Annotated in this window: 55 protein-coding genes (2 of these 55 only partly in view); 30 read left to right on the top strand and 25 right to left on the bottom strand. The window is 64.2% G+C overall.

Features of this window, described 5'->3' with window-relative positions:
• The 3 genes from QA645_RS13220 to QA645_RS13210 form a co-directional block, all read left to right on the top strand.
• Positions 1 to 430, top strand: the end of a protein-coding gene (locus QA645_RS13220; protein WP_283050719.1) for a transporter substrate-binding domain-containing protein. The gene continues 497 nt to the left of window position 1, outside the view; 430 of the gene's 927 nt are visible here — the last part of the coding sequence; the start codon falls outside the window, past its left edge; it ends in the stop codon at positions 428 to 430.
• Between the two features lie 321 nt (positions 431 to 751).
• Positions 752 to 1,792 carry an FUSC family protein gene (locus QA645_RS13215; protein ID WP_283050717.1) on the top strand — a complete coding sequence of 347 codons (1,041 nt, stop codon included), beginning with the start codon at positions 752 to 754 and terminating at the stop codon, positions 1,790 to 1,792.
• Between the two features lie 81 nt (positions 1,793 to 1,873).
• Positions 1,874 to 2,299: a hypothetical protein gene (locus tag QA645_RS13210; RefSeq protein WP_283050716.1), complete on the top strand. Its 426-nt coding sequence runs from the start codon at positions 1,874 to 1,876 to the stop codon at positions 2,297 to 2,299.
• 55 nt (positions 2,300 to 2,354) lie between these two features.
• Here QA645_RS13210 and QA645_RS13205 read toward each other — a convergent pair whose 3' ends face one another.
• Positions 2,355 to 3,323 carry a helix-turn-helix domain-containing protein gene (locus tag QA645_RS13205; RefSeq protein WP_254132957.1) on the bottom strand — a complete coding sequence of 323 codons (969 nt, stop codon included), beginning with the start codon at positions 3,321 to 3,323 and terminating at the stop codon, positions 2,355 to 2,357.
• Between the two features lie 513 nt (positions 3,324 to 3,836).
• Here QA645_RS13205 and xoxF5 point away from each other — a divergent pair.
• The 7 genes from xoxF5 (at position 3,837) to QA645_RS13170 (ending at position 11,710) form a co-directional block, all read left to right on the top strand.
• Positions 3,837 to 5,642 carry a lanthanide-dependent methanol dehydrogenase XoxF5 gene (xoxF5, locus tag QA645_RS13200; RefSeq protein WP_254132958.1) on the top strand — a complete coding sequence of 602 codons (1,806 nt, stop codon included), beginning with the start codon at positions 3,837 to 3,839 and terminating at the stop codon, positions 5,640 to 5,642.
• 111 nt (positions 5,643 to 5,753) lie between these two features.
• Positions 5,754 to 6,242 carry a c-type cytochrome, methanol metabolism-related gene (locus QA645_RS13195; protein ID WP_254135484.1) on the top strand — a complete coding sequence of 163 codons (489 nt, stop codon included), beginning with the start codon at positions 5,754 to 5,756 and terminating at the stop codon, positions 6,240 to 6,242.
• Positions 6,243 to 6,302: 60 nt separating this feature from the next.
• Positions 6,303 to 7,412 carry an S-(hydroxymethyl)glutathione dehydrogenase/class III alcohol dehydrogenase gene (locus QA645_RS13190; RefSeq protein ID WP_254132959.1) on the top strand — a complete coding sequence of 370 codons (1,110 nt, stop codon included), beginning with the start codon at positions 6,303 to 6,305 and terminating at the stop codon, positions 7,410 to 7,412.
• A 33-nt stretch (positions 7,413 to 7,445) separates the two neighbouring features.
• Positions 7,446 to 8,006, top strand: a complete 561-nt coding sequence (gfa, locus tag QA645_RS13185; RefSeq protein ID WP_254132960.1) for an S-(hydroxymethyl)glutathione synthase — start codon at positions 7,446 to 7,448, stop codon at positions 8,004 to 8,006.
• 623 nt (positions 8,007 to 8,629) lie between these two features.
• Complete coding sequence (locus tag QA645_RS13180) at positions 8,630 to 9,082, top strand: (2Fe-2S)-binding protein (RefSeq protein WP_254132961.1); 453 nt, start codon at positions 8,630 to 8,632, stop codon at positions 9,080 to 9,082.
• 1 nt (position 9,083) lies between these two features.
• Positions 9,084 to 11,396, top strand: a complete 2,313-nt coding sequence (locus QA645_RS13175) for a molybdopterin cofactor-binding domain-containing protein (protein WP_283050712.1) — start codon at positions 9,084 to 9,086, stop codon at positions 11,394 to 11,396.
• A 53-nt stretch (positions 11,397 to 11,449) separates the two neighbouring features.
• Positions 11,450 to 11,710, top strand: a complete 261-nt coding sequence (locus QA645_RS13170; protein ID WP_254132963.1) for a hypothetical protein — start codon at positions 11,450 to 11,452, stop codon at positions 11,708 to 11,710.
• Between the two features lie 234 nt (positions 11,711 to 11,944).
• Here QA645_RS13170 and QA645_RS13165 read toward each other — a convergent pair whose 3' ends face one another.
• From QA645_RS13165 to QA645_RS13150, 4 genes are all read right to left on the bottom strand, one after another.
• Entirely contained in the window at positions 11,945 to 13,672 is a 1,728-nt protein-coding gene (locus QA645_RS13165; protein ID WP_283053177.1) for a methanol/ethanol family PQQ-dependent dehydrogenase, read from the bottom strand.
• A 130-nt stretch (positions 13,673 to 13,802) separates the two neighbouring features.
• The gene (locus QA645_RS13160) at positions 13,803 to 14,456 is read right to left on the bottom strand and encodes a Rieske 2Fe-2S domain-containing protein (RefSeq protein WP_283050709.1); all 654 of its coding nucleotides are present in this window, start codon (positions 14,454 to 14,456) and stop codon (positions 13,803 to 13,805) included.
• Between the two features lie 265 nt (positions 14,457 to 14,721).
• The gene (locus QA645_RS13155) at positions 14,722 to 15,186 is read right to left on the bottom strand and encodes a group III truncated hemoglobin (RefSeq protein ID WP_283050707.1); all 465 of its coding nucleotides are present in this window, start codon (positions 15,184 to 15,186) and stop codon (positions 14,722 to 14,724) included.
• 256 nt (positions 15,187 to 15,442) lie between these two features.
• Positions 15,443 to 16,294, bottom strand: a complete 852-nt coding sequence (locus tag QA645_RS13150) for a 3-hydroxybutyryl-CoA dehydrogenase (RefSeq protein ID WP_254132967.1) — start codon at positions 16,292 to 16,294, stop codon at positions 15,443 to 15,445.
• Positions 16,295 to 16,572: 278 nt separating this feature from the next.
• On the opposite strand from QA645_RS13150, the gene QA645_RS13145 reads away from it, so the two are divergent.
• From QA645_RS13145 to QA645_RS13125, 5 genes are all read left to right on the top strand, one after another.
• Complete coding sequence (locus QA645_RS13145) at positions 16,573 to 16,917, top strand: metalloregulator ArsR/SmtB family transcription factor (RefSeq protein ID WP_283050705.1); 345 nt, start codon at positions 16,573 to 16,575, stop codon at positions 16,915 to 16,917.
• Positions 16,918 to 16,928: 11 nt separating this feature from the next.
• The gene (locus tag QA645_RS13140; protein WP_283050703.1) at positions 16,929 to 17,399 is read left to right on the top strand and encodes an ArsI/CadI family heavy metal resistance metalloenzyme; all 471 of its coding nucleotides are present in this window, start codon (positions 16,929 to 16,931) and stop codon (positions 17,397 to 17,399) included.
• 11 nt (positions 17,400 to 17,410) lie between these two features.
• Complete coding sequence (arsC, locus tag QA645_RS13135) at positions 17,411 to 17,821, top strand: arsenate reductase (glutaredoxin) (protein ID WP_283050701.1); 411 nt, start codon at positions 17,411 to 17,413, stop codon at positions 17,819 to 17,821.
• Positions 17,821 to 18,507: an MIP/aquaporin family protein gene (locus QA645_RS13130; protein ID WP_283050699.1), complete on the top strand. Its 687-nt coding sequence runs from the start codon at positions 17,821 to 17,823 to the stop codon at positions 18,505 to 18,507. The genes arsC and QA645_RS13130 overlap by 1 nt, the downstream gene beginning before the upstream one ends.
• Before the next feature lie 136 nt (positions 18,508 to 18,643).
• On the top strand, positions 18,644 to 19,342 hold the full coding sequence (locus tag QA645_RS13125; RefSeq protein ID WP_283050697.1) for an ABC transporter permease: 699 nt from the start codon (positions 18,644 to 18,646) through the stop codon (positions 19,340 to 19,342).
• On the opposite strand, the gene QA645_RS13120 is transcribed toward QA645_RS13125, so the two are convergent.
• Together QA645_RS13120 and QA645_RS13115 are read right to left on the bottom strand one after the other, a co-directional pair.
• Positions 19,316 to 20,125 carry a substrate-binding domain-containing protein gene (locus QA645_RS13120; protein ID WP_283050696.1) on the bottom strand — a complete coding sequence of 270 codons (810 nt, stop codon included), beginning with the start codon at positions 20,123 to 20,125 and terminating at the stop codon, positions 19,316 to 19,318. The genes QA645_RS13125 and QA645_RS13120 overlap by 27 nt on opposite strands.
• A gap of 105 nt (positions 20,126 to 20,230) precedes the next feature.
• Positions 20,231 to 20,506 carry a hypothetical protein gene (locus QA645_RS13115; RefSeq protein ID WP_254132974.1) on the bottom strand — a complete coding sequence of 92 codons (276 nt, stop codon included), beginning with the start codon at positions 20,504 to 20,506 and terminating at the stop codon, positions 20,231 to 20,233.
• A gap of 222 nt (positions 20,507 to 20,728) precedes the next feature.
• Between QA645_RS13115 and QA645_RS13110 the strand changes: the two genes are divergently transcribed.
• The 3 genes from QA645_RS13110 (at position 20,729) to QA645_RS13100 (ending at position 22,757) form a co-directional block, all read left to right on the top strand.
• Positions 20,729 to 21,001: a hypothetical protein gene (locus QA645_RS13110; protein ID WP_283050689.1), complete on the top strand. Its 273-nt coding sequence runs from the start codon at positions 20,729 to 20,731 to the stop codon at positions 20,999 to 21,001.
• A gap of 163 nt (positions 21,002 to 21,164) precedes the next feature.
• Positions 21,165 to 22,409: a hypothetical protein gene (locus tag QA645_RS13105; RefSeq protein ID WP_283050687.1), complete on the top strand. Its 1,245-nt coding sequence runs from the start codon at positions 21,165 to 21,167 to the stop codon at positions 22,407 to 22,409.
• A 63-nt stretch (positions 22,410 to 22,472) separates the two neighbouring features.
• Positions 22,473 to 22,757, top strand: coding sequence for a TonB-dependent receptor plug domain-containing protein (locus tag QA645_RS13100; RefSeq protein ID WP_283050686.1), 285 nt, complete (start codon positions 22,473 to 22,475; stop codon positions 22,755 to 22,757).
• Positions 22,758 to 22,770: 13 nt separating this feature from the next.
• Here QA645_RS13100 and QA645_RS13095 read toward each other — a convergent pair whose 3' ends face one another.
• Positions 22,771 to 24,087, bottom strand: a complete 1,317-nt coding sequence (locus tag QA645_RS13095; RefSeq protein WP_283050685.1) for an alpha/beta hydrolase-fold protein — start codon at positions 24,085 to 24,087, stop codon at positions 22,771 to 22,773.
• Between QA645_RS13095 and QA645_RS13090 the strand changes: the two genes are divergently transcribed.
• From QA645_RS13090 to QA645_RS13080, 3 genes are all read left to right on the top strand, one after another.
• The gene (locus QA645_RS13090; RefSeq protein ID WP_283050683.1) at positions 24,080 to 24,283 is read left to right on the top strand and encodes a hypothetical protein; all 204 of its coding nucleotides are present in this window, start codon (positions 24,080 to 24,082) and stop codon (positions 24,281 to 24,283) included. The genes QA645_RS13095 and QA645_RS13090 overlap by 8 nt on opposite strands.
• Before the next feature lie 68 nt (positions 24,284 to 24,351).
• Complete coding sequence (blaBJP, locus tag QA645_RS13085; protein ID WP_283050682.1) at positions 24,352 to 25,242, top strand: BJP family subclass B3 metallo-beta-lactamase; 891 nt, start codon at positions 24,352 to 24,354, stop codon at positions 25,240 to 25,242.
• A 294-nt stretch (positions 25,243 to 25,536) separates the two neighbouring features.
• Positions 25,537 to 27,546 (top strand): EAL domain-containing protein, encoded by a 2,010-nt coding sequence (locus QA645_RS13080; RefSeq protein ID WP_283050680.1) that lies wholly within the window; start codon positions 25,537 to 25,539, stop codon positions 27,544 to 27,546.
• 4 nt (positions 27,547 to 27,550) lie between these two features.
• Here QA645_RS13080 and QA645_RS13075 read toward each other — a convergent pair whose 3' ends face one another.
• The 8 genes from QA645_RS13075 to QA645_RS13040 are packed head-to-tail and all read right to left on the bottom strand — an operon-like array spanning position 27,551 to position 35,916.
• The gene (locus QA645_RS13075) at positions 27,551 to 28,270 is read right to left on the bottom strand and encodes an ABC transporter ATP-binding protein (protein WP_254194798.1); all 720 of its coding nucleotides are present in this window, start codon (positions 28,268 to 28,270) and stop codon (positions 27,551 to 27,553) included.
• Entirely contained in the window at positions 28,263 to 29,018 is a 756-nt protein-coding gene (locus QA645_RS13070; RefSeq protein ID WP_283050677.1) for an ABC transporter ATP-binding protein, read from the bottom strand. The genes QA645_RS13075 and QA645_RS13070 overlap by 8 nt, the downstream gene beginning before the upstream one ends.
• Positions 29,015 to 30,013 (bottom strand): branched-chain amino acid ABC transporter permease, encoded by a 999-nt coding sequence (locus QA645_RS13065; RefSeq protein WP_254132984.1) that lies wholly within the window; start codon positions 30,011 to 30,013, stop codon positions 29,015 to 29,017. Before QA645_RS13065 ends, QA645_RS13070 begins: the two co-directional genes overlap by 4 nt.
• Positions 30,010 to 30,885 (bottom strand): branched-chain amino acid ABC transporter permease, encoded by an 876-nt coding sequence (locus tag QA645_RS13060; RefSeq protein WP_283050674.1) that lies wholly within the window; start codon positions 30,883 to 30,885, stop codon positions 30,010 to 30,012. Before QA645_RS13060 ends, QA645_RS13065 begins: the two co-directional genes overlap by 4 nt.
• A gap of 12 nt (positions 30,886 to 30,897) precedes the next feature.
• A complete protein-coding gene (locus QA645_RS13055; protein WP_283050672.1) occupies positions 30,898 to 32,139 on the bottom strand; it encodes an ABC transporter substrate-binding protein in 1,242 nt (413 codons plus the stop codon).
• 23 nt (positions 32,140 to 32,162) lie between these two features.
• Entirely contained in the window at positions 32,163 to 34,538 is a 2,376-nt protein-coding gene (locus QA645_RS13050; RefSeq protein ID WP_283050670.1) for a xanthine dehydrogenase family protein molybdopterin-binding subunit, read from the bottom strand.
• Positions 34,535 to 35,059: a (2Fe-2S)-binding protein gene (locus QA645_RS13045; RefSeq protein ID WP_283050668.1), complete on the bottom strand. Its 525-nt coding sequence runs from the start codon at positions 35,057 to 35,059 to the stop codon at positions 34,535 to 34,537. Before QA645_RS13045 ends, QA645_RS13050 begins: the two co-directional genes overlap by 4 nt.
• Complete coding sequence (locus tag QA645_RS13040) at positions 35,056 to 35,916, bottom strand: xanthine dehydrogenase family protein subunit M (protein ID WP_283053176.1); 861 nt, start codon at positions 35,914 to 35,916, stop codon at positions 35,056 to 35,058. Before QA645_RS13040 ends, QA645_RS13045 begins: the two co-directional genes overlap by 4 nt.
• A 252-nt stretch (positions 35,917 to 36,168) precedes the next feature.
• Here QA645_RS13040 and QA645_RS13035 point away from each other — a divergent pair, with 252 nt between their 5' ends.
• On the top strand, positions 36,169 to 36,789 hold the full coding sequence (locus QA645_RS13035) for a TetR/AcrR family transcriptional regulator (protein WP_283053174.1): 621 nt from the start codon (positions 36,169 to 36,171) through the stop codon (positions 36,787 to 36,789).
• Here QA645_RS13035 and hutU read toward each other — a convergent pair whose 3' ends face one another.
• From hutU to hutI, 3 genes are read right to left on the bottom strand one after another with little or no spacing between them, the layout of a single operon-like run.
• On the bottom strand, positions 36,790 to 38,460 hold the full coding sequence (hutU, locus tag QA645_RS13030; RefSeq protein WP_283050667.1) for a urocanate hydratase: 1,671 nt from the start codon (positions 38,458 to 38,460) through the stop codon (positions 36,790 to 36,792).
• A gap of 10 nt (positions 38,461 to 38,470) precedes the next feature.
• A complete protein-coding gene (hutH, locus tag QA645_RS13025) occupies positions 38,471 to 40,030 on the bottom strand; it encodes a histidine ammonia-lyase (RefSeq protein WP_283050665.1) in 1,560 nt (519 codons plus the stop codon).
• Positions 40,027 to 41,241, bottom strand: a complete 1,215-nt coding sequence (hutI, locus tag QA645_RS13020) for an imidazolonepropionase (RefSeq protein WP_283050663.1) — start codon at positions 41,239 to 41,241, stop codon at positions 40,027 to 40,029. Before hutI ends, hutH begins: the two co-directional genes overlap by 4 nt.
• Positions 41,242 to 41,326: 85 nt before the next feature.
• Between hutI and QA645_RS13015 the strand changes: the two genes are divergently transcribed.
• The 6 genes from QA645_RS13015 (at position 41,327) to QA645_RS12990 (ending at position 47,311) form a co-directional block, all read left to right on the top strand.
• Positions 41,327 to 42,685, top strand: a complete 1,359-nt coding sequence (locus QA645_RS13015; RefSeq protein ID WP_283050662.1) for a formimidoylglutamate deiminase — start codon at positions 41,327 to 41,329, stop codon at positions 42,683 to 42,685.
• Complete coding sequence (hutC, locus tag QA645_RS13010) at positions 42,682 to 43,410, top strand: histidine utilization repressor (RefSeq protein ID WP_254132993.1); 729 nt, start codon at positions 42,682 to 42,684, stop codon at positions 43,408 to 43,410. Before QA645_RS13015 ends, hutC begins: the two co-directional genes overlap by 4 nt.
• Before the next feature lie 106 nt (positions 43,411 to 43,516).
• Complete coding sequence (locus QA645_RS13005; RefSeq protein WP_283050660.1) at positions 43,517 to 44,461, top strand: ABC transporter substrate-binding protein; 945 nt, start codon at positions 43,517 to 43,519, stop codon at positions 44,459 to 44,461.
• Positions 44,462 to 44,530: 69 nt separating this feature from the next.
• Positions 44,531 to 45,304, top strand: coding sequence for an ABC transporter permease (locus QA645_RS13000; RefSeq protein WP_254132995.1), 774 nt, complete (start codon positions 44,531 to 44,533; stop codon positions 45,302 to 45,304).
• Positions 45,301 to 46,086, top strand: a complete 786-nt coding sequence (locus QA645_RS12995) for an ABC transporter ATP-binding protein (protein ID WP_283050658.1) — start codon at positions 45,301 to 45,303, stop codon at positions 46,084 to 46,086. The genes QA645_RS13000 and QA645_RS12995 overlap by 4 nt, the downstream gene beginning before the upstream one ends.
• On the top strand, positions 46,079 to 47,311 hold the full coding sequence (locus tag QA645_RS12990) for a Zn-dependent hydrolase (protein ID WP_283050656.1): 1,233 nt from the start codon (positions 46,079 to 46,081) through the stop codon (positions 47,309 to 47,311). The genes QA645_RS12995 and QA645_RS12990 overlap by 8 nt, the downstream gene beginning before the upstream one ends.
• On the opposite strand, the gene bamA is transcribed toward QA645_RS12990, so the two are convergent.
• Positions 47,308 to 49,824 carry an outer membrane protein assembly factor BamA gene (bamA, locus tag QA645_RS12985; protein WP_283050654.1) on the bottom strand — a complete coding sequence of 839 codons (2,517 nt, stop codon included), beginning with the start codon at positions 49,822 to 49,824 and terminating at the stop codon, positions 47,308 to 47,310. The genes QA645_RS12990 and bamA overlap by 4 nt on opposite strands.
• A gap of 240 nt (positions 49,825 to 50,064) precedes the next feature.
• On the opposite strand from bamA, the gene QA645_RS12980 reads away from it, so the two are divergent.
• A complete protein-coding gene (locus tag QA645_RS12980) occupies positions 50,065 to 50,433 on the top strand; it encodes a hypothetical protein (RefSeq protein WP_283050653.1) in 369 nt (122 codons plus the stop codon).
• Positions 50,434 to 50,467: 34 nt separating this feature from the next.
• Here QA645_RS12980 and QA645_RS12975 read toward each other — a convergent pair whose 3' ends face one another.
• From QA645_RS12975 to QA645_RS12955, 5 genes are all read right to left on the bottom strand, one after another.
• Positions 50,468 to 52,036 carry a GMC family oxidoreductase N-terminal domain-containing protein gene (locus QA645_RS12975; protein ID WP_283050652.1) on the bottom strand — a complete coding sequence of 523 codons (1,569 nt, stop codon included), beginning with the start codon at positions 52,034 to 52,036 and terminating at the stop codon, positions 50,468 to 50,470.
• A gap of 40 nt (positions 52,037 to 52,076) precedes the next feature.
• The gene (locus QA645_RS12970) at positions 52,077 to 52,934 is read right to left on the bottom strand and encodes a carbohydrate ABC transporter permease (RefSeq protein WP_283050650.1); all 858 of its coding nucleotides are present in this window, start codon (positions 52,932 to 52,934) and stop codon (positions 52,077 to 52,079) included.
• Positions 52,931 to 53,818, bottom strand: a complete 888-nt coding sequence (locus QA645_RS12965) for a sugar ABC transporter permease (RefSeq protein WP_283050648.1) — start codon at positions 53,816 to 53,818, stop codon at positions 52,931 to 52,933. Before QA645_RS12965 ends, QA645_RS12970 begins: the two co-directional genes overlap by 4 nt.
• A 124-nt stretch (positions 53,819 to 53,942) precedes the next feature.
• Positions 53,943 to 55,166 carry an extracellular solute-binding protein gene (locus QA645_RS12960; protein WP_283050646.1) on the bottom strand — a complete coding sequence of 408 codons (1,224 nt, stop codon included), beginning with the start codon at positions 55,164 to 55,166 and terminating at the stop codon, positions 53,943 to 53,945.
• Between the two features lie 104 nt (positions 55,167 to 55,270).
• Positions 55,271 to 56,305 carry a LacI family DNA-binding transcriptional regulator gene (locus tag QA645_RS12955; protein WP_283050641.1) on the bottom strand — a complete coding sequence of 345 codons (1,035 nt, stop codon included), beginning with the start codon at positions 56,303 to 56,305 and terminating at the stop codon, positions 55,271 to 55,273.
• 137 nt (positions 56,306 to 56,442) lie between these two features.
• On the opposite strand from QA645_RS12955, the gene QA645_RS12950 reads away from it, so the two are divergent.
• Positions 56,443 to 56,446, top strand: the 5' end (the start) of a protein-coding gene (locus QA645_RS12950; protein WP_283050629.1) for a glucosamine-6-phosphate deaminase. Its footprint extends 767 nt past the window's final position; 4 of the gene's 771 nt are visible here — the first part of the coding sequence; the start codon lies at positions 56,443 to 56,445; its stop codon lies beyond the right edge, outside the window.

Here is a 56,446-nt window from a genome sequence, read left to right as displayed (position 1 = left end):
CCTCGCAGGCCTGCGCCTCGCCATCGAAAGCGGATCGCTCGGCGACGCCATCCTGATGACCTTCGACAAGGGACGGCTGATCGACAACATCACCCATCTCGTGCCCGCCCGCGACGACCTTCTCGGCGCGCTCGATCGCGGCGATTATGATGCGACCCTGATCGATCTCGCCCGCTACGACGCCCACCGCGCCGCGCATCCGGACACTGCGATATCAGGCTCCGGCTATTATTATCCGATCGGGGCCAATCGCGGCTATGTCGGGCTCGGCAGTGATCCCGCTTTGATCGAGGCCGTCAACAAGGCGCTCACGGATCTCGCGGCCGAGGGCAAGATCGCCGAATTCGGCAAGCAAGCCGGCCTGACCTATCTGTCGCCGCGCGAGCCGGCGATCCTCGGCGACGTCTGGACGAAGATCATTCAGCGGTGAGAGCCGGACGCGAACCGCCCCGGTGCCGCGCCACTCTCCGCTGTCATGCCCCGCCTTGTGCGCAATTGCGCACTGGGGCGGGCATCCAGTACGCCGCAGCTTCTCGATTCAATCTCTGCCGTCTCGGCGTACTGGATCGCCCGGTCCCGGCTCCGCCAAGGCTACGCCGAGGCCCACAAAGGCGCTCGGCGCGCCGAAGCTTCAGCGAAAGCGGCAAGCCGGGCGATGACGGCGAGGGTGTGGCGAGACTGTTGGCTCGCACACCGAAGTCAGGAGGCTGCTCCCGTGCTATGCATACGTCTCATTTGACGACGGTGCCCCGTGAACGCCCCGACCACCCCGCCCTCCTCTAGCCTCCGCGATCTCCTCGCCCGCGAGATCAAAAGCAGCGAGCTGTTGCGCGCACTGATCGTCGTCGGCCCGTTCGTGGCCGCCTGGTTCATCTCGCGCGAGACGGCGCTCCTGAATTTGGGACTGATCGCGGTGTCGCTGCTGATTCCGGCTCTGCGGCAGCATTTTCCGCCCAAAGTGGTCGCATGGCATTATCTGGTGATACTCGTGACGTTTGCGGCGCTCTTCCTCGCCGCCCCGATCAAACCGCTGTTCGTGGTTCTGACCGCGCTTGCCGGCTTCCTCGCGGTGGCGGTGACACGTTACGGCGAGCATTTTCGTACGCTCGGCAATTGGGTGTTCATTCCGGCCGTCTACCTCGCCTGCGAGGTGCGCGAAGGCGTGAGCGCCTCGGAGGCGCTGCGGCATGCCGGCATCATCATCGTCTCCTCGCCGGTTGCACTGGCGCTGGTCTGCGCCATCCAGGTTTACGATCAGCGGCGGCGCGGCAATGCCGCGACCTCGTTCGGGCCGCCTGCGGCCGAGTGGACGCTGCCCGCAGCGGCCACCGCCATGGCGGTGTTCGCCGCGGCGGCGCTGGTCGAGATCCTCGACCTTGCGCAGGGACAATGGGTGATGTGGTCGGCCGCGAGCGTCGTGGTCGGCGATCTCTCGGCCTCCACCGACAAGCTGAAGCAACGCGCCATCGGCGCCTTCGTCGGTGTGCCCTCGGGCTTCCTCGCCGGTCTCGCACTGCCGCAGAACCGCGTCGGCTATGCGTTTGCGGTTCTCGCAGCCACACTGACGCTGATCTCGTTCTCCCGCTATATCGTCGGCTTCGGCCTGCGCTGCTTCTTCATCGCGCTCGCCGCATCCTTTGCCGGCGGCGCCAGCGGCATTGCGGAGGAGCGCGTCGCCAATGTGATCATCGGCGGCGCGTTTGGCCTCATCGCGGTTGCCCTGACCGATATCGTCTGGCAGCGCGTGATGCGGAAAGGTGGTTCGCCCCCTTCGCATCCGACCAAAGCCTAGTGTCGGGAACGCATTTGCGAGCTATGATCGGACGGTACAACCGGAAGCCTCTTGCCGTCAGGGACGAGAAAGGCCGCTCGCATGAGACCCGATGCCGTCGCCGTGGCCGCCCTGGTCATCCTGCTTTTCCCGATGGGCTATTTCCTGCTGGCCTCGCCCGCTTTCCTGCTGGTCAAGCTCGACATCCCGCCGGTGACGCAGCTGCTGCGCGGGATGTTCAACATCCAGTTCAGGATGATTAGCGTGGCCGGCATCATCGGGACGGTGGCTTTCATCTTCGCGGGACGACCGCTGTTCGCAGCAGGCATCGGCCTGATCGCGGCCCTCGCGATCTGGGGACGCCCGTGGTTCATACGCCAGATGGACGATCAGCTCAGCGCCAGAGATGCGGGCAATGCGGACGCGGTGCGCCAGCTACGTCGTTTGCATTGGAGCGGAATGCTCTGCAACGCGGTGCTGGTGGCCGCTCTCGTGGCCAGCATTCCCTACGTTGCCACATCGACGTGAGGGGATCGCGGGTCCGGCCAACGCAACCCGCGACGAGCCGCAGCGTGACGCCCGCTTAATTCTCGTCCACGGCAACAGCGCTCTGCTGCCCCTTGTGGATCGAGGACGGCACCACGCCGAAATATTTCCGGAACACGCGGCTGAAATGCGATGAGCTGGAGAAGCCCCAGGAGAATGCGACGTCGGTGATGGTCTTGCCGCCGTGCGCCTCGAGCTCCTGGCGGCAGTTCTGCAAGCGGGCCTGCCAGATGTAGTCGCTCACCGTCGTGCCGCGCTCGGAGAACAGCATGTGCAGATAGCGCTTGGAGCAGCCGAGCTCGGCGGAGATCTGGTCGATGCACAGATCGGGATCGCGCAAGTGCTCGCGGATGAAGAATTGGGCACGCACATACATCGCCTCGGGCCCGACCCGATCGAACATCGTGTCGGCTTCGCGCAGCGGCAGCAGCAACAGGTCGATCAGCGAATCAGCAACACCGACCGCGCTGTTGGCCGACAGCTTCGCCGCCTCGTCGAACGTGGCATGGACGAAATCATGGGCGATCCGCCCGGTCCCCGTCTTCGCCGACAGCTTGCAGGCCGGCATGCGCTGCGACGGGAAGCCGCGATCGCGCAGCAGCGCCTTCGGCACGATCACCACATCGTGGCGCGTGAAGGCGGGACTGACGATCAGATGCGGGCATGAGACGTCATAGGCAATGATGTCGCCGGGGTTCAGCTCGATGTGGCGGCCTTCCTGCTCGAAATAGGACACGCCGTAGGTCTGGAAGTGAATCTTGATGTACGGGTGTTCATTGGCCTTGGCGCGCGCCAGCGTATGCGCGATGCGATGCTGGCTGACCTCGATCTGACAGAGCTTCAGGCGCGAGACGGTGGTGTAGTCGATGCGCCCCTCGAGCGAGGATGCTTCGAGCGGATCGACATCGAAGTGTCCGCACAGACTCGTCAGCCCGTCGATCCAGCTTTGGATCTGGCGCTTCGGCGTCAGTCCGGTCGTCGAGAGCGTGTGAATTGTGTCGGACATTAATCCAGCCACTGGTGATACCCGGAGATTCTACGCGAATCGCGGCCAGCGCCTGCTGGAGCCCTCAGCCATGATTGCGTGACGTTTACCTCAAATTTGGGCGGTCTTTTGAACGAGCGCCATCGTTCCTTTGCCACCCTTGAAAGTTAATCCTCCGCCTTAGTTGCAGCGCCGTCAAGGGGAACCTGATCGCTGCGCGCGGCGCCAGGCCGCACGGAAGCCGCTGAATTCGCTACCGCAAAATCAAAAACTTTGCCTCCGTGCGCTGTCGAGCAAAGCGGGTTCACTCTTGGGCAAGTTTCCCGTTGGCGAAGTCGTTAGGGATTGCGGCAGGAACAAAAAGAACGGGCCGCTCCTGCACGTGGACCCGTAGCTCTCATCGGAGGAGGAAACAGCACAGCATCGTTTCTGGTCCCCAACGTGACCGCCCTGCACGAGCAGACGCCGGACGAGAAGCCCGGTGATTGAGCAATGCTTCGGAAACAATAAAACGAGACCAACGGAGGAATGACTATGCGCAAGGTGCTACTGGCGACCTTTCTTGGCTCCGCGGCGGCTCTCGCCGTCGGGAGCGCGTCAGCCAATGACGAAGTGCTCAAGATGTCGCAGAACCCGAAAGACTGGGTGATGCCGACCGGCGACTATGCCAATACCCGCTACTCCAAGCTCAACCAGATCAATGCACAAAATGTCGGCAAGCTCCAGGTTGCCTGGACCTTCTCGACCGGCGTGCTGCGCGGCCACGAAGGCGGCCCGCTGATCGTCGGCAACATGATGTACGTCCATACGCCGTTCCCGAACAAGGTCTACGCCATTGACCTTTCCAACGAGAACAAGATCGTCTGGAAGTACGAGCCGAAGCAGGATCCGAACGTCATCCCGGTGATGTGCTGCGATACCGTTAACCGCGGCCTCGCTTTCGGTGACGGCAAGATCTTCCTGCATCAGGCCGACACGACCCTCGTCGCGCTCGACGCCAAGACCGGTCAGGTTGCGTGGACCGCCAAGAACGGCGATCCGAGCAAGGGCGAGACCGGCACCTCGGCACCGATGGTCGTCAAGGACAAGGTGCTGATCGGCATCTCCGGCGGCGAGTTCGGCGTTCAGGCTCACATGAGCGCCTACGACATCAAGACCGGCAAGCTGGCCTGGCGCGGCTTCTCGGAAGGCCCGGATGACCAGATCCTGGTCGACGACAAGACCACTGCGCTCGGCAAGCCGATCGGCAAGGACTCCAGCCTGAAGACCTGGCAAGGCGATCAGTGGAAGATCGGCGGCGGTGCGACCTGGGGCTGGATCTCCTACGATCCCGAGATGAACCTGATCTATTACGGATCGGGCAACCCCTCGACCTGGAATCCGAAGCAGCGTCCGGGCGACAACAAATGGTCGATGACCATCTGGGCACGTAACCCGGACACCGGCGTGGCCAAGTGGGTCTACCAGATGACGCCCCATGACGAATGGGACTATGACGGCGTCAACGAGATGATCCTCTCGGACCAGTCGATCAACGGTCAGGCCCGCAAGCTGCTGACGCATTTCGATCGTAACGGCCTCGGCTATACGCTCGATCGCGGCACCGGCGAGCTCCTGGTCGCCGAAAAGTACGATCCGAAGGTGAACTGGACCTCCGGCGTCGACATGGACAAGAACTCCGCCACCTATGGCCGTCCGAAGGTGCTCGACGCAGCTTCGACCGACAAGGCCGGCGAAGATCACAACGTGAAGGGCATCTGCCCGGCCGCGCTCGGCACCAAGGACGAGCAGCCGGCAGCCTACTCGCCGGACACGCAGCTGTTCTACGTTCCGACCAACCACGTCTGCATGGACTACGAACCGTTCAAGGTGAGCTACACCGCGGGCCAGCCCTACGTGGGTGCGACGCTCTCGATGTATCCGCCGCAGGGCGATACCCATATGGGTAACTTCATCGCCTGGGACGGCAAGACCGGCAAGATCGTCTGGTCGAACAAGGAGCAGTTCTCGGTCTGGTCGGGTGCGCTCGCGACCGCCGGCGGCGTGGTGTTCTACGGCACGCTCGAAGGCTACCTGAAGGCAGTCGACGCCAAGACCGGCAAGGAGCTCTACAAGTTCAAGACTCCCTCCGGCATCATCGGCAACGTCACCACCTATGAGAACGGCGGCAAGCAGTATGTCGCAGTGCTCTCGGGCGTGGGCGGCTGGGCCGGCATCGGTCTGGCAGCTGGCCTGACCGATCCGACCGCAGGTCTCGGCGCAGTCGGCGGCTACGCCGCGCTCAGCAACTACACGGCGCTCGGCGGTACGCTGACCGTGTTCTCGCTGCCCGCGAACTAGCCTCAGCTCCGTATCGCTCCGGCGCGTGGATCAACTCCACGCGCCGGCTCGTCTCCACCGAACGCCTTCGAGGAACACCTCTTGCGTAAAATCTGCTCTGTCATTGCTGCGATGATCTTCGTTGCGTCCGGAGGAATTGCTGTCGCGGACGGCTCGGGCGACCCGACCGCCGTCAAGCAGAACGAAACTGGCGAATGGCTCGATAAGGAAGGTAACCCGACCTACAAGGTCAACGGCGAGACCGTCGACTGGTACACCTATTCCGGATACCGCCGCTATCACTCGGACTGCCATGTGTGTCATGGCCCGGATGGCATGGGCTCGACCTATGCACCCGCACTGAAGGATTCGCTCAAGACGATGAGCTATGCCGATTTCCTCGGCGTCGTCGCCTCGGGCCGCAAGAACATCTCCACCGCCGCAGAGAATGTGATGCCGGCCTTCGGAGATAACCCGAACGTCGCCTGCTACATGGACGATCTCTATGTCTATCTGCGCGCCCGTTCCAACGAGGCCTGGGGCCGCGCCCGTCCCGGCAAGCATGAGGACAAGAACGACGCCTATACCAAGAATGAAGACTCGTGCATGGGCAAGAAGTGAACGTTTGGACCCGGCTGAGACTCAGGTCTTGGCGCCCTGCGAGAATTTGAGGAGTTACCGATGAAGACACGTGCCGCCGTTGCTTTTGAAGCCAAGAAGCCGCTCGAGATCGTCGAAGTCGATCTGGAAGGACCGAAGGCCGGCGAAGTCCTGGTCGAGATCAAGGCGACGGGTATCTGCCATACCGACGCCTACACGCTCGACGGTTTCGACAGCGAAGGAATCTTCCCGTCGATCCTCGGCCATGAGGGCGCCGGCATCATCCGCGAGATCGGTGCAGGCGTGACCTCGGTCAAACCGGGCGATCACGTCATTCCGCTCTACACGCCGGAATGCCGGCAGTGCAAAAGCTGCCTGAGCCAGAAGACCAATCTCTGCACCGCGATCCGCGCGACGCAGGGCAAGGGCGTGATGCCCGACGGCACCAGCCGCTTCTCCTACAAGGGCAAGCCGATCTACCACTATATGGGCTGCTCGACCTTCTCCAACTTCACGGTGCTGCCCGAGATCGCGGTGGCGAGGATCCGCGAGGACGCCCCCTTCGACAAGAGCTGCTACATCGGCTGCGGCGTCACCACCGGCGTCGGTGCCGTCGTCAACACCGCGAAGGTCGAGCCGGGCTCGAACGTCGTCGTGTTCGGCCTCGGCGGCATCGGATTGAACGTGATCCAGGGCGCCAAGATGGCCGGCGCCGACAAGATCATCGGCGTCGACATCAACGACACCAAGGAGGAATGGGGCCGCCGGTTCGGCATGACCGATTTCGTCAACCCCAAGAAGATCACCGGCGACATCGTCCCGCATCTGGTGACCCTGACCGACGGCGGTGCCGACTACACCTTCGACTGCACCGGCAACACCACCGTGATGCGCCAGGCGCTGGAAGCCTGCCATCGCGGCTGGGGCACCTCGGTCGTCATCGGCGTCGCCGAATCCGGCAAGGAGATCGCCACCCGTCCGTTCCAGCTCGTCACCGGCCGTAACTGGCGCGGCACCGCCTTCGGCGGCGCCCGCGGCCGCACCGACGTGCCGAAGATCGTCGACTGGTACATGAACGGAAAGATCCAGATCGACCCGATGATCACCCACACGCTCAAGCTCGAAGACATCAACAAGGGCTTCGACCTGATGCACGAGGGTAAATCGATTCGTTCAGTCGTCGTGTTCTAGCTCGCAAGCGTCACACCCAAGGAGGATCGACCCATGACTGCACTCCATCCCTCGATCGACAACGGTCTCAAACAAGGCACCGGCCACTTTGCCGGCGGCACGCTCGCCTGCAAATGCAAGGACCATCAGGTCAAGGTCGGCATCAAGGGCGACGTGGCGCACAACCACGCCTGCGGCTGCACCAAGTGCTGGAAGCCGCAGGGCGCGAACTTCTCGGTCGTGGCCGTCGTGCCGCGCCAGAACCTCACCGTGCTCGAGAACGGCGACAAGCTCCAGATCGTCGACGCCTCGGCGGTGATCCAGCGTCACGCCTGCAAGGCCTGCGGCACCCACATGTTCGGCCGCATCGAGAACAAGAACCATCCGTTCTATGGGCTCGATTTCGTTCATCCGGAGCTGTTCCAGGAGCAGGGCTCGCAGGCGCCGCAATTCGCCGCCTTCGTCTCCTCGGTGATCGAATCCGGCGTCAAGCCCGAACAGATGGCCGGCATCCGGTCGCGGCTGAAGGAAATCGGGCTCGAGCCCTATGATTGCCTGTCGCCGGCGCTGATGGATGCGATCGCGACCCACGTGGCGAAGGCCAAAGCCGCCTGACAAGGCCGCAAGGCAATTGTCCGTCCCCTCGAGGGTCACCAGAGAGGGGACGGACAACTCTCGAATGATTGCGGCGAGTTTGCCGCCTGTGCACTTTGCGTATGCGAGCGCGTTCCGCTCCCTCAGTCCTGGTCTCTGAATGACTGCGCAGTGCCGCCCTCTTCCTGCTTGAAGTCAGCGCGCCTTGCGATTCTCCCTCCCTCGACTGAGGACTACTGCTTCGTCCGCGCAGTCCCTCTGGCGGACGAAGCTTTTTTCACCTCGCGCAGATTTTGTATTTGCCGATCGCGCGGCGTGTTGCCGCGCCCTGCTTTTGACAACCTTCGTTGCGATCTTTTCCCGTCGAGAACAGCTCGTTAAGAACACTTGGCTGTGAACGCCGACCCGGCGCGATGTCTGCTATCATTCCGCCGTGATGATGCCGCGCGACATTCAATCAATTAAGAACAAAACGGGAGGTATCGAGCACATCCGCACATGACGATTCGCATTTCAGCTTCCTGCCGGGATTTGCCCGCGGAGGATCACAGGCGGAGATGCGACGGCACGACGTACGGACCATTTCGCCGATCGACATCGGCAAATCCTGAAATCATCGAGCTTATGAAGAGCGAGGGACGATCATGATCAAATTGAAGATCAACGGCCAGGAACAGAGCTGGGATGGCGACCCGGATCTCCCGCTACTCTGGTTCCTGCGCGACGAGGCCGGGTTAACCGGCACGAAATTCGGTTGTGGCCAGGCCCTGTGCGGCGCCTGCACCGTCATCGTCGACAAGGAGGCGGTCCGCGCCTGCATCACTTCGGTCAACGACGTCGCGGGGCGCGAAATCACCACGATCGAGGGGCTGCATCCCAATGGCGATCATCCCGTCCAGAAGGCCTGGCGCCAGGTCAATGTTCCCCAATGCGGCTTCTGCCAGGCCGGCCAGATCATGCAGGCGGCTGCGCTGCTGATGGACAACCCCAAGCCGTCGCATGACCAGATCCGCGAGGCGATGTCCGGCAACATCTGCCGCTGTGGCTGCTACCAGCGCATCGAGAACGCCGTCCACCTCGCATCGACGGGAGTGTGACATGAATTTCATCGACAATCCCCGGAAGCTTCGTGGCTTCGAAAAGCATCTGAAGGTCGAGAAAGTCTCGCGCCGCAGCATCCTGAAGGGGCTCGGCGTCACCGGCGGCTTCGTGCTCGCCGCCCCCGTGATGTCGCGCCAGGCCTTTGCCTATGAGACCGGCGCCGGCAAGATGCCGCATGGCGTCGTGGTCGATCCGCGCGTGTTCGTCGCGGTCGCGCCCGACGGCACGGTCACCATCCTCGCCCACCGCTCCGAGATGGGCACCGGCGTGCGCACCAGCCTGCCCTTGATCGTGGCCGAGGAGATGGAGGCCGACTGGTCCAAGGTCAGGGTGCAGCAGGCCCATGGCGACGAGGTCAAGTTCGGCAACCAGGACACCGACGGCTCGCGCAGCACGCGGCATTATTTGATCCCGATGCGCCAGATCGGCGCCTCTGCCCGAACCATGCTGGAGCAGGCCGCGGCCAAGCGCTGGAACGTGCCGGCGACCGAGGTGAAGGCCGTCAATCACGAGGTCGTCCACAGCGCCAGCGGCCGCAAGCTCGGCTTCGGCGAGCTCGCGGCAGATGCCGCCAAGGAATCGGTGCCTGCCATCGAGGGCCTCAAGCTGAAGGACCTGAAGGACTTCCGCTATCTCGGCAAGGGCCAGGTCAGCATCGTCGATCTCCACGACATCACCACCGGCAAGGCGCGCTATGGCGCCGATGTGCGCCTGCCCGGGATGAAATACGCCGTGATCGCCCGCCCGCCGGTGACCGGCGGCAAGCTCACCTCGTTCGATCCGGACGCCGCGCTGAAGGTGCCGGGCGTCGAGAAGGTGATGAAGGTTCAGGGCTGGCCGTGGCCGTCGAAATTCCAGCCGCTCGGCGGCGTTGCCGTGATCGCCCGCAACACCGGCGCGGCGATCAAGGGCCGCGACGCGCTGAAGCTCGTCTGGGACGACGGCGCCAACGGCAAATACGACTCGGTCGCCTACCGCACGGAGCTCGAGGAGGCTTCGCGCAAGCCGGGCCTGGTCGTGCGCCAGGAGGGCGACGCGGACGCCGCGTTGAAGTCCGCCGCCAAGGTCGTGGTCGGCGAATATTACTTGCCGCACCTTGCCCATGCCAGCATGGAGCCGCCGGTCGCGGTCGCCGATGTCAAGGGCGACAAGGCGGAGATCTGGGCGCCGGTGCAGAGCCCCGGCGGCACCCGCGAGGACGTCGCCAAGACACTCGGCATCCCCGAGGGCAATGTCACCGTCAATGTCACGCTGCTGGGCGGCGGTTTTGGCCGCAAGTCGAAATGCGACTTTGCGCTCGAGGCCGCGCTGCTGTCGAAGGAGCTCGGCACGCCCGTCAAGGTGCAATGGACGCGCGAGGACGACCTCCATCACGACTTCCTGCACACCGTCTCGGCGGAGCGGATCGAGGCGGGTCTGGACAAGGACGGCAAGGTGATCGCCTGGCGCCACCGCAGCGTGGCGCCCACCATCGCCTCGACCTTCGCGGCCGGTGCCAAGCACGCGGCGGCGTTCGAGCTCGGCATGGGTCTCGTCGACATGCCGTTCGAGATCGCAAATATCTCTTGCGAGAACCCGGAGGCTGCGGCGTTCACCCGAATCGGCTGGTTCCGCTCGGTCTCGAACATCCCGCGCGCTTTCGCCGTGCAGTCGATGGTCGGCGAGATCGCGAACGCGACCGGACGCGACCAGAAGGAGACGCTGCTGGCGCTGATCGGCAGTCCCCGCATCGTCAAGCCCGCGGTGAAGGACTTGTGGAATTACGGCGAGCCCTATGACAGCTACCCGATCGACACTGCGCGCCTGCGCAAGGTGGTCGAGATGGTCGCCGAGAAGGGCGAATGGGGCCGTCAGGTTCCGAAGGGCCACGGCCTCGGTATCGCCGTGCACCGCAGCTTCGTCAGCTACATCGCGACCATCGTCGAGGTGGCCGTCGACGAGAAGGGCAAGCTGACGGTGCCGCGGGTCGACACCGCAATCGACTGCGGCACCTATGTCAACCCCGAACGCATCGCGTCGCAGATCGAGGGCGCAGCCATCATGGGCTTGAGCCTCGCCAAATATGGCGCGGTCACCTTCAAGGACGGCAAGGTGGAGCAGAAGAATTTCGACGACTTCCAGGTGATCAGGATCGACGAGGCGCCGCTGGTGACCAACGTCTACATCGTGCCACCCGGCCCCGACACGCCGCCGAGCGGCGTTGGCGAGCCCGGCGTGCCGCCGTTTGCGCCTGCACTGACGAACGCGATCTTCGCAGCGACCGGCAAGCGCATCCGCGCGCTTCCGATCGGCAAGCAATTGGAGGCTTGACGGAACAGAGACGGCCTCGCGCCGTTTCTCTTCGATCTGACAGGAGCAGATCGATGACCAACATTCCAAGGGCGCTCGCAGTCTCGCTGCTGTCGAGCGCCTTTCTTTTGACTGCGACAGCCGCGTTCGCCCAGAGCACCACCGCGCCGCCGACCACGGCGACACGCCCCACCGCGCCGGAACAGAATTCGCTTCCCAACGCCAGCGCCCCACCCGCCTCCACGACCCAGACCACCGGACAGAGCAGCACCGATCCGAAGGTTCGGGAGATGAACCAGGCGGAAAAGGACAAGGTTGACAGGCAGGGGAAGTAGTGCGGGACGCTCTCGCGCACTGATGCTCCCATTTCGTCGTGGCCGGGCTCGTTCCGGCCATCCACGACATTTGCCGCAGCACTGAGAACGTGGATGCCCAGGACAAGCCCGGGCATGACGAGCGCGTAGCAACGGCAGCAATCCCATCACCCCACGCAAAATGCGGCGGACGTTGACCGTCCGCCGCACTCGCCACCCCCCTGCTGCTCCGCCTAATTCGATCCGCCGCGGAGCTTACTTCTTCAGCGCGAACACCCAGATCACGCCGCCTTGCGGCACGTTGGACTCCATGCCGATATTGTTGGTCGCGAGCGCATCCTGGATGCGCTGCGCGTCCACGCCCCATCCCGACTGGATCGCGATATATTGCGTGCCGTCGATCTCATAGGACACCGGCATGCCCATGATGCCGGAATTGGTCTTCTGCTCCCACAACACTGCGCCGGTCTTGGCGTCGAAGGCGCGGAAGTTGCGGTCGTTGGTGCCGCCGGCGAAGATGAGATCGCCTGCGGTCGCCGTCACCGAGCCGAACAGCTGCGACTTCGGGAAATTGTGCTGCCACACCTTCTTGCCCGTCGCAGGATCCCAGGCCTGGAGCTCGCCGAAATGATCGGCGCCGGGCTTCGCCTTCAACCCGATGTCCTCGGGCTTGGTGCCGAGCCAGAGCTCGCCCGGCTTGAGCGGCACCTTCTCGCCGGTGAAGCCGCCGCAGAAATTCTCGTTGGCGGGGACATAGACGAGACCGGTCTTCTGGCTGTACGCGGCCGACGGCCAGTCCTTGCCGCCCCACAGTGACGGACAGAACTCGACGCGCTTGCCGATCGTCGGCTTGTGATCGGTATCGACGATCGGACGGCCGCTTTCGGCGTCGATGCCCTTCCAGACGTCGGTGGCGACGAACGGCCAGCCCGCGACGTAGTTGATCTTCGTCGGCGTACGTTCGAGTATCCAGAAGATCGCGTCGCGGCCGGGGTGGATCAGGCTCTTGAAGCTGCGGCCGTCGCGCTGCAGATCGACCAGCATCGGCGCATCGACCTCGTCCCAGTCCCAGGAATCGTTCTGGTGGTACTGGTGGTAGGTCTTGATCTTGCCGTTGTTGGGATCGAGTGCAATCACCGACGACGTGTAAAGATTGTCGCCGGGATGGGTTTCGCCGGGCCACGGCGCGGCGTTTCCGACACCCCAATAGATCGTCTTGGTGTCCTTGTCGTAAGTGCCGGTCATCCAGGCCGAGCCGCCACCGGTCTTCCAGTCATCACCCTGCCAGGTGTCGTGACCGGGCTCGCCTTCGCCAGGAATGGTGAAGGTGCGCCACAGTTCCTTGCCGTCCTTGGCATCGTAGGCGACGACGTAGCCGCGCACGCCGAGTTCGCCGCCGGAACCGCCGACGATGACCTTGCCGTCGACGATCAGCGGCATCAGGGTCATGTACTGACCCTTCTTGTAATCCTGCACCTTGGTGTCCCACACCACCTTGCCGGTCTTGGCATCGAGCGCGACGACGTGGTCATCGGTGGTGGCGAGATAGAGCTTGTCCTCCCACAGCCCGACGCCGCGGCTGGTCGGATGCAGCTGGAACAGATCATCGGGAAGCTGACGCTTGTAGCGCCAATATTCATCGCCGGTTTTCGCGTTCAGCGCGATTACCTGCCCCATCGGCGTCGCCACGAACATCACGCCGTTGTTGACGATCGGCGGCGCTTCATGGCCTTCGACCACGCCGGTGGCAAACGTCCAGACCGGCGTAAGGTCTTTCACATTCGAAGTGTTGATCTGGTCGAGCGGGCTATAGCCCTGCCCGTCATAGGTGCGCCGATAGAGCATCCAGTTGCTCGGTTCCGGATTCTCCAGGCGCTGCTGGGTGACGGGCGCGTAGCTCTCGATCGGGCCCGCGATCGCGGCGGTCGAGGCAACACAGGTGAAGGCGACGAAGCCGGACAGCAGTAATTGCTTCCTGGTCATTGACCTTTTCATGGACGTTTCCCCTTTTTCATCCGATTGAATTCTTGTGTTGAATTCTTGTCGTTCGTCCCGAAATCCGCCCCTCGGCGGATGCGGCCTCTCGTGAGGCGGGCACATCCCGCGCCAATCATCATCCCGGCTGCGCGCCACCTACCTTTCCGATGAATCCGCCCGCAACGCTGAGCGAACCGTCAGCGAGCGCCAGCGGCAGCGCGGCAAGCCGCCGCGGCGCCGGCCCGAACACCACCTGCGCACCCGCGCGTGGGTCGTATTCGGAGTTGTGGCACATGCACTTGAACACGTCCTTGTCGCCGACATCGCTCTTGACCCAGGCGGTGACGGGACAACCGGCGTGGGCGCAGATCGCCGAATAGGCGACGATACCGTCGACGGCACGCGCGCGCGTCTGCTCGTCGAGCTCGGCAGGATCGAGCTTGATGATCAGGATCTCGTTCAGCCGCGAGGCGCTGCGCACCACCGATGTCTTGGGATCCTGCGGCCAGGCATGCACCGGCGGCCCGCCAAGCGTCAGATCGGATGCCTTGATGAGCTTCCCTTCACTGTCGCCCTCCGAGAAGACGAGCACATCGCCCTTCTGCGGCCGCTCGTCCGAGCCAGGCGGATCTTCGCCTGCGCGCGCTGGCGCGGAGCAGCCGAGACAGGCGGTGGTGGCGAGCGCGCCGAGCAGCAGCGTTCGCCGCGTTTGCTCCGCGCTCACATCGGCGTCGGGTTCCGCAGTGCTGTCGGAGGGCGATGACGTGATGCTGAATGATGCGCGCGACATGCATGCTAGCAGGCGCTGGAACTCTGCCGAAATGAAGGCGAAGAATTGGCGCCGCAGTGCATCAATATGGCTATGCTCGCTTTGATTGAACACGATCGCACGCATTCAAACGCGTTTTTGCCATTTCAATGTCGTGTCGCGCGATCCGCATGATGATTTTGCAGATCAGACCGATGATGTTGGAATTGGTGCAACGCGCTAGTCTTGGCGCGATGCAACCGGAAAGCGATTCAACTGCACGTTTATCGGGCAGGCATTTTGTATTTCAGGACCGGAGCACGTGGCGCGGCGCCGCAATGCGTCCCGCAATGGTGGCCGACGCCATCTCAAAACTGTCGGCGATGCGTCGCGCCTTGTCGATGAAGAGGCTGGCTGCCGGCGGCGGGCAGACCTCGCGCGCGGTCTGTTCGAACAGGTTGAGCCAGCGGTCGAAATGATCGCCGACCAGGCTGAGCGGCACATGCGCCCGCATCGGCGAGCCGTGGTAGCGCCCGCTCATCAGCACCACTGACGACCAGAAGTCTTTGAGCTTGGCGAGATGCTCGTCCCAATTCTGCACGATCGCGAACACCGGCCCAAGCAACGCATCCTCGCGGACGCGTCCGTAGAAACGGGTGACGAGTTCCCCGATCATCTCCTCGGTGATCCCGGTGCGCTCGATTGCATCCAGCGTCAGCAGGTTCCGCCGTTCGGCCGCAGCTTCCCGCTCGGCCTTCAGTCGATCCGACATGTCGTAGTCCGTTGTTTCTTCCCCTCTCCCCTTGTGGGAGAGGGTGGCTCGCCGCGGAGCGGCGAGACGGGTGAGGGGTTGTCTCCACAAACTCACACATTTGAGTTTGCGGAACCAACCCCTCATCCGGCGCTTCGCGCCACCTTCTCCCACAAGGGGAGAAGGAAAAGGAGCGCCTCATCCGATGTTAGACAAATCACGCGACCGCATCTTTGCGATAGCGCAAACTGCGGGTACTTAGCACCCCGCCTCGCAATCAAGCGCCGTAGCTGTAAAAGCCCTGCCCGGTCTTGCGGCCGAGATGGCCGGCATCGACCATTTCCTTGAGCAAGGGGGCCGGACGGTATTTGGGGTCGTTGAAGCCCTTATAAAAGACCTCCATCACCGACAGCATGGTGTCGAGGCCGACGAGATCGGCCAGCGCCAGCGGCCCGATCGGATGGTTGCAGCCAAGCTTCATGCCGGCGTCGATCTCCTCGGCGGTCGCAATTCCCTCCTGGAGCGCGAAGATCGCCTCGTTGATCATCGGGCACAGGATGCGGTTGACGGCGAAGCCGGGGCTGTTCTTGGCGGTGATCGCCACCTTGCCGACGCGCTGGGCGAAATCGAGCGCCTTGGCGTGGGTGTCGTCCGAGGTCTGCAAGCCGCGGATCAGTTCCAGCAGCGCCATCACCGGAACCGGGTTGAAGAAGTGCATGCCGATGAAGCGATCGGGCCGATCGGTCGCAGCCGCGAGCTTGGTGATCGAGATCGAGGAGGTGTTGGTCGCAAGCAGCGTGCGTGGCGACAGCGTGGCGCAGAGGTCCTTCAGGATCTTGACCTTGAGTTCCTCATTCTCGGTCGCGGCCTCGATGACGAGATCGCAATCGGAGAGCTTGGCGCGGTCGGTCGTGCCGGTGATGCGCTTGAGCGTGGCGTCGCGATCGGCCGCCGACATCTTCTCTTTCTTGACCAGGCGCTCGAGGCTGCCGCCGACGGTGGCGACACCGCGGCTCACCGCCGCATCGGAGATGTCGACCATCACGACCGAAAGCCCGGCCGCGGCGCAGATCTGGGCGATGCCGTTGCCCATGGTCCCTGCTCCGATGATGCCAACGGTATTGATCATGGAATGACGTCCTTCTCGTTGAGCGGGCGCGACCTTGAGCGGCAGCATGCCCGGTTTGACCTGAATTTCGAGCCGCGGGCCGCCTTGAGTGCTGCACCGCATCCAGGCTCTTCCTTAACCCATCCGTGGCGAGAATAAAGTCGCCTTTCCGCGGGCTATGGGCATGATTTCGTGGTCTCGCGGCCTGATCGGCCCGCGTTTTGCGGCCCGTTCCGCCCCCCCCGGGAATGCCGAGATTCAAGTTGACGCGCGATCATCATTTCAATAATCGTTGAAATATGGAAAAGACAGATGCCGTCACAGCGCTCGCCGCTCTGGCGCAGGACAATCGTCTCGATGTCTTCCGCTTGCTGGTGCAGGCCGGCCCCGAAGGCATGACTGCAGGCGCGATCGCGGAGGCGCTGGATCTCGCGCCCAATACGCTGACGTTTCACTTCGACCGGCTGCGGATGGCCGGCCTTGCCACGGTCCGGCGCGAGGGGCGCTCGATGATCTATGCGGCGCGGTTCGAGACCATGAATGCGCTGGTCGGCTTCCTCACCGAAAATTGCTGCGGCGGCGTCTCCTGCACGCCCGCACCGCCCTCGAAATCCGCGCGAAAGCGCAACAAGGTTTTGGCCTGAAAGGACAGAGCATGAAGCGCCTGCACGTTCACGTGTCCGTCGACGATCTCTCCCGCTCGATCGGGTTCTACTCCGCCCTGTTCGCGAGCAAGCCTTTCGTGGTGAAGCCCGACTACGCCAAATGGATGCTCGAAGACCCTCGTGTCAATTTCGCGATCTCGACGCGCGGGCGCACGCCAGGCCTCGACCATCTCGGCATCCAGGTCGAGACCCACGACGAGTTGCAAGAGGTCTATGCGCGGCTGCACCAGGCCGGCGGCGACATCATCGAGCAGGGGCAGACGGCCTGCTGCTACGCCAAGTCGGAAAAATCATGGATCGACGATCCCGCTGGCATCGCCTGGGAGACTTTTCATACCACCGGCGAAAGCATCGACTACGGCGATGGCAGCGGTGAGAACCGCGCGCGGGTTGCACATGAGAAGACAGGCGCCTGCTGCGCGCCGCAGGCCGCGCCAAAGCCATCACAGGCCTGTTGCTGAAGGTGGCCGTAGTGGACGCAATCATCTACCACAATTCGGCCTGCGGCACCTCGCGCAACACGCTTGCCATGATCCGGCACGCCGGCATCGAGCCGCATGTGATCGAGTATCTCAAGACGCCGCCGTCACGCGCCCTGTTGCAGCAGCTTGCCATACGCATGGGTCTTTCAGTGCGCGAGCTGCTGCGCGAGAAGGGCACGCCCTATGCCGAACTCGGGCTCGACAACCCTGACCTGACCGACGATCAACTTCTCGACGCCATGATGGCGCATCCGATCCTGATCAACCGGCCGATCGTGGTCACGCCGAAAGGTGTGAAACTCTGCCGCCCGTCCGAGCAGGTGCTGGATCTCTTGCCCCCGCAGCAGGGCGAGTTCGTCAAGGAAGACGGCGAGCGCGTCCGGCTGGATCGCGGCGCCTGATGCCGGGCCTTGCACAGCGCGCATTTGCCGAATGGCTCGGGACGGCGTTCCTGCTCGCCGCGGTGGTCGGCTCGGGGATCATGGCCGAGAGGCTCGCGGGCGGGAATGTCGCGCTGGCGCTCCTGTGCAACACGATCGCCACCGGCGCCATTCTCGTCGTGCTGATCCTGATGTTTGCTTCCGTGTCGGGCGCCCATTTCAATCCGGCGGTGACATTGGCCTTTGCGCTGCGCGGCGAAGCGGCCTGGATCGACGCTGCGATCTACATCGTTGCGCAGATCGCCGGCGCAATCATCGGCGTGTGGATTGCGCATCTGATGTTCGGGCTGCCCGTCCTCCAGATGTCGCTGACCGAACGGAGCGGTGCGGGACAGTGGCTCGCCGAAGCGGTGGCGACCTTCGGACTGCTGCTGACGATCTTCGGCGTCGCGTCGCGAGCCTCGGCTGGCGTTCCCTACGCGGTCGGCCTGTACATCACATCGGCCTATTGGTTCACGGCCTCGACGTCGTTCGCCAATCCCGCCGTCACCATCGCCCGATCGCTATCCGACACCTTTGCAGGCATCGCCCCGCACGACGTGCCGGCCTTCATGATCGCTCAGCTCATCGGGGCAGCCCTCGCCATTCCGCTGGCCGGCTGGCTGTGGGGCAAAGCAAGCGTGAAGCACGCTGCTGCCTACGAATGAATAGAGTGTCCAAACCGCTCGTCACCTGTATTCTCTGACTGTCGGCGGGAACGGCAGGGACCAGTGTGAAGCGGCATCGCAGCCACGATATCGACCATCCCATGACATGCGGCCTGGCCCTGGGGCATCAGGCCGGATGAACGACTTCGCACGCTCCATCGTTGCCGCGTTCACGCTGATTGGCGAAGCCGATCCGGAGCTGCTCGGCATCGTCGCCCTGTCGGTGCGCGTGAGCCTGACCGCCAGCATCATCGCGTTGCTGATCGGCGCGCCGTTCGGGGCCCTGCTGGCGATCACCCGCTTTCGCGGGCGGCAGGTGGTCATCGTGCTGACCAATGCGCTGCTCGGACTGCCGCCGGTCGTGGTCGGGCTTGCACTCTATCTTCTGCTGTCGCGCTCCGGCCCACTCGGCGCGGCGGGCCTGCTGTTCACGCCGGCGGCCATGGTGATTGCGCAGACGCTGCTGGCGACCCCGATCGTGGTTGCGCTGGTGCATCGGCCGGCGAGCCTGCTGTGGGCGGAATATGGCGACCTCGCACGGATCGACGGACTGTCGACACTGCGCAGCATCGGCCTCTTGTTCGCACTCGGCCGGACCTCGCTGCTGACCGCCTTTCTCGCGGCGTTCGGGCGGGCGATCGCCGAGGTCGGCGCCATCATCATCGTCGGCGGCAACATCCGCGGCTTCACCCGCACCATGACGACGGCGATCGCGCTCGAGACCAGCAAGGGCGATTTGCCGCTGGCGCTCGGGCTCGGGCTGATCCTGCTGGCGCTCAGCGTCGCGGTGTCGACCGTCGCCTTCCTGCTAGTGGGACGCGTTGGGGAAAAATAGCTGCTCCCCGCCGACCTTGTAGCCGGCGATTGCATCCTGCCCCTTTGGCGAGATCAGCCAGTCGATGAAGGCCTGCCCGTCCTTGGCCTTCACATTCGCATGTTTGTCCGGATTGACCAGCATGGCGCCGTACTGATTGAACAGCCGCTTGTCGCCCTCGGTCAGGATCGCAAGCTCGCCCCGGTTCTTGAACGACAGCCAGGTGCCGCGGTCGGACAGAAGGTAAGCCCCCGACGACGACGCCATGTTCAGCGCCGGCCCCATGCCTTGCCCGATCTCGCGATACCAGCTGTCCTTCCCGGTCGCAGGATCGATGCCGGCGTCCTTCCACAATCTCAGCTCGGCGGCATGCGTGCCGGACTTGTCGCCACGCGAGATGAACGGCGCCTTTGCCGCCGCGATTCTGCGCAGGGCATCAGCGACGTCCTTGCCGCCGGCAATCTTCGCGGGGTCGCTCTTCGGGCCGACGATGATGAAATCGTTGTACATGACGTCAAAGCGCTTCACGCCCTGCCCTTCGGACATGAACTTGTCTTCGGCCGGCCTGTCATGGACGAACACCACGTCGGCATCGCCGCGCCGCCCGATATCCAGCGCCTGGCCGGTGCCGACGGCAACGACCTTCACCTCGATGCCTTCGGCCTTCGAGAACAGCGGCAGCAGATAGCCGAACAGGCCCGACTGCTCCGTCGACGTCGTCGACGCCACGGTGATGCTGCGATCCTGCGCGTAGACGCCTGTCGACCAGACCAGAACCGCGGCGATGGCGGCAAGTTTCTTCATTGCGTCGTCCTCACTCCCCCGATGTTTCAAACTAGGCGGGAAGGATGACGCAGGGAAGCCCGACATTCGGCGAAAGATCAGCGGCCGGGGCAGTACCGCATGACGTCATGGCGGCCGCAGCCTCGTGATGATGTTTGATATCTCGTCGAGCTGGGCTTTGGCCGTCGCCAGCAGACCGATCAGATCGCGCGCCGACTGTGCCGATGCATCCGCCCCCGCCTGGTCGATCACGCTCAGGCCTTCGGTGAGACGGGCGATGACACGCACGAGCTCGTCGCGGCGCGCCTCGAGATCCGCAAGCGTTGCATCGAAGCGCTCGTCAAGCCGCGCGCTTTGCAACGAGCGGATCGGAACGATCCTGTCTTCCGGAGGATCGGACATGCGAAGGTTCGCCTTGCTGCCCGAATATCCTAAGCGAGGCGGCTCGGAACGTTGCGGCGGTGCTTTGTCGCATCCGGGTTCCCGGATCGGTTCGCGAAGGGAACGCCCTCACGCCGGCCTCACGGCCGTTGAACCCCGCGTGAGCTACCGCGCAATCATGTGGCTCCGCGGAATATCGCCCGTTTCGCCTGATCCATTCAGTGAAACGGTTTGGAGCGTCCCATGACCAAGACAAGCATCGCTGCCGCCCTCCTGATCATTCTGCCGCTTGCGATCGCGGGCTCGGCCCAGGCGTGGCCCGGACAGTCGTCGAGCATCGACTGCGCCTGGGGCGGCGAACCCACGGACTGCGAGGCGCTCACCATGGCGCTGGTCCACAAGCACGCCCTTGCGCATCAGCACATCCGCAAGGCCGAGCACGCGGCCGTCCCGCATGCGACAACGCATCAGCCGGATCGCGACGAAGATCCGCTCGCATCGATGCATTTCGAATGAACGCTGTGGCGCGTGGCTGTGCAGATGTTCTGCAATTGGTCCCGCCTAGATTGACAGGGGTGTGACGGCCGGGGCAGTTTTTCACATTGCTGGCGAATCAGCGATTGCCCTTACGGCCCGAGTACCTCTTGGACAACTCCCAGTGCTTTCGAGACTGATATCGTTGCTGAGCCGCATTCCTGCGGTGAAATGGGCGTTCAACCGGCTTCGGCCCCTGCCGCAAAGCGGCAGTCTCGACGTGGCGCCGATCGCAGCGGAAGAAGAGCCTGCCGTCATCGCTGTTGCCGAAGCTGCGCCGGCCCTCGATACCGACATCAGCGCGGAACCGTTGCATCGCGATGCCGGCATCGAAGTCGCGGCCCCGGTCACCGAAGACAACACCATTATCCCTGTCATCGAAGAGAGCCCGATCGCGGCTGCGACCGATATCAGCGTCAACGACGATTCATCCCTGGAGACGCCGGCAGGCGTCGAGCCTCTCGTCGTCGAAGAGATCGCAGTTCCGTCGCTTGAGGTCGCAATCGCGCCGGTTGATGCGCCCGAACTCACCAGCAGCGAGCCGCCCGCGGAACGCGTGACGGATGTTGAACCTGACGTCGTCGAAGAGACCTCGATCTCCGCTGTCGAAGTCGAAGCAATCGAGGCACCTGAGCCTGTCGTCGGTAGCGATGCTGCTCCGGAACTCCCTGAAGATGTCGAGCCGATCGTCGCGGAGCAAGTCGTCGTTGCGCCTGTCGAGATGGCGACGATTCCGGTCGAGGTCTCCGAGCCCGTCACTGAAGACGAACCCGTAGCCGTCGCTTCCGTGGAGATCGAGCCGATCGCGGTCGATGAGACGCCCGTCGTCGTCGTCGACGCTGAGGTCCCCGCGCCTGTCGTCGTCGAAGCCAGCATCGACAGCGAGCCCGCTCCCAGCGTCGCCGCAGAGATCGACCCGGTCGTCGCGAACGATCCCGAACCCGTCGCAGCCACTCTTGCCGAGGCGACGATCGCCGACGCACCCGTTGTCGCCACGCATGTCGACCCTGAGCCGGCGCCCACCCCGAAGAGCCCGAGCACGCCGAAGGCTCGCGCAAAGATCGTCGAGCCCGCCGATCGTGCCGCGCTGATCCGGCAACGCTGGACGGAGACCGGGATCAGGATGTGGAATCCGCGGCTTCACGGCACCGGCGAAGCCACACTGAATATCCAGGGGCGCATCGGACTGCTGCCGCCCGAGCCCGGCGAGACGATGCCGCGCTACGACAAGCTCGAATTCAAGGTGCTCGGCGGCCAGATCGTCTGCGAAGGCGTGATCGTCGAGGCGCCCGTGCATGCGGGCCAGCGCAGCTTCACCCGGCTCGCCGAGCCGCGTGGCGCCGATCGCACCCGCGAGCCGGTGCGGGAACGCCAGGCCGCCCTCGCCTGATCCTTTTCCTCTGCGATGACGCGCCCCATATGCTAGGCTGACGCCCGGGATATGGGAGATCGCATGTCCGCAAAATTGCAAAGCCTGATCGTGATCGCCGCGCTCTGCGTTTCGCAAGGCGCGCTCGCCGCATCCCACAAGCGGCCCCGCCACGTTCATGCGGCGCCGCCTGCCACCGATCCGGCATCCCCTTACAAGGCCAACCGGCTGTCCTTCTCACGTGGCGAGACCATCCTCGACACGCCCGGCCAGACCACCGTGCTGACGCGGCAGATGCTCGACGACATGAACGCGACGACCTTGCGCGACGCCATGCGCTCGACCGCCGGAGTGACGATCGGGCGCTAGGCCACTTCCCGCATCAGGGGATCGGATAGCCCTTCCAGACCCATTCCAGTGCCGAGGGCAGCGTTTGTGCGATCGTGGGACGATCGACATGCTTGGCGTTGCGCACGAACAGGAACTGATAATGGTAGCCCTTCTCCGCCAGCACCTTTGCCGTCAGCGCGTTGGACAAGGTCCAGTCGTGCATGCCGTCGGGAATGGTCGGATTGGGATAGAACAGATCCTGGTCGCCGCCGAAGAACCAGAAGCGGATCGGCTTGGTCGGCGCGGCGACGATCAACGGTACGCCGGGCGGCTCGGCCGGCGTCAGCACGCCGGCCTTCGAGATGAGATTGGGCGTGGCCGGTCCCGTCCATGCGCTGTGATATTCCCAGGCGCCACCGCGCAGCGACGGATCATGCGGCCATTGCTGGTTGACCATGGTCGGCGAGAACGCCAGCACGCGGTGATAGAGTTCGGGATGGAACCAGGCCATGGTGAAGGCTGCCACGCCGCTCGAGCTCAGCCCCATGGTCGCGCGTCCTTCGGGGTTCCTGGTGAGCTTGACGCCGGCGTTCTGCTCGACCAGCGGCAGCACCTCGCGCTCGATGAACTGCGCATAGACACCCGACACCGCGTCGTATTCGCGGCCGCGCTGGCTGCCCTGCGCATCCTGCCCGCCATTGCCGACCTGGATCGCGATCATCGGCGGCACACGGCGCTGCGCGATCAGATTGTCGAGCGTGGTCGGCAGATCCTTGTAGGCAGCGGAGCCGCCGTCGCCGATCACGATGAAGGGCGCTTCGGTACCAGGGACGTATTGCGCCGGCACATAGACGTCGATGGTGCGCGACCAGACGCCGGGATGGCTGGTGGTGACGATCATGTGCGACTTGTCGTCCGGCGCGGTCACCGTCGTCATGATCGAGGAATTGGTGCAGCCCGCGACGTCGTCGCGGATCAGGCCGGGATTGTAGATCGTGCTGTCCTTCGACGACAGCGTGAAGGATTTTGTCGTGCCATGCGGAACGCCCTCCTTCGCAATGGTCTCGGGCGCCGGATTGTGGGTGGGACCGATGATGAAATTGCCCTCGGCGCCCGGCGGCGGCAAGGTGCCGTCAGGCAACTCGGTCGCGCGCGGATAGTTCGGGTTGGAAGGATCGCGCGTCGGCGGCGTGGTCTTGAAATCGAGGCCGGTGGTATCGATGAAGAACGGCGCCGCCTTGTCGCTGGTGTTGGCGCCCGGCGGCACGGCCATGTTCTGGGTCACGCAGGCCGGCTGCGCGAAGGCGATCGATGTGGAGGAGACGAGGGACATCAGCGTCCCCGCAAGGACGGACAATGATTTGGTCATTTCAGCTCCCGATGTTGACGGGTCTTTCTGGCCCGTCTTGACGCAAAGTATGGCGGCCGGCCCGCACGCGGTCAAACGCGATGGGCGCAGTGCAGCAATCGCCGCCATGCTCAAACCGGACAGCGGCCGTTATTCCGCGCATGACGTGGCATTTTTCGAACATCAGGCCGTTGCTGCCGCATCGCGCAACATCTAGCGTGCGACCCGACGATCAGCGGCCTTACCCGCGGTCGCAACGACAACAACAATCCGGGAGGACGATCCATGAGAAAGCTCACGGCCGCGCTATGCGCGATGGCGCTCTTCACCCCAGTTGCGCAAGCCCAGACCATCAAGGACTTCCTGGCCGCGGTCATGGTGAAGTGGACCGCGCCGTTCGAGCCGTTCCAGCTCATCGACAATATCTATTATGTCGGCACGGACGGCATCGCCGTCTATGTCATCAAGACGTCGCAGGGCCTGATCCTGATGGACACCGCGATGCCGCAGTCGACCGGCATGATCAAGGACAACATCGCCAAGCTCGGCTTCAAGGTCGCCGACATCAAATACATCCTCAACACCCACGCCCATCTCGACCACACCGGCGGCTTCGCCGAGATCAAGCAGGACAGCGGCGCGCAGCTCGTCGCCGGCGCGCGCGACAAGCCGCTGCTCGAAGGCGGCTACTATCCGGGCGACGAGAAGAACGCGGACCTCGGCTTTCCTCCGGTGAAGGTCGATCGCACGGTGAAGGAGGGCGACAAAGTCACGCTCGGCGATACCACGCTGACGGCGCATGAGACGCCCGGCCATTCGCCGGGCTGCACCAGTTGGGAGATGACGGTGAAGGACGGCGGGCAGGACCGCGAGGTGCTGTTCTTCTGCAGCGGCACCGTGGCGTTGAACCGCCTGGTCGGCCAGCCGACCTATCCCGGCATTGTCGACGACTATCGCGCAACCTTCGCCAAGGCCAAGGCGATGAAGATCGACGTGCTGCTCGGGCCGCATCCCGAGGTCTATGGCATGCAGGACAAGCGCGCGCAGCAGATCAAGAACCCCACGCCGAATCCATTCGTCAAGCCGGGCGAGCTTCCGGCCTACGCCACCGGCCTGTCGGAGGATTTCGACAAGGCGCTCGCCAAGCAGACGGCCGCGCTTCAACCGGCGAAGTGAAGGCCGCCGTCACCTCTGCGCGGCGGTCGTCCGCGACCGCCGCAATCGGCGCGCGGCCGAGATTGCTATGGTTAGCAGATCGTAGCCGCGACCATCTCGGACGATCTGCCGCGCGAAACGCCGCTCGCTTCCGCGGCATATCCTTAACAGCCCCTCACCAATGCACGCGGGTGGAAAATCCCGCGGTCGCGTGCAACCAGCGCTGGCGCATCCTCGTGGAACCCGTCTAACGCGCTCTTTACCCCCGCTGTGCAAGATCGCCTTCGTTTGAAGGGATTTGGGGCGCGGATTGCAATGCCTGCCGTCGATTTGAAAGCCTGTCTCGCCGCCACGGTGCGGCTGTTTCGCGTGCCGACCGATCCGGATCTGACGCGCGCGCAGTTCGACGCCTTCTCCAAGCAGATCCCCCTGCTCTACTTCATCCTGATCACCAACACGATCGCAGTGGCCTATACCTACGTGCCATTAGCGCCGGCCTCGCTGAGCATGATCGTGCCGGCCGTGTTGACCGCGGTGACCGCCCTTCGGACCGTCTGGTGGCTGCGCCAGCGGCATGTTGTGCGCAGCGACGCCGACATTCTGCGCAATCTGCGCCTCACCAACTTGATCGCGGCACCGATCGCGGCAGGTTTTACGGCCTGGTCGTTCGCGCTCTATCCCTATGGTGATGCCTTCGCCAAGAGCCAGGTCGCATTCTACATGGCCGTGACCGTGATCGGCTGCATCTTCTGCCTGATGCATCTGCGTTCAGCCGCGCTGATCGTGACGCTCGTCGTCAACGTCCCCTATGTGCTGTTCTACTTCGTCACCGGCGAGCCGACGCTGAAGGCAATGGCCATCAACAATCTGCTGGTCTCCGGCGCGATGGTAAGGGTGCTGTTCATCTACTATCGCGACTTCGCCGATCTCGTCTCCAATCGCAAATCGCTGCTGATGCAGCAGGCGGCCACGCAAGCGCTCTCGGACGAGAACTTCCGCCTCGCCAACCTCGATTCCCTCACCGAGCTGCCGAACCGCCGCCGCTTCTTCGCCGAGCTCGCGAGCGCCTTCAATGATGCCGAGCGCAGACACGTTCACGTCGCGGTCGGCATCATCGACCTCGACGGCTTCAAGCCGATCAACGACAATTACGGTCATTCCGTCGGCGACCGCGTCCTGATCGAGGCCGGCCGCCGCATCCGCGAGGTCTGCGAGGGCTTTGGACCGCAACGGGTGGAGTTTGCGCGCCTGGGCGGCGACGAGTTCGGTCTCGTCGTGTGCGGTGACCCCGAGGATGTCGATCTGGCGCGGCTCGGCGAACGCATCGGCGAGCAGGTCAAGCTGCCCTACCAGCTCGACACCGCCCATACCGGACTGTCCTGTTCGATCGGCTTCGCACTTTATCCAAACTCCGCGACGACGTCGGAAGCGCTGTACGAATGCGCCGACTATTCGCTCTACCACGCCAAGCGCCACCAGCGCGGCCGCACCGTGATCTTCTCGGGCGAACTCGAGGCGGAGATCCGCAGCCGTGGCGTCATCGAGAACCTGCTACGGACGTCCGATTTCGGCGCCGAGATGGAGCTGGTGTTCCAGCCGATCGTCGATGCCATGAGCGAGCACACTGCGGGCTTCGAGACCCTGGCGCGCTGGCACAGCCCTCGCCTCGGCTGGGTCTCGCCCGCCGACTTCATCCCGGCGGCCGAGCGCATCGGCCTGATCCGGCCGCTGACGCAGGTGCTGCTGGCGCGCGCTCTCGCGACCGCAAAGTCCTGGCCCGACCACATCCGCCTGTCGTTCAATCTCTCCGCCCACGACGTCTGCGCGGCCGAGGGCATTTTGCCGCTGATCGCCATCATCGAGAGGAGCGGCCTGCCGCCGCACCGGATCGATTTCGAGATCACGGAGACGGCCGTCACCTTCGACTTCGTCCGTGCCCAGCAATCGATCGCGACGCTGAAGGCGATGGGCTGCGGCATCTCGCTGGATGATTTCGGCACCGGCTATTCCTCGCTGAGCCATGTGCACCGCCTGCCGCTGGACAAGCTCAAGATCGACCGCAGCTTCGTCGCGGACATCAACGAGAATCCGGTCAGCCACAAGATCATCAAGTCGCTCACGGGCCTCTGCGACGACATGGAGATCGCCTGCGTGGTCGAGGGCGTCGAGACCCGCGCCCAGCTCGACACGCTGCGCCGGCTCGGGTGCGACTTCATCCAGGGCTATTATTTCGCAAAGCCCATGCCGGGCGCGGCAATCGAGGACTATCTCGCCAAGGAACGCGAGCGCCTGGACCACGGCTCAACCAGCAAGGTCGTCGCCTGAGGCATCACACCGCGCAATAGCGCTCCTGGATGTCCTTGTCCGCGAGCAGTGCGGCCGCACTGCTCTCATGCACGACCTCGCCCTGATCGATGATCACGGCGCGGTCGGCCAGGCGCAAGGCCCATTCGACGTTCTGCTCGACCAGCAGCAGCGTCTTGCCTGCGTCGCGCAGGCGGCGGAACAGCACGCCCATCTCCTCGACCAGCACCGGCATGATGCCTTCCGAGGGCTCGTCCAGCAGGATCATCCTGGGATCGGCGATCAGCGCGCGCGCGATCGCCAGCATCTGCTGCTCGCCGCCGGAGAGCGTCACGCCCTCCTGGTCGAGCCGCTCCTTCAGCCGCGGAAACGTCTCGGCGATCTCGTCGATCGCTGCGCGCTCGTCGATCGCGCGGCCGGCTGCCACGAGGCCGAGCCGCAGGTTTTCGCGCACGGTGAGACCGGGAACGATGCGGCGTTCTTCGGGGACATAGGCAAGCCCAAGGTGGAAGCGCTGATGGGCGCGGAGCGGCAACAGCTCCTTGCCAGCAAAACGGACGTGCCCCGTCGCCTTCGGCATCAGCCCCATCATCGCCCGCAAGGTCGTGGTCTTGCCGGCACCGTTGCGGCCAACCAGCGCGACCACCTCGCCCTCCTTCACGTGCAGCGAGATGCCGTGCAGGATGTGGCTCGCGCCGTACCAGGCATGGAGATCGTTGATATCGAGCAGCGCGGTCTCAGCCATAACCTTCACTCTGTCCGAGATAGACCCGGCGGACCTCCGGATTGCTCCTGATCTCGTCGGGCGCGCCGTCCGCCAGCAGGCGGCCGTGATGCAGCACCACGACGCGCTTGGAGAGGCCCAGCACCATCTTCATCTTGTGCTCGACCAGCAGCACGGTGCGCTTGTCGGCGAGCCGCTCCAGCAGCGCGACCATGTCCTTGGTCTCTTCCGGCCCCATGCCGGCGGTCGGCTCGTCGAGCAGCAGCAGTTCCGGCTCCGAGACCAGCGCGATTGCGATCTCCAGCGCGCGCTGCTGGCCATGCGAGAGGAATTTTGCCAGCTCGCCGCGCTTGCCGAGCAGGCCGACCGCGTCGAGCGCGGCGTCGGCCTTGGCATTGAGCTCCGGCAAATGCGCGCGGTTGCGCCAGATGTCATAGCTGACGCTCAGCGCCTGCGCCGCCACGCGCACGTTCTCGTGCACGGACAAGTCCGGGAAGATGTTGGTGATCTGGTAGGAGCGCGAGATGCCCTGATGCACGAAGCGATGCTGCGGCAAGCCGCTCAACTCGCGCCCGCGGAAGTGCAGCTTGCCCGAGGTCGGCGTCAGCGCGCCGGAGAGGATGTTGAAGAAGGTGCTCTTGCCCGCCCCGTTCGGCCCGATGATCGAGGTGAGCTGGCCCGCGGCAAAGGACACGGTGATGCCCTCGAGCGCGGTGAAGCCGCCAAAGCGCTTGCCGATGCCGTCGGCGCGAAGCAGTTCGCCGGTCATGGCCGTGCCTTTCCGACACCCAGCGCGTCCAGCAGCGTGCCCCAGATCCCCTTGGGCAGGAACAGCACGAACAGCACGAAGATCGCGCCGACAAAGATCTGCCAGTGCGGCGTCCAGACCGAGATGACGTCCTCCAGGACGAGGAATGTGGCCGCGCCGACGAAGGGCCCGAAGAAGCTGCGGGCGCCGCCGAGCAGCACCATCATCACGATCATGCCCGACGTCTGGTAGTGCAGGATATCCAGCGGCACGATCGACAGATGCAGCGCCAGCATGCAGCCGCCGAGCGATGAGATCGCGCCCGACAGCATGAACACGATCAGCTTGCTGCGCTCGACATTGTAACCGCAGGCCCGCGCCCGCTGCTCGTTCTCCCGGATCGCCTCGATCACTGCGCCGAATGGCGAGTTCAGGATGCGCGACTGGAACCACATGGCGAGCGCCGCGAGCGCCATCAGCACGTAATATTTATTGACGGGATCGAGGAAGTTGACCGAGAGACCAAACAGGTTGATGCGGTCGACGGTGAAGCCGCGCAGGCCATTCTCGCCGCCGGTGAAGGACGCGGCCTGCAGTGCGACGTAATAGACGAGCTGGGCCAGCGCGAGCGTCACCATGGAGAAATAAATACCGCGCGTCCGCGTCGAGACGATTCCGATCGCGGCGGCAAGGCAGGTGCTGAGCAGAACGGCGATCGGCACCGCCATGAACCAGGGCAAACCGTAGCGGCCGATCGCGATCCCGGTGAAATAAGCACCCGCGCCAAAGAACGCCGCCTGGCCGAACGACAACAGCCCGGTGTAGCCGAACAACAGATTATAGCCCATCACCACGACGCCGTAGATCAGGACGTTGACGGCCAGCGCCTGCGACGGCAGCAGCCAAGGCAACACGGCCAGCACCGCGACCGACAGCAGCACGCGCTGCTCAAGAAGCCAACCGAGGCCTCCGGACGCTGGCTTGGCGACCGCTTCGCCGCTCGATGGTGACGTCACGTGGTCCTCCCCCTCACGCCGAACAGGCCTTGCGGGCGGATCAGCAGCACCACGGCCATCAGGGCGAACATGACGATGGTCGCCATTTCCGGCGCAAACAGCGCCACCAGGCTGATGGAAATGCCGACCATGAGACCGGCGACGACGGCACCCACGATCGAACCGAGGCCGCCGATCACCGTGACCACAAAGGCTTCCGCCAGCACCAGCGAGCCCATTTCCGGATTGACGCTGCGCATGGGGCCCGCAAGCACGCCGCCAAGCGCGGCAAGCCCGACACCAAGGCCGAAGATCGCAAGCCAGACCCGGCCGATATCGACGCCGAGCACCTGCATGATCATGGGATCACGCGCGCCGGCGCGCACGATCAGGCCGATACGGGTCTTCTCCAGCGCCAGCCACAGCAAAAGAAGTACCACGGCGACCAGCGCAATCACGAACAGGCGATAGCGCGGGAAGAAGCCGATGCCGAGATCAAGCACGCCGATCAACTGCGGCGGGGTCGGGAACGGAATGCCGTCGCTGCCGAACACGATGCGCACACCCTCGACCAGGATGTAGCTGAGGCCGAAGGTGAGCAGCAGCGGATCGTCGATCGAGCGTCCGTAGAGTCTGCGGATCAGGACGAACTCGATCAGCATGCCGAAGGCGCCCATCAGGATCGGCGCCAACAGCAAACCCCACCAGAAGCTTCCGGTGAGAGACGCCAGATACAGCCCCGCATAGGCGCCGATCATGAACAGCGCGCCATGGGCGAAATTCACCACGCCCAACATGCCGAACACGATCGTCAATCCGAGCGCAGTGATCACCAGGACCGCCCCAAGGGCGATCCCGGAGAGAAGCTGCATGATGATCAGCGACAGGTCCATCGTCACACTGCTTCAGGTCGCGTGGCCGAGCTCGCTGCAGCTGCGCAGCATGTCGTCGGAGCCGGCGTCGTTGGCGAGAATGGCGAACAGATCATTGTCGTTCGCCATGGCCGACTTCTTCTTGGACTCCAGCACCAGCACCGACTGCACCGACTGATGGTCGCATTTGCGGTAATGCTGCGGACCCTTGGTCAGATCGTATTGCAGCTTCTCCAGCGCATCGACGACCTTGTCGGTGTCGGTACCGCCGGCGGTCTGCATCGCCGCCAGCAGCGATCCGACGCCGGAATAGCCGTACGCACCGTAGTCGGTCGGGATCGCGCCGGCATTGGCGGCCTTGAAGGCCGCGTTGAAATCGGCCGCCGTCTTGCTCTGGGTCTCCAGACCCCAATAGTAATTGGCGCCGCCGACCACGCCCTCGAACACGTCGGGGCCGACCGCGAGGCGCTGGTTATGCAGGATCACGGGCACGACGATCTTCATCTGCTGCTTCACGCCGAAATCGACCGCCTGCTTGATCGCATTGGCCTGGTCGCGGCCGAAATTGGAGATGCAGAGCACGTCCGGCCGCATCGACATCAGGCGCGGCATGAAGGTGGAATAATCGGCGGCACCGAACGGATGCAGGATCTCGCCGACATTGTCGGCGCCGATCGTAGCCTGCGCGCGCTTGAAGCCGCGCAGCATTTCATGGCCGTAGGCATAATCCGCGACGAGATGTGCGACCTTCATGCCCTTCTTCAGGGTCTGCCGCGCCACGGCAGAAGTCGTCATGTGCGGGTTCAGCGCCTCATGGAAGGTGTATTTGCTGAAATCCTTGGCCTCGTTGATGGTGTCTGACTGGCTGATCGACACATAGATCACGCCGCGGGCACGGGTGACCTCGTTGACTGCGAGCTGCACGGCGCTCGAGAGCGCGCCGACCACGGCATGGACCTTGTCTTTTTCGATCAGCTCCAAAGTGCGGGTCGCGGCCTCGCCGGCGTTGAGCTTGTCGTCGCGCACCAACAGCTCGACCTTGCGGCCGCCGATGCCGCCCTTGTCATTGACGAGCTTGACGGCGAGCTCCGCACACTTGACCTGATCGCGCGCTTCCGCGGCGAACGGGCCGGTCAGCGGCGTCGGAAAGCCGATGCGGATCGTTTCATCCGCTGCGCGTCCGAGCCGGGGCATGGCGAGCAGCGCAGCGCCGGCCGAGAGGCCGGCGAGCGCGGTACGGCGGGATATTTTCGCGGTCGAACCGGATTTGGGCATAATCTCCTCCAACTGTCTTTTTTCTAGAATCGCTTCAGGGCTTTCAGGACTCTTGTGGGCGTGATCGGGATCGCATTGATCGTGGCATCGAACGGCGAAAGCGCATCGTTGACCGCGTTGAGCACGCAGGCGGACGCTGCGGCCGTGCCGGCCTCCCCAACCCCCTTGGCGCCGAGCTCGGTGTCGGCGGTCGGCGTCTCGACATGCGCGATCAGGATGTCGGGCATCTCCATCGGCATCGGCACGAGGTAGTCCGCAAGCGAACCGTTCATGAGCTGGCCGGTTTCGCTGTAGCGGCATTCCTCGAACAGGGCCGCACCCAACCCCTGCACAATGCCGCCGCGAAGCTGCTCATCCACCAGCATCGGATTGATGACGCGACCGCAATCCTCGACGATGAAATGCTTCAACACCTTGATGAAGCCGGTCTCGACATCGACCTCCAGCGAGCAGCCCTGGATGCCGTTCGTGAAGGCGAAGGGATAGCCTTGCGGCGCGAAGTGATGACTGACGGTGAGCTGCGGTTGCGTTCCCGGCGGCAGGGTGTCGGAGCGGAAATAGGCAATGCGCGCGATCTCGGAGATCGGCAGACGCTGCTGCCGCGTCGCGGCATCCACCACCTGGCCGTCGATGATATCGAGCGCCGCCGGTTGCTCCTGAAGGATGAGCGCCGCGATCTCCAGAATGTTGCGTTTGAGCACGCGCGTGGCCTGCAGTGCGGTCTCGCCACCGATGCCGGCGCCGCGGCAGGCCCAGGTGGCGCCGCCATGCGGCGTGACCTCGGTATCGCCGGTGACGACCTTGACATGGTCCTGCGCGATACCGAGCTGATCGGCCACGATCTGGCCGATGATCGCCTCGGTGCCCTGTCCCTGCTCGGTGACGGAGATCAGGCAACGTACCTCGCCGGACGGCGTCAGGCTCAGAATGGCACCGTCCTGCGAGGAGATGCGCGCACCGCCGACACCATAGAAGGCCGGCCCCGGATTGGTGATCTCGATGAATGTCGCAATCCCGATGCCGCGATAGACGCCGCGCTTGCGCAAGTCCGCCTGCTCGGCACGCAAGGAGTCGTAATCCATCATCTCGTGCAGGCGCTTCAAACACGCCTGATGCGACAACGCCTCGAAACGGTAGCCGGTCGGCGAAGTCTGCGGATAGGAATCGTCGGCGATGACGTTCCGCGCACGGATCGCGAAGGGATCGAGGCCAACCTTGCTTGCAGCCATATCGACCAGCCGCTCGGTGACGGCGCAGGCGATGGGATGGCCAACGGCGCGATACTGGCTGGTCTGCACCTTGTTCTGGAACAGCACTTCCAGCGTGGCGCGATAGTTCTTGAAGCGATAGGGACCGCCCATCAGGCGGATCACCTGGTTGCCCTCGACCACGCTGGTGCGCGGATAGGTCGAGAAAGCCCCGATCGCAGTGAGATCTAGCACGTCCATCGCAAGAATCTCGCCCGTGGCGTCGAGCGCCATGCGGGCCCGGACGCGATGATCGCGGGCGTGGATGTCGGAGACGAAGGATTCGATGCGGTCGGCGACGTATTTGACGGGACGGCCGAGCAGGATCGAGAGGCCGACCACCGCCATGTCCTCGTGATAGACGTGCAACTTCATCCCGAAGGAGCCGCCGATGTCGGTCGCGATGACGCGGACACGGGCCTCGGGGATGCCGTAATGGCGCGAATAGAGGTCCTGGAACTGATACGGCGTCTGCGTCGCGTGATGCACAGTGAGCATGCCCGCGGACGGATCGTAATCAGCGACGATGGCGCGCGGCTCCAGCGTCACCGCGGTGTGACGGCCGAACGAAAATTCCTCTTCCACCACGTGGGCGGCGTGCGCGAAGGCATCATCGACGGTGCCGCTATCGAGCTGGCTACGGAAGCAGACATTGTTGGTGCTACCGGCATTGATCAGCGGCCCGCCAGCCCGGCGCGCCGCGTCGATATCCACGACCAGCGGGAGGTCCTCGTAGTCGACCCTGATCCGCTCCAGCGCATCCTCGGCAATCGCCCGGCTCTCGGCAACGACCGCGACCACCGCCTGCCCGGCCCAGACGACGCGCTCGAGCGGCAGTGGCCATTGCGGTGTGGAGGTCATGCCCTTGAAGTGATCGAGCGTGCCGGTCCAGGACGTGCAGATCTTTGCCAGATCCTCGCCGGTCGCGACGAGATGCACGCCTTCGAGGGCGCGCGCTTCGTCTGTCTTAATCGCGACGATCTTCGCATGGGCATGCGGGCTGCGCAGGAACGCGGCATAAAGCATACGCGGCAGCTTGAGATCACTGACATAGCGTCCACGTCCAGCCAGCAGGCGCTTGGCGTTGGGCCGCGGCACCGAGCGGCCGATATAGGAGTTGGGACGATCGAGCGAGGTCAGCGGCGCGCTCATGGCGTACCCCCGGCTTCCCGCCGTGCTTTGGCAACGGCGTCGATCGCATCGACGATCGCCTCGTATCCGGTGCAACGGCAGCAATTGCCCGACAGCGCGTCGCGGATGTCCTCACGGCTCGGCTCCGCCACCTGCGAGAGCAGCTCTTGCGCGTTCACCAGCATGCCCGGCGTGCAGAAGCCGCATTGCAGCGCGTTGCGGCGATGGAATTCAGCCTGGAGATCGGCGATGACGCCGCTCTCGGTAAGGCCTTCGATGGTGTTGATCTCGGCGCCGTCGGCCTGCACCGCGAACATCAGGCAGGAATGCACGGCGCGACCGTCGATCTGCACGAGACAAGCGCCGCAAGCGCCCATCTCGCAGCCGGCATGAGTGCCGGTCAGCTCCAGCGCGTTGCGCAGGCAATCGACCAGCGTCTCGCGCGGCGCAACCTCGCAGGCGACCTTGCGGCCGTTGACGACGAAGCGGACGCGCACGGTCTCGTCGACTTCATCCAGCAGGGATTCGTCGAAGCCACTCATGCACCGTCCCTCAACCGCCCGAGCAGGCGCCCCAGCAGCACGCGCGCGAGATGCAGCCGCATCGCCGGCGGCACCTCGTCGCTGTCGGGCGGCGCGAGGTCGCTTTCGAGCGCAACTTGTGCAGCGGCGATACGCTCCGCATCCAGGCTCGACCCGATCAGGGCCGCCTCGGCGCCCTTCACGCGCGTTGGAATATTGCCGACCGAAAAGAAGGAGATGCGGATGTCGTCGATGTGGTCGCCGGCGCAGGTTGCGAGCATGCCGCAGCCGACCAGCGCATAATCGCCGCGACGGCGTGCCAATTCATCGAAGGCAAAGCGCTGGTCAGCCTTGAACAAGGGAATGTGGATTGCGGTAATCAGTTCACCGGGCTGCAAGGCGGTCTCGAACAGGTCGAGGAAGAAATCGTCGGCCTTGATGCGTCGGGTACCGGAGGAGCCGGCGATCTCGATCTCGGCATCGAGCGCCAGCGTCATCGCCGGAAATTCGGAGGCGGGATCGGCGAGCGCGACGCTGCCGCCGAACGTGCCGCGATTGCGGATCGCGGGGTGGGCAACGAAGGGCGCGGCCGCGTGCAACAGCGGCGCGAACTCGGCGATCAGCGGCTCGCTCAGCATTTCGCAATGGCGCGTCAGCGCGCCGATGCGCAAAAAGCCGCCTTCGCGCCTGACGCCGCGCATCTCAGCAATGTGGGTGATGTCGATCAGGAGCCGCGGCGCCTGCAGCCGCAACGACAGCGCCGGCACGAGGCTCTGGCCGCCGGCAATGAAGCGCGCGTCGTCGCCAGCGCGCGCATGAGCATCCAGCGCCTGGTCGATCGTCGCAGCACGAAAATAGCTGAAAGCCCTCGCCTTCACCGCCGTTTCCTCGAGATCCATCGGCTCATCAGCCGGGATGCCAGATTTGTAACCATCTGGTCTCAAAATCCTGACACGCCGCCGGAGAGCGGTCAACAGGAAATGACCATTTGGTCACAAATGCACCTTTAGGCTAAGAAGGCGGAAGAGATCGCGATTCACGGTCAAATGGCGAAGAAGACGCAGAAGACGGCGAAGCGACCGGCCCGACGAAGGGCCGAGACGGACAAGGCCGCGCCAAAGCGCCGCAACATGCGCGCGCCCGACCGCGAGCGGGCGATCGTCGACGAAGCCATCCGCTTCTTTGCCGAGCGCGGTTTTGAAGGCCAGACCCGCGAACTGGCAAAACGCATGGGCATCACCCATTCGGCGATCTATCGCCACTTCCCGAGCAAGGAGGCGCTGATCGAGCGGGTCTACCAGGAGGTCTATCTCAGCCGCTGGTCGCCGGACTGGGGTCCACTGATCCGCGACCGCTCACAGTCGCTGGAGGCGCGGCTGACGCGCTTCTATCTCGACTATGTCGAGCGCGTGTTCGAGTACAATTGGGTGCGGATCTTCGTCTCATCCGGCATGAAGTCGTTCGGCATCACGGGCCGCTATCTCGACATCGTCCGCCGCGAGATCATCGAGCCCGCGGCGGCCGAGCTGCGGCACGATCTGAAATTGCCCGATGCAAACGCCCATCCGCTCGGCGAACGCGAGACCGAGCTGTTCTGGGGCCTGCACGGCCGCATCTTCTATCTCGCCATCCGCAAATTCATCTACGAAACGCCGATCCCGTCCGATCTCGACGCGATCGTCCGTGACGCCGTCCAGACCTTCATGGACGGCGCCAAGACGACGATGCCGAAGCTCCTGGTGCGCGGCTAGCTACTTCGCAAGGCTCGGCAGATCGAGCCCCTTGTCGCGAGCGCAGTCGATCGCAATGTCGTAGCCCGCATCCGCATGGCGCATGACGCCGGAAGCCGGATCGTTCCACAGCACGCGCTCGATGCGCTTTGCGGCTTCCGGCGTACCATCGGCGACGATCACCATGCCGGCGTGCTGCGAATAGCCGATGCCGACGCCGCCGCCATGATGCAGCGAGACCCAGGTCGCGCCGCTGGCGCAATTGAGCAGCGCATTGAGCAGCGGCCAGTCGGATACCGCATCCGAGCCATCCTTCATCGCCTCGGTCTCGCGGTTCGGGCTTGCCACCGAGCCGCTGTCGAGATGGTCGCGGCCGATCACGATCGGCGCCTTCAATTCGCCGCGCGCGACCATCTCGTTGAAAGCAAGGCCGAGGCGATGGCGATCGCCGAGGCCGACCCAGCAGATCCGCGCCGGCAGGCCCTGGAACTTGATGCGTTCCTTCGCCATGTCGAGCCAATTGTGCAGATGCTTGTCGTCGGGCATCAGCTCCTTGACCTTGGCGTCGGTCTTGAAGATGTCCTCGGGATCGCCCGACAGCGCGGCCCAGCGGAACGGCCCGACGCCACGGCAGAACAGCGGACGGATATAGGCCGGCACGAAGCCGGGGAAGTCGAAGGCGTTCTTCAGCCCCATGTCCTGCGCCATCTGGCGGATATTGTTGCCGTAGTCGAGCGTCGGAATGCCCTGCGCGTGGAAATCCAGCAAGGCCTGGACGTGCTCGACCATCGACGTCTTCGACGCCCGCTCGACGCCCTTCGGATCGGAGGCGCGCTTGGATTCCCAATCGGCCAGCGTCCAGCCCTTCGGCAGATAGCCGTTGATCGGATCATGCGCGCTGGTCTGGTCGGTGACGATGTCGGGCTTGACGCCGCGGCGCACCAGCTCAGGGAAAATCTCCGCGGCATTGCCGAGCAGTCCGACCGAAACGGCCTTCTTCGTTGTCGCAGCTTCCGCCATGATCGCCAGCGCTTCGTCGAGCGTTGCGGCCTGACGATCGAGATAGCCGGTGCGCAGGCGCATCTCAATGCGGCTCGGCTGGCATTCGACCGCGAGCATCGACGCGCCCGCCATGGTCGCGGCCAGCGGCTGCGCGCCGCCCATGCCGCCGAGGCCGGCGGTGAGAATCCATTTGCCGGCAAGGCTGCCGCCATAATGGCGACGGCCGACCTCCACGAAGGTCTCGTAAGTGCCCTGCACGATGCCCTGGCTGCCGATATAGATCCAGGAGCCCGCGGTCATCTGGCCGTACATCATCAGGCCCAGGCGATCGAGCTCGTTGAAATGGTCGAGCGTCGCCCAATGCGGCACGATGTTGGAGTTCGCGATCAGCACACGCGGCGCATCCGCATGGGTTCGGAACACGCCGACCGGCTTGCCGGACTGAACCAGCAGCGTCTGGTCGTTCTCGAGCTTGCGCAAGGCGGCCGTGATCCGATCAAAACTCTCCCAATCGCGCGCGGCGCGGCCGATGCCGCCATAGACGACGAGCTCGCTCGGGCGCTCGGCGACATCGGGATCGAGATTGTTCATGAGCATGCGGAGCGGTGCTTCGGTCAGCCAGCTCTTGGCGCTGATGTCGCTGCCGCGAGGGGCGCGGATGGTGCGGTCATTGTCCAGTCGGCGGTTCATGAAGACCTCTTCAGACAAGTCTTGGAAATGGATCGGTTGAGAGCGAAGTGAGCGCGACGGCCGGGAGCGCATCAGCTTCGATCAGCGCGGCGGCTTTGGCGAGGTCGTCGGCCATGTAGCGATCGGCACCGAGCTCCGCGACCTGCTCGCGAAGCAAGGCGATAACCGCAACGAGCGGCGAGCTGGTTGCATGGGGCGCGCGCAGCGTGATGCCCTGGGCTGCGACCAGAAGCTCGATGCCGAGGATCGCCGCAAGATTGTCGGCCATATCGGAAAGCCGCCGCGCGGCATGCGCGGCCATCGAGACGTGGTCTTCCTGGTTGGCGCTGGTCGGCGTCGAGTCGATCGAGCAAGCCGCGGCGCGCTGCTTGTTCTCGGCATAGAGTGCGGCCGCCGTCACCTCCGCGATCATGAAGCCGGAATTGATGCCGGGATCGGGGGTGAGGAACGGCGGCAGGCCGAAATTGAGCGCTGGATCGACCAGCGTGGCGATGCGACGCTCGCTGATCGCGCCGATCTCCGACAACACCAGCGCGATCGTATCGGCGGCAAAGGCGACCGGCTCGGCGTGGAAATTGCCGCCGGAGACGATCTCGCCGGTCTCGACCAGCACCAGCGGATTATCGGTGACGGCATTCGCCTCGACGATCAGCGTGCGCGCGGCCTGCGTGATCAGATCGAGCGCAGCACCCGCAACCTGGGGCTGGCAGCGCAGGCAGTAGGGATCCTGCACGCGCTCGTCGCCGTCGAGATGAGACAGACGGATATCGCTGCCGTCGAGCAGTGCGGTCAGCGTTGCCGCCGCGGCAATTTGCCCGGGATGACCGCGCAACGCCTGGATCTCGGGACGGAACGGCACGGTCGATGCCATCGCAGCATCGACCGACAGCGCCCCTGTGACGAGGGCGGCACGGGCCAGGCGAAATGCGCGCAGCACGCCGGCGATGGCGTAGGCCGTCGAGAACTGCGTGCCGTTGATCAGCGCGAGCCCTTCCTTGGGGCCGAGCGTCAGCGGCGCAAGGCCGGCCGCGGCCAGCGCCTCGCTGCCTGACACCGTCTTGCCATCGACGATCGCCTGCCCTTCGCCGATCATCACTGCGGTCATGTGCGCGAGCGGTGCGAGATCGCCGGAGGCGCCGACCGAGCCCTGCTGCGGGACCAGCGGGTAGACACCGCGCGCAAGCATCTTCTGAAGCTGCTCGATGACCTCGCGGCGCACGCCGGAGGCGCCGCGGCCGAGCGAGACGATTTTGAGCGCCATCATCAATCGCACAATCGCCTCCGGCGTGGCCGGGCCGACACCGCAGCAATGCGAGACGATGAGATTGCGCTGGAGCAGCGCGGTCTGATCGGGCGGAATCCGTCTTGAGGCCAGCTTTCCGAAGCCGGTGTTGATGCCATAGACCGGCGCGGCAGCCTGCGCGGCCTTGGCGACAATCTGCGCAGCCGCCTCGACGCGCGGCCAGAACGCGGGATCGAGTTCGACGGAATCGCCAGCCAGCACACGCGCAAGATCGTCGAGGCTCACCGTACCCGGCCTGACGACGATTGTTGCGCCCTGCCCGGTCACTGGCCCCTCCAGACACGGCGGTGCAGCGGATTGAAGCCGATGCGGTAGACGAGCTCGGCGGGACGCTCGATGTCCCAGATCGCGAGGTCGCACCATTTTCCGGCTTCCAGCGTGCCGGTCTCCTCCAGCACACCGAGCGCCCGCGCGCCTTCGCGGGTGACGCCGGCGAGGCACTCGGCCACATTCATCCGGAACAGCGTCGCGCCCATGTTCATGGCGAGCAGCAAGGAGGTCAGCGGCGAGCTGCCGGGATTGCAGTCGGTCGCCAGCGCCATGGGAACGCCGTGCTTGCGGAACGCCTCGACCGGCGGCTTCTGCGTCTCACGGATGAAATAGAAGGCGCCGGGCAGCAGCACGGCCACCGTTCCGGCCTTCGCCATCGCACTCGCGCCGGCTTCGTCGGTGTGCTCCAGGTGATCGGCAGACAGCGCCGAGAATTTCGCGGCGAGCGCAGCGCCGCCGAGATTCGAGAGCTGATCGGCATGGAGCTTGACCGGCAGACCAAGCGCCCTCGCCGCCTCGAACACCAGCGCAGCTTGCTCCGCCGAGAACGCGATGCCCTCCATGAAGGCATCAACGGCATCAGCAAGGCCCGCCTTTGCGACAGCCGGCAGCATCTCGTTGCAGACGAGATCTATATAGCGATCCTTATCGCCTTCGGCTTCCAGCGGCAGCGCGTGCGCGCCGAGGAACGAGGTGCGGATTGCGATCTTCCGCTGGCGACCGAGGCTCCGCGCGGCCGTGAGCTGGCGCATCTCGGTCTCGGTGTCCAGGCCATAGCCGGACTTGATCTCGACCGTGGTGGCGCCCTCGCCGATCAGCGCATCGAGCCGGGGCAATGCGCTTGCGACGAGTTCCGCTTCGCTTGCCCTGCGCGTCGCAGCCACGGTCGAAACGATGCCGCCGCCGGCGCGCGCAATCTCCTCGTAGCTCGCGCCCTTCAGGCGCAGCTCGAATTCATGCGCGCGGTTGCCGCCATAGACGAGATGAGTGTGGCAGTCGACGAGGCCGGGCGTGATCCAGCGGCCCTCGCAATCGACCCGCTGGATCGCATCCGCATCCGCCGGGAAGTCTGCGGCTGCGCCGGCATAGGCGATGTGGCCGTCGCGTATGGCGATGACGCCACGCTCGATCTCGCCGAGGTCGGGACGATCGGCCCGCATCGTGGCAAGCCGGGCGTTGTGCCAGATCCGGTCGAAGCGCTCTGCCATGCGTGTGTCCCTTGGCCGTGGGATGCTTGACTTATATGTCTAGACATATAATCGTAAGGCGGTTCTGTCCAGCCGGTGTGCAAACATGACCCGACTGCATTTCGCCTCCGCGCTCCTGCCCTCGGGCTGGGCCAATGACGTGCAGGTGGTGATCACCGCCGGCGCGATCGCGGAGGTGACGCCGGGCGTTGCGCCTGCCGCCGCCGACGAGCGCCACGCCATCGCGATTCCGGGATTGGCGAGCCTGCACAGCCACGCCTTCCAGCGCGGCATGGCAGGGCTTGCCGAACTGCGCGGCGACAGCACCGATACGTTCTGGACCTGGCGCGAAACGATGTACCGCTTTGCGCTGGCAATGACGCCGGACGATGTCGCCGCTGTCGCGACCCTGCTTTATGTCGAGATGCTGGAGCAGGGATTTACCCGCGTCGGCGAATTCCATTATCTGCATCACGATCGCGACGGCTCGCACTACGCCGATCCCGCCGAGATGGCCGCACGCATTGCGCAGGCTGCCGAAGCCTCCGGCATCGGGCTGACGCTGCTGCCAAGTTTTTATGCGCATGGCTCCTTCGGCAGCGCCGCGCCGCACGACGGCCAGCGCCGCTTCATCAACTCTGTCGATCAATTCGCCAAGCTGATGGCCGCCTCGCGCAAGGCGATCGCAAACTTGCCGGGCGCCAATATCGGCATCGCACCGCACAGTCTGCGCGCAGTGGCGCCGGACGAGCTCGCGGCGATCATTCCGCTCGCCGAGGGCGGACCTGTGCACATTCATGCCGCCGAGCAGGTGAAGGAGGTCGAGGATTGCCTGGCCTGGTCGGGACGACGCCCGGTGCAATGGCTGCTGGAGCATGCGCCGGCCGATCGACGCTGGTGCCTCATTCACGCGACCCACATGACGGATGAAGAAGTCGGTGCATTCGCGAAGACCGGCGCGGTGGCGGGTCTCTGCCCTGTCACCGAGGCGAGCCTTGGCGACGGCATCTTTCCGGGGCGGGAATTTCTCGACGCCGGCGGGCTGTTCGGTGTCGGCACCGATTCCAACGTGCTGGTCGGCGCGGCCGACGAGCTGCGTCAGCTTGAATACGGCCAGCGGCTGAAGCACCGCGCGCGCAACGTGCTCTCAGCCGGCGCCGGCCGTTCGACCGGTCGCACGCTGTTCGACGTCGCTCTTGCGGGAGGCGCCCGGGCTCTGGCACAGCCGATTGCAGGCCTCACACCGGGTGCGCGTGCCGACATCGTCACGCTGGACGCTGCACATCCGTCGCTGGCAGGACGCGCGCGCGACGCCGCGATCGACGGCTGGATCTTTGCGGCAGGCAACGGCGCGATCGATTGCGTCTGGGCCGGCGGCAACAAGCTTGTCGAGAGTGGCCGGCATCAATTGCGTCAGGCTGCGCGCGGACGCTTCAACGCAGCGGTGCGGAGGCTCGTTGCATGAGCCTCGCCACCGACGCGGCCGACAAGCCCACGCTCTACAAGCGCATCCGCGCCGACATCGAAAAGCGTATCCTGACCGGCGAATGGCCACCCGGCCACCGCATTCCCTTCGAGCACGAGCTGGTCGCACGCTACGGCTGCTCGCGCATGACGGTGAACAAGGCGCTGTCGGAGCTCGCGCAGGCCGACCTGATCGAGCGCCGGCGCCGCGCCGGCTCGTTCGTCCGGCGGCCGCAGCATCAGTCTGCAGTTCTGAAGATCGCCGACATCCGCGCCGAGATCACGGCGCTCGGCCGCGGCTATGGCTATGAGCTGATCAGCCGCAAGCTTCGCGCCGCGACCGCCGCCGATCGCGAGCGTCTTGGTGTCAAGAAAGCCGGCAAGGTGGTTGCGATCAGCTGCCGCCACAGCGCCGACAACGTGCCGTTTGCGGTCGAGGACCGGCTGATCGATCTCGCGTCCGTGCCAAATGCTGCGTCCGCGGATTTTTCGCGCGAGCCGCCGGGTTCGTGGCTGCTCCATCATGTCCCATGGACAGAGGCCGAGCATACGATCAGCGCCATTGTCGCGGATGACCGCACGGCGGAAGCGCTCGACATCGCCGTCGGAGCACCCTGTCTCGTGATCGACCGCTATACCTGGCGCAGCGCGCGCACCATCACTGCGGTGCGGCTGCTCTATCCCGGTGACTCTCACCGCCTTGTCGCCCGATTCAAGGGAGGCTGAGAGAACGATGTCGGCACAAATTGTGCAACGCTTCGGGCAACGGTCCATTGGGGCCGACAGAGATCAACAGGACGTCAAACCATCGATCGGCAAGAGGACGACAATCATGCGTAGTTCGACAGTTTTTGCGACAATCATTGCTCTCGCAGCCGCCACTCCCGTGCTCGCCGACGACGTCAAGGTCGGCGTCGGCATCTCCGGATGGACGGGCTTCGCGCCGCTGACGCTGGCGAAGGAAGCCGGCATCTTCAAGAAGAACGGCCTCGACGTCACCATCAAGAAGATCCCGCAGAAGGACCGCCATCTCGCGATCGCCTCCGGCGACGTGCAGTGCGCGGCGACCACGGTCGAGACCTGGATCTCCTGGAACGCCAACGGCGTCGCGACCAAGCAGATCTTCCAGCTCGACAAGAGCTTCGGCGCCGACGGCATGGCCGTGCGCAACGACGTCTCCTCGATCAAGGAGCTGAAGGGCAAGACCGTTGCCGCATCCGCGCCCGGCACCTCGCCCTATTTCGCGCTGGCCTGGATGCTGAAGAAGAACGGCCTCACGGTGAAGGACGTCACCGTCGTGAACCTCGAGCCGGCTGCGGCTGCGCAGGCCTTCGTCTCCGGCCAGAACGACGCTGCGATGACCTACGAGCCGTATCTGTCGACCGTGCGTGCTGCGCCGGACAAGGGCAAGATCATCGCCACCACGCTGGACTACCCGATCGTGATGGACACATTCGGCTGCACGCCGAAATTCCTCAGCGAGAACCCGAAGGCAGCGCAGGCACTGGCCGACAGCTATTTCGAGTCGCTCGACATGATCGCCAAGGACCAGGCCAAGGCCTATGAGATCATGGGCGCCGACGTGAAGCAGACCGGCGAAGCGTTCGGCAACTCGGCCAAATATTTGCGCTGGCAGGACAAGGCCGCGAACCAGAAGTTCTTCGCGGGCGACTTCCTCGCCTTCAACAAGGATGCCGCCGACCTCCTGCTCGAGATCGGCATCATCAAGTCCGCGCCGAAGGTCGAGGACCTCTACGACGCAAGCTTCATCAAGTAAGCCCCGACACAGCGCTGGTCCTGCCCCACGGCGGACCAGCGCAAGATCGACCATTCGGATAGACCATCGATGCGTCCCCTGGATTCCGTGACATCGAGGCAGCGCGTGGCCTATGGCCTCGCGTTCTTCGTGCTGTTCGTTGCCCTCTGGTCCTGGGCGACCTTCGGCGGCCATGTGTCAAAAACCTTCCTCGCCAATCCGCTGACCATGCTGCAGGAGGGTTATGACCTTCTGGCCAAGCAGGGATTTCTGTTCGACATCGGCATGACGATCTGGCGCGTCGTCGGCGGCTTTGCCCTGGCCGCGATCATCGCGGTACCGCTTGGCGTGTTGATGGGCGCCTACAAGCCGATCGAGGCCTTCCTCGAACCGTTCGTGTCCTTTGCGCGCTATCTGCCAGCCTCGGCCTTCATTCCGCTCTTGATCCTGTGGGCCGGCATCGGCGAATTGCAGAAACTGCTGGTCATCTTCATCGGCTCGGTATTCCAGGTCATCCTGATGGTCGCCGTGACAGTTGGCGCGACGCGGCGCGATCTGGTGGAAGCCGCCTATACGCTCGGCGCCAGTGACCGCGGCATCATCCGCCGCGTGCTGCTGCCCTCCTCCGCACCCGAGATCGCGGAGATCCTGCGGCTGGTGCTGGGCTGGGCCTGGACTTACGTCATCGTCGCCGAGCTGATCGGCTCGTCGTCCGGCATCGGGCACATGATCACCGACAGCCAGGCGCTGCTCAATACTGGTCAGATCATCTTCGGTATCATCGTCATCGGGCTGATCGGCCTCCTCTCGGATTTCATGTTCAAGGCATTCAACGCCTGGCTGTTTCCGTGGAGGCTCGCATGACGACCCTCAAGATCGAACGGGTCTCGCGAACTTTCCCCGCGCGCCACGGCAACGCCCCCACGAGAGCGCTGGAGCCGACCGACCTCACCATCGGCAACAACGACTTTGTCACGATCCTTGGGCCCTCCGGCTGCGGCAAGTCCACGCTGCTTCGCATCGTCGCCGGCCTCGATCGCCCGACCGGCGGGCGTGTCACGCTTGACGGGCGCGAGGTAACCGGCCCCGGCGTCGATCGCGGCATGGTGTTCCAGTCCTACACGCTGTTTCCCTGGCTCACCGTGCGCGAGAACATCGCCTTCGGCCTGCGCGAGCGCGGGGTTTCAGAATCGGAGCGCACCAAGATCGCCGACGCCTTCATCCGCCAGGTCGGCCTGTCCGGCTTCGAGAACCACTGGCCAAAACAGCTCTCCGGCGGCATGCAGCAGCGCACCGCGATTGCGCGCGCGCTCGCCAATGATCCAAAGATCCTGCTGCTCGACGAACCTTTCGGCGCACTGGACAACCAGACCCGCGCCCTGATGCAGGAAATGCTGCTGGGCATCTGGGAGCGCGACCAGAAGACGGTGCTGTTCGTGACCCACGACATCGAGGAGGCGATCTTCCTCGGCAGCCGCGTCATCGTCATGAGCGCGCGTCCCGGCCGGATCAAGGCCGAGATCAATGTGGACCTGCCGCATCCACGCTCCTACAAGATCAAGACCACGCCGGAATTCGTCCAGCTGAAGGAACGGCTGGTCGAGGAGATCCGCACCGAGGCTCTGAAGGTTGCCGAACATGCCTGACACTCACCCCCGCGCCAATGGCGAGCGCGTCCTCGCCGATCTCAATGCGCTGCGTGCCCTCGGCGCCTACAAGACCGGCGTGCACAAGCCAACATTCTCGGCGCCGCACAAGCAATCGCTGGACTGGCTGGTGCGGAAGCTGCCCGAGGCTGGCCTCACCGGCGCGATCGACGGCATCGGCAACATCGTCGGCACCAGCACGAAGTCGGGTCCAAAACTGCTCGCTGGCTCACATCTGGAAAGCCAGAACTACGCCGGCTGGCTCGATGGCCCGCTCGGCGTCGTCTATGCGCTCGAGGCCGCGCGCGTGCTCAATACCGATCCCTCCGTGAACGGCTCGATCGAGGTGGCCGCATGGGTTGACGAGGAAGGCCATTTCGGCAGCTTCCTCGGCTCGCGCTCCTATGTCGGGCAGGTGACCGAGGCCGAGATCGACGCCGCGCGCGATCGCACCGATGGACGCACCATGCGAGATGCGCTCGGCGACATGGGGCTCACTGGACGACCGCGCGTCACGGCCGAACCGGGACGGCATGTCGGCTATCTCGAGGCGCATATCGAGCAGGGCGACACGCTCGAGAGCGGCAAGCTCGCGATCGGCGTGGTGACCTCCATCGTCGGCATCTGGCAGTACCGCATCAATTTCACCGGCGAGCAGAACCACGCCGGCACCACGCGCATGGCCGTGCGCAAGGACGCCGGCCTCGCGTTGGCTAGATTTTGCGTGGCGATCGACGAGCGTTTCCCGGCAGCGTGCGGCCCCCGCACGGTCTGGACCACCGGCCGCATCACGCTCGATCCGGGCGCGCCGAGCATCATTCCGGGCGGCGCGGAGATGCTATTCCAGATCCGCGACGACAATCCGGCCGTGATCGCGCGGCTGGAAGAGCTGTTGCGAACCATGGCGGACGAGGCCAACGCCAAAGGCCCTTGTACCGCGACCGTGGAGCGGATCCGCGTGGGCGCGCCCGCCATGATGGATACAGGCTTCCAGGACGCGATAGACGCCGCGAGCAAGGCCCTGGCCGGCGGACGATCGCTGCGCATGCCGAGCGGCGCCGGTCACGATGCACAGATGCTCGCGACGATCATGCCCGCCGGCATGCTGTTCGTGCCCTCGATCGGCGGCATCAGCCATCACTGGACCGAAAACACCGCCGATGCCGACATCGTCACCGGCGCGCAAGTCTTCGTCGACGCCTGCCGGCGAATTCTGGCAGGCTAGAACGACGTACCGCCGCCGAACCTGAACTGCTGGACGATGTCGTATTTGCCCTTCGTCAGCGGCACCGCGTAGTCGAAGCGCAGCGGGCCGAACGGCGAGGCCCAGATCAGGCCGACGCCGACCGACGAGCGCACCACACTGCTGTCGTCATATTGCAGTCCGCAGGTCGGACAGGCCTTGGTGTTGACTTCACCCGTCGCCGCCCATGACGTCGGCCCCTGATAACCCCAGAGCGAGCCGGCATCGGCATAGACCGCGCCCTTCAGGCCGACTTCCTTGGGCAGGAACCAGAACGGCATCTGCATTTCCATGGACGCGCCCCAGTACTTCGTACCGCCGAGCGCATCGCCGGTGGCGCCGAAGCTTGCATAGGTGATGTCACGCGGACCGATACCGTTCGGTGCGAAGCCGCGCACGAGGTTCGGGCCCATCTGGAAGTGATCCAGCATGCGCAGATCGTTGTTGCCGATCTTGTTGAGAACACCGCCCTGGAGATGGATCACACTGATAATCTCGGACACCAGCGGGGTGTAGTATTTGGTATCCAGCGCGGTCTTCAGATAAGTGACGTCGCCGCCCACCCCGGCAAAATCCTGCTTGAAGTCGACGAGCAGGCCGTCGTTCGGGTTCTTGGTGTTGTCGAGCGTGTTGTAGGTGAGCGTGTAACCCACGGCCGAAGTCAAAGTCGGGCCGTTCGCCAATTCCTTGCGGATCGGCAGGCTCGATTCACCGTCAGCGTAGCAGCCGTAGCCATAGTATCCCGAGCTCGTCGAGTTGGTGGGATCCGCTCCGCCCAGCACGCTCTGGATGTAGGCCGGCGTCGGGTTGAAGGCCAGCGACGTGTTGGCAGCGTTGTTGTTGCAATTGTTGTAGGCGGTCGGGAGCGTGATGGTCTGCTGATAGAGCGAGTAGCGGAGCTGGAGCGACAGGTCCTCGCGCAGCGCGAAGCCCAGGCGCGGCGAGAAGCCGAGCGTCGTCACCGAGTAGCTGGTATAGCTGTTCGACAAATTCTCGCGCCAGTAGGTGTCAAGTCCGAGTGCGATCCGGTAGTCGAGCAAATAGGGCTCGACAAAGGACAGCGACACGCCGCGGGCGTACTGGCCGTAGGTCACCGACGCCTTGGCATAGAGGCCCTTGCCGAACAGGTTGCGCTCGGAGACCGAGACCTCGGCGAGCGCGCCGTCGGTCGTGGAGTAGCCGCCAGAGACCGAGAAATCGCCGGTCGACTTCTCCTCCATGTCAACGATCAGGATCACGCGGTCGCTGGACGAGCCGGGCTCCGTGGTGATCTTGACGGTCTTGAAATAGTCGAGGTTCTTCAACCGGCGCTCGGCGCGGTCGACTAGGGCGCGGTTGTAGGCGTCCCCCTCGGAGATGTCGAACTCGCGGCGGATCACGTAGTCGCGCGTGCGGGTATTGCCCCGCAGGCTGATGCGCTCGATATAGGTGCGCGGGCCTTCGTCGACATTGAACACCACCGAGACGGTGTGTGATTCGAAATTGCGGTCGCCGCTCGGTCGCACCACGGCAAACGCGTAGCCGCGGCGCGAGGCCTCGATCTGCATCTCCTCGGTAGACTTCTCGACCAGCTCGACATTGTAGAGCGAGCCGACATTGACGCGCGACATGCCGCGCAACGTGCTCGCGTCGAAATTGGCGATGCTGGAGCGGAACTCGACCGCGCCGACACGGTATTGCTGACCTTCCTCGATCTTGAAGGTGACGAGGAAGCCCTTCTTATCCGGATCATATTCGGTCAGCGCCGCCACGACCTGCGCGTCGGCGAAGCCGTTCTTGAGATAGAATCGGCGGATCAGGTCACGGTCGGCCTCGACACGATCGGGATCGTAGATGTCACCGCTTGAGAGGAAGCTCAGCAGATTGGTCTCATGGGTCTTGATCACGTCGCGCAGGCGCGCGGCCGAGTAAGCGCTGTTGCCGATGAACTCGATCGATTTGACGCCGGTCTTGGCGCCCTCCTCAACTGTAAAGACGAGATCGACGCGATTGTTCGGCTGCTCGATGATTTCAGGCGTGACGCGCACGTCGTAGCGGCCCGAGCGGCGATAGATCTCGGCGATCCGCAGCGTGTCGGATTGCACCATCGCGCGCGAGAAGGTCCCGCGCGGCTTGGACTGGACCTCCGCCGTGAGCTGCTCGTCCTTGATCTTCTTGTTGCCCTCGAAGGCAACGCGACCGATCACGGCGTTTTCCACCACCGACACTACGATATGGCCGCCCGCCCGGTTGACTTTCACATCCTGAAACAGACCGGTCTCGATCAATGCCTTGAGACCGTCGTCGAGAGCCGCCTGGTCGAACTGCCCGTTGGGGCTGACCTTGAAGTAGGAGCGAACCGTCTCGGCCTCGACGCGGCGATTACCTTCGACCACGATCGTATCATTGACTTGCGCCGCCGCGACCGGCTGCGGCAACAGCACCGAGGTCAGTGAAGTTGCAATCGACACGCCACCCACGACCGCCGCGACAAGCCAGGCCCGCAAAAACGACATTCCACACCTCAAGAGCACCTGACTTGCTCTGAAACGGGAAAGCTGTGGCCACGGTGTGGCTTTCAGATTGCTGTACTGTTTCTGCGGATTGAGTTTGATTGATCCGCCGAAGCACATAGCGCCCTACGCGCGGCGTTTGCGCAAATCGCCAGAAATATCAGGCAAAACAAGGCTTGTTTACACGCCGCTGGAGCGATGCGAGAGCCGCTGACATCAGCCAACGCGCATGGGATGTCCGCAATGAAGCCGATCGTTATGACCAGTCTCGCGCTGGTCGCCATCCTCGCCGCGACCGTGGCCACCAACGCCGACACGGTCGGCAGGCGCAACCGGCTGCAGCCGGCGAAACAGGCCGTCTATGAGTACGGTCCGCACGGCCCTAATCGGACCTATCAATCCGGCTCCCGCACACGCATCTATGTCAGCAAGCGCTCCTGGCTGGATGGCGGGACCGAGGTTCTCCCCGGCGACCGCAAGTTCAGCGACTACGCCTATCCACCCGGCACGTCATTCGCCAATCAGAACAACAACCGCCCGCTCGACCGGCAGCCGCTCAGCCCGGCTTCGGACCTCGGCGGATTTGCGCAGAGGATCCCGCTCGCCTGGTAACGGGCTTGGGACCATCTCGCACGCCCGTCACATCTTATGCCGCGCCCTTCAACCGATCGGCCATGCGCTCAGCGATGGCGACCGTGGTCAAGTGAGTGTTGGCGCGCGGCACTTCCAGCATGATCGAAGCATCGATCACGCGCAATCCCGTGCATCCGATCACCCGGCATTCGGGATCGACGACCGAACGCGCGTCGCCAATTGCGCCCATTCTGCAGGTGCCGCTGGCGTGCTGCGCGTCGCTGCACTCGGCGAACAACCAGTCGTCGAGCTCCGCGTCGCTGAGCGGCTCGTCCATGGAGCGTCCACTGGCGCCATAGTCGACGCGATGAGCGATCTCGGCCACCGCAGGCTGCAGGCAGATATCACGCAGGCGACGAACGCCGTCGCGCATCCGCGCGAGATCGCTGGGGTCGGACAGCATGCGCTCCTCGACTTCAGGATCGACCTCGGGATCGACCGAGACGATGCGGACATGACCCTGGCTGAACGCCTGATAGACGGAGACGGCGATGCGCCCCAGCGTGACTTCCACCATCGATTGCGACGAGCGCGCAAGATTACCGGCGATCATGATCATGTCGTTCTCGCCGGCGCCTGCGAGGCCGGACGAGTAGCGCAGGCAGCAATTGGTGTGCCGGTGCATCAGCGTGCTGACCTGACTGCCTTCGCGCAGATGCAGCAATGCGTTGACGATCGGATGGTCCAGCAAATTCTCGCCCGCCGGCAAGTCGGCACGGATCGGGATGCCGAGCCTCTCCAGCACGGCGGCAGGCCCAATGCCGGAGCGCTGCAAAATGGCCGGCGAGTGGATGGCACCCGCGCAGAGGATGACGTCACGCGTCGCACGGGGCGTATAGGATCGGCCGTTCACGCGGACCATGACGCCGTTGGCGTGCAGCCGATTGCCCTCGAACGTGACGGTATCGACCAGCGCGTGACCGACGATGTCGAGATTGGCGCGATCGCGCGCGGGCTCCAGATAGCCGTCATTGGTGGAGATCCGTAATCCGCCCTCGCTGTTGATGGCGTAGGGCGAGACGCCGGTGCCGACGGGCGCGTTGTGATCCTCGCACCAGCCATAGCCGAGGCCGAGCGCCGAGGCGCGCAGCGCGCGGTCGACATTGCCCCAATCCGGGATCGGCGCGCGGTACACCGGGATCGGACCGCGATCGCCGTGATAGGGCGCGTCGGAGAAATTCTTGTCCGTTTCGAGCTTGCAGAAATAGGGCAGAAGCTCGTCCCACGACCAGCCGGTGCAGCCCGCGGCCGTCCAGCGGTCGATGTCGTCAGGAACGGCGCGGATTGCGATCTGGCCATTGATTGTCGAGCTGCCGCCCATGGCGCGGCCACGCCAGAGCAGCAGCGGCTGCTGCCGCTCGGTGCGTCGCGCCAGCAGCTTTGGCCAGCGAAAATCGTCGTCACCGATGGCGCGCATGGGGTTCGGGATGCGAATGTGGTCCGGCGTGGTGGCGGTGCGAAGATCCTGCCCTGCCTCGAGCAGCAGCACCCGATGCGACGGATCTTCGCTGAGGCGCGCGGCCAACGTCGCTCCGGCGGAACCTCCGCCGATGATGATTGTATCGTATTCCTGTTCAATCACGTCCTGTGCGCTCCTTCGACAGCCCCATGGGACGCGACGATCATTCCTTCAAACCGGTCCCGGCCACACCACGCACGAAATTTCGTCGCATCAGCGAGAAGAACAGCGCGCTGGGAACAAGGGCGACCGCAGCAGCCGCGCTGAGATGGCCGATATCCACGGTGAAGCCGGTCTGGAACAGGGCCAGCCCGACTTCGAGCGTATACGTATCCTTGTTGGTGGTCACGACGAGCGGCCATGCGAACGCGGTCCAGGCCTGGAAGAACGCCAGCACCCCAAGCGCCCCCAGCGGCCCCCGCATCAGCGGGAGCACGATCCGCAGAAAGATCCACCCCTCGCCTGCCCCATCCACCCGCGCGGCTTCCAGCAGCTCGTCGGGGATCGACGTCGTCACATATTGCCGCACCAGGAAGATGCCGAAGCTCATGACGAGATAGCCGACCAGGAGGCCGGGCAGCGTGTTCAACATACCCGCGGCCTGAACATTCAGATAGAGCGGGATCATGTAGACTTCGAAGGGCACGACTAACGTCGCGATGATGACGCCGAAGACGGCCGGAAACCAAGGCAGATCGAACTTGCCGAGCACGTAGCCGGCGATGGCGGAGGTGGCGACGATGCTGGTCGTCGAAATCCCTGCAAAGATCAGTGTATTGCCGATCCAACGCAGCAGCGGCGTTTCGTGCAGCACGCCGAGAATGTTCTCCAGTGTCGGCTGGTTTGGAATGATGGTGGGCGGCCAGGCCAGCAATTCTGGCGGCGTCTTGAACGCGTTGCTGATCAGGAAGACCAGCGGCAGCAGCATCATCAGACCGACAACGGATAGGACAACGTCGATCGCGAAGCCGGCAGGCGTGTTGCGATCGATATCGCTGGACGGATGGTCTGGATCGCTCACGCCCGGCTCCGATCCCGAAACAACCTGAACTGCGCGCCCGTGAGAATGAGCACGATCACGAGAAGGACGACGGCCTCGGCGGCGGCATAGCCGACCCGGTAATTTCGAAAGCTGTTTTCGAGCATGTCGAGGACGAGCACGCGAACCAGATGCCCCGGCGCACCCTGGACGTCCGAGGCCAGGACGAAGGCCTGCGCATAAATGTTGTACGACGAGATCAGCGTGATCACCGACACGTACAGCATCACCGGCTTCAGCAGCGGGATTGCGACGTAGCGGAACGCCTGGAACGCGGATGCGCCGTCGAGCCGCGCCGCCTCGTAGAGCGCCTCCGGAACGTTTTTCAACCCGACGAGAAAGATCAGCACGGCATAACCGATCGCCTGCCAGGAGCACAGAACGATCAGGCAGACCACCGACAGGACGGGGTCGAACAGCCAGGACTGTGCCGGGATTCCGAACCATCCGATGAGGGCGTTGAGCGGCCCGAGCCGCGCATCGAAAATCCATTTCCAGGCCATCGCCGCCGGCACCAGCGACACGACGTGCGGCAGGAAGATCGAGGTTTCGTAGAAGCCGCTGCGCCGCAGCCCCTGCCGGCTGTTGATCAGCGCAGCGAGCGCGAGCCCGACGGGAATCGTGATCACCAGCACGCCGAAGGCGACGACGGTGGTATTGAAGATCGCTTCGAGAAACAGCGGATCACTCATCAGTTCGACGAAGTTGTCGAACCCGACGAACGGCTTGCGCCGCGAGATGATGTTCCACTTGAACAGGCTGAGACGCAATGTCTCAGCGATTGGGTAAACGCGCAGGCAAGCATAGAGGCCGAGAACCGGGAGCAGCGCCAGAACCGGAAACAGCCATTTCGGCTTGGAACGCATGGAGTCTCCCGGAGCGGCCGCCGGCTAGCGCTGCAAATGTGTCGACGCGACCATTGATTGCGCGCTCATTTAGCCAGCAGATCTTCCCGGGCGAGGATCTTGTCGCTCTCCTCAGCAGCAGATTTCAGGAAAGCGTCGAAGCGGCATCGTTTCCTGCCAGCGATTTGTCGGTGAAGGCCTTCTCGAGCCGGGCCGCGAGCCGGGTGAGAATTTCACTCGCGGGACTGATCGCGGGCACCGTGAAGAAGACGTGGTCGGCCGGGGTGTTCACGAACGCGCCGAGCTGGGGGATCTTGCTGATAACCGCGGAGTAATCGAGCCCCTTGCGATTGGGCACCCACGCCGTGTTCTCGACCAGCCACAGCAGGTTTTCCGGCTCGTTCGCCTTCTGAACGAAGTCCCAGGCGATCTGGTTCTTCGGCCCCTTGTTGGGGACGTAGAGATCCACCGGGACCATCAGCGTGCCCTTCGGCAATGGCGCCGTCGCGTATTTGAGGTTGGGCGCCTTCTTGGCAACGTCGCCGATCACCCAGGACTCCCGGATGAACATCGCGGTCTGGCCGAGCTCGAAGGCTTCGGCGTCCGCCTTCATCTCGGGCGACACCGTCCGATAGGTCACGACGTTGTCGAGGTACTGCTTGAGCGCGTTGCGGCCGGCTTCGTTGGCATAGGCGGCGCGCCACTTGCCGCCCTTCTCCTCCAACAGCGTGCCGCCGTGATTATAGAGGATGGTCCAATATTTCTCCGCGATGCCGGAGCCACCACCGCTGAGACGCAGGCTCCAGCCGCTGACGGTCGGCGTGCCGGATGCGTCACGTTGGACGAGCTTCTGCGCATAGGCCGTGTATTCCGCCATCGTCTTGGGAGGCGAATTGAGACCGGCCTTGGCAAACATGTCGGTGTTGTAGAACAGCGCGCCCTGCCCCTGGAACAGCGGCACACCGTAAATCTTGCCGTCATACGTGGCGGTCTTCACCCGCGTCATGTCGTAATTGGCTTTGACGAAATCCACGATCGCGGCCGGGGGCTCGGGAATGAGGCCAGCCTCCAGATATCGCGCAGCCTCGACCTCCATCTCGATGACGTCTCCGGCGGAGCCGGATGGAAGCGAGAGCGCCAGCCGCTTCTCATGCTCACGCAAGGCAATGGCCTCGACGCTGATGTCGAGATCGGGATACTTCGCCTTCAGCTGGTCTCCGACGCGCTTGTAGAACGGGGCGAGGTCGGGCCAGCCGCTCCAGATGGTCAGCTTCTCCGCCGACGCAGCCGAAGCCAGCATCGGGAGGGCGGCAGCCACCGCCAGCAACCGGGCCGCCGACAGCCAGAAGGATTTCGCAATGAAGGCCATGTCCCCGCTCCCAGAACTCTGAAATTCCGATCAAAGGCTGTCATGCAACCGGTTGCGTGTCAATTGCGATCCATTGCCGCTTTCCAAGGCTGTTGACCAAATCGTCAGCGGGTTTTTCGTTTCGCAGGCGCCGGACCGGTGCTCGCGCGAACGACGAGGTGAGAGTTCAGCTTGTGGCGGATCTCGCCTGATGCGCCACCATTCATCTGGCTGAGCAGGAGGCCAACCGCGACATCGCCGGCATCGGCGCAACGCGCCGACACCGTGGTGAGCTGCGGGTACGTGGTTTCGCCGAGAACATCATCGCAACCGACCACGCTGAACGATTTGGGCACGTCGACATCGAGGGCCGCAAGCCCGGCCAGCAGCCCCTGGGCCACGAGGTCGTCAAACGCGATGGCCGCGGTCACTCCGCTGGCGACGATCGGGACAGCGGCCAATCGGCCGGTGTCGTAGGATGGCGGGCGAGCCGGAATGGCGATCACCTTGAGCCCGCGCTTCGCCGCCTCTTTTCGGACCGCATTGCGCCGCTGCTGGTTGGACCATGACGTCGTGGGGCCGCTGACATAGGCGATGTGCCGGTGCCCAAGCTCGGCGAGATGCGCGATCGCGGCCGCAACACCAGGCGCGGTATCGATCAGGACCCGCGTGATTCCGTCGATGTCGCGATTGATGAGCACCAGCGGCCGGCGCGCGGCATAGATGCGGATTTGCGTCTCGTCCAGACGGGAGGAGGCGAGCACAAGCCCCTCCACCTGGCCGATGAACCGCCCGAGCAGCAATTCCTCACGCGCGGGATCCTCGTCCGAATTGCCCAGAAAGACGCAAAGTCCCGCCCTGTCGGCGTGAAGCTGGGCGGCTCTGATCAGCGGCGGAAAGAACGGGTTCGCAACGTCTGAGACGATGAGCGCAACGTTGCCATGCCGGCCGGTCGACAATGCGCGCGCAACCTGGTTGGGCACATATCCCAGTTTGTCGGCGACCGCCTTGACGCGCCGGACGGTCTCCTCGCTCAGCATTCCGGGGCGCGTGAAGGCGCGCGAAACGGTCGCGCGCGAGACCCCGGAAATCTTTGCGACCTGACTGATGGTCGGCGCAATCTCTGAGCGCCGCTCCCTGCCGTCGGAATCGCGTTTCACCGGTGGCGTCTCCTGTGCGGGATCTCGACATTACACATGCCTTGATCGCCGCCGGGGCGCAAGCTTGACATGCAACCGATTGCATAACATTCTTGCCCTTGTAGGTTGATCTGCGGCCGGACAAGACGCGAGTAGATATGA

It is taken from the genome of Bradyrhizobium sp. CIAT3101, assembly GCF_029714945.1.
Lineage (GTDB): Bacteria > Pseudomonadota > Alphaproteobacteria > Rhizobiales > Xanthobacteraceae > Bradyrhizobium.
This window is presented reverse-complemented; position numbering and strand designations above follow the sequence as displayed.

Excerpts from the sequence above, each read along its gene's own strand:
- QA645_RS13165 (WP_283053177.1), bottom strand. The coding sequence starts at position 13,672 with ATGACCAGGAAGCAATTACTGCTGTCCGGCTTCGTCGCCTTCACCTGT.
- QA645_RS13100 (WP_283050686.1), top strand. The coding sequence starts at position 22,473 with ATGTCCGCAAAATTGCAAAGCCTGATCGTGATCGCCGCGCTCTGCGTT.
- QA645_RS13115 (WP_254132974.1), bottom strand. The coding sequence starts at position 20,506 with ATGTCCGATCCTCCGGAAGACAGGATCGTTCCGATCCGCTCGTTGCAA.
- QA645_RS12990 (WP_283050656.1), top strand. The coding sequence starts at position 46,079 with ATGCCTGACACTCACCCCCGCGCCAATGGCGAGCGCGTCCTCGCCGAT.
- QA645_RS12995 (WP_283050658.1), top strand. The coding sequence starts at position 45,301 with ATGACGACCCTCAAGATCGAACGGGTCTCGCGAACTTTCCCCGCGCGC.
- QA645_RS13155 (WP_283050707.1), bottom strand. The coding sequence starts at position 15,186 with ATGTCGGATCGACTGAAGGCCGAGCGGGAAGCTGCGGCCGAACGGCGG.
- QA645_RS12965 (WP_283050648.1), bottom strand. The coding sequence starts at position 53,818 with ATGCGTTCCAAGCCGAAATGGCTGTTTCCGGTTCTGGCGCTGCTCCCG.
- QA645_RS13120 (WP_283050696.1), bottom strand. The coding sequence starts at position 20,125 with ATGAAGAAACTTGCCGCCATCGCCGCGGTTCTGGTCTGGTCGACAGGC.
- QA645_RS13045 (WP_283050668.1), bottom strand. The coding sequence starts at position 35,059 with ATGAGTGGCTTCGACGAATCCCTGCTGGATGAAGTCGACGAGACCGTG.
- QA645_RS13060 (WP_283050674.1), bottom strand. The coding sequence starts at position 30,885 with ATGGACCTGTCGCTGATCATCATGCAGCTTCTCTCCGGGATCGCCCTT.
- QA645_RS13070 (WP_283050677.1), bottom strand. The coding sequence starts at position 29,018 with ATGACCGGCGAACTGCTTCGCGCCGACGGCATCGGCAAGCGCTTTGGC.
- QA645_RS13170 (WP_254132963.1), top strand. The coding sequence starts at position 11,450 with ATGACCAACATTCCAAGGGCGCTCGCAGTCTCGCTGCTGTCGAGCGCC.
- blaBJP (WP_283050682.1), top strand. The coding sequence starts at position 24,352 with ATGAGAAAGCTCACGGCCGCGCTATGCGCGATGGCGCTCTTCACCCCA.
- QA645_RS13000 (WP_254132995.1), top strand. The coding sequence starts at position 44,531 with ATGCGTCCCCTGGATTCCGTGACATCGAGGCAGCGCGTGGCCTATGGC.
- QA645_RS13180 (WP_254132961.1), top strand. The coding sequence starts at position 8,630 with ATGATCAAATTGAAGATCAACGGCCAGGAACAGAGCTGGGATGGCGAC.
- QA645_RS13055 (WP_283050672.1), bottom strand. The coding sequence starts at position 32,139 with ATGCCCAAATCCGGTTCGACCGCGAAAATATCCCGCCGTACCGCGCTC.
- QA645_RS12960 (WP_283050646.1), bottom strand. The coding sequence starts at position 55,166 with ATGGCCTTCATTGCGAAATCCTTCTGGCTGTCGGCGGCCCGGTTGCTG.
- QA645_RS13015 (WP_283050662.1), top strand. The coding sequence starts at position 41,327 with ATGACCCGACTGCATTTCGCCTCCGCGCTCCTGCCCTCGGGCTGGGCC.
- QA645_RS12980 (WP_283050653.1), top strand. The coding sequence starts at position 50,065 with ATGAAGCCGATCGTTATGACCAGTCTCGCGCTGGTCGCCATCCTCGCC.
- QA645_RS13175 (WP_283050712.1), top strand. The coding sequence starts at position 9,084 with ATGAATTTCATCGACAATCCCCGGAAGCTTCGTGGCTTCGAAAAGCAT.
- QA645_RS13145 (WP_283050705.1), top strand. The coding sequence starts at position 16,573 with ATGGAAAAGACAGATGCCGTCACAGCGCTCGCCGCTCTGGCGCAGGAC.
- QA645_RS13035 (WP_283053174.1), top strand. The coding sequence starts at position 36,169 with ATGCGCGCGCCCGACCGCGAGCGGGCGATCGTCGACGAAGCCATCCGC.
- QA645_RS13005 (WP_283050660.1), top strand. The coding sequence starts at position 43,517 with ATGCGTAGTTCGACAGTTTTTGCGACAATCATTGCTCTCGCAGCCGCC.
- xoxF5 (WP_254132958.1), top strand. The coding sequence starts at position 3,837 with ATGCGCAAGGTGCTACTGGCGACCTTTCTTGGCTCCGCGGCGGCTCTC.
- gfa (WP_254132960.1), top strand. The coding sequence starts at position 7,446 with ATGACTGCACTCCATCCCTCGATCGACAACGGTCTCAAACAAGGCACC.
- QA645_RS13195 (WP_254135484.1), top strand. The coding sequence starts at position 5,754 with ATGATCTTCGTTGCGTCCGGAGGAATTGCTGTCGCGGACGGCTCGGGC.
- QA645_RS13190 (WP_254132959.1), top strand. The coding sequence starts at position 6,303 with ATGAAGACACGTGCCGCCGTTGCTTTTGAAGCCAAGAAGCCGCTCGAG.
- QA645_RS13140 (WP_283050703.1), top strand. The coding sequence starts at position 16,929 with ATGAAGCGCCTGCACGTTCACGTGTCCGTCGACGATCTCTCCCGCTCG.
- QA645_RS13050 (WP_283050670.1), bottom strand. The coding sequence starts at position 34,538 with ATGAGCGCGCCGCTGACCTCGCTCGATCGTCCCAACTCCTATATCGGC.
- hutU (WP_283050667.1), bottom strand. The coding sequence starts at position 38,460 with ATGAACCGCCGACTGGACAATGACCGCACCATCCGCGCCCCTCGCGGC.
- hutC (WP_254132993.1), top strand. The coding sequence starts at position 42,682 with ATGAGCCTCGCCACCGACGCGGCCGACAAGCCCACGCTCTACAAGCGC.
- bamA (WP_283050654.1), bottom strand. The coding sequence starts at position 49,824 with ATGTCGTTTTTGCGGGCCTGGCTTGTCGCGGCGGTCGTGGGTGGCGTG.
- QA645_RS13130 (WP_283050699.1), top strand. The coding sequence starts at position 17,821 with ATGCCGGGCCTTGCACAGCGCGCATTTGCCGAATGGCTCGGGACGGCG.
- QA645_RS13160 (WP_283050709.1), bottom strand. The coding sequence starts at position 14,456 with ATGTCGCGCGCATCATTCAGCATCACGTCATCGCCCTCCGACAGCACT.
- QA645_RS13075 (WP_254194798.1), bottom strand. The coding sequence starts at position 28,270 with ATGGCTGAGACCGCGCTGCTCGATATCAACGATCTCCATGCCTGGTAC.
- QA645_RS13080 (WP_283050680.1), top strand. The coding sequence starts at position 25,537 with ATGCCTGCCGTCGATTTGAAAGCCTGTCTCGCCGCCACGGTGCGGCTG.
- QA645_RS13150 (WP_254132967.1), bottom strand. The coding sequence starts at position 16,294 with ATGATCAATACCGTTGGCATCATCGGAGCAGGGACCATGGGCAACGGC.
- QA645_RS13110 (WP_283050689.1), top strand. The coding sequence starts at position 20,729 with ATGACCAAGACAAGCATCGCTGCCGCCCTCCTGATCATTCTGCCGCTT.
- hutI (WP_283050663.1), bottom strand. The coding sequence starts at position 41,241 with ATGGCAGAGCGCTTCGACCGGATCTGGCACAACGCCCGGCTTGCCACG.
- QA645_RS13125 (WP_283050697.1), top strand. The coding sequence starts at position 18,644 with ATGAACGACTTCGCACGCTCCATCGTTGCCGCGTTCACGCTGATTGGC.
- QA645_RS13095 (WP_283050685.1), bottom strand. The coding sequence starts at position 24,087 with ATGACCAAATCATTGTCCGTCCTTGCGGGGACGCTGATGTCCCTCGTC.
- QA645_RS13210 (WP_283050716.1), top strand. The coding sequence starts at position 1,874 with ATGAGACCCGATGCCGTCGCCGTGGCCGCCCTGGTCATCCTGCTTTTC.
- QA645_RS13205 (WP_254132957.1), bottom strand. The coding sequence starts at position 3,323 with ATGTCCGACACAATTCACACGCTCTCGACGACCGGACTGACGCCGAAG.